This is a genomic window from Mycolicibacter sp. MU0102 (assembly GCF_963378105.1).
Lineage (GTDB): Bacteria > Actinomycetota > Actinomycetes > Mycobacteriales > Mycobacteriaceae > Mycobacterium > Mycobacterium holstebronense.
Map to the genome: position 1 here is coordinate 1 of NZ_OY726398.1, position 56,854 is coordinate 56,854.

Genomic DNA, 56,854 nt, shown 5'->3' on the forward strand with positions numbered 1-56,854 from the left:
TGTGGATAGCATGTCCCTGTACGGCATCCTGACACTGCGGTGCCAGGCCAGACGGCGTCGAACCAGGGGGATGGGGCTTTGAGTGAGGACCCCGGCACTGCCTTCCTCAGTCTCTGGGACGAGGTAGTCGCCGAACTCAACGGTGAAGCCCCGCCAACCAACGGTGCTGCTCCGACGTTGACCCCCCAGCAGAAGGCCTGGCTCAAGCTGGTCCACCCGCTGGCCATCGTCGAGGGCTTCGCGCTGCTGGCGGTTCCGAGCAGCTTCGTCCAAAACGAGATCGAACGGCATCTGCGGACCCAGATCACCGATGCACTCAGCCGGCGCCTCGGTCACGCCATCGAGCTCGGGGTTCGGATCTCGCCGCAAACCGCGGAGGAACAACCGAGCACATCGAGCACCGACAGCGGTGTAGAGGTACGCGCCGACGAAGAAGACGACGACACCACCGACGTCGAATACGACTGGCCTAACTACTTCACCGAACGGCCTAGTGAGGACTCCCCTACCGCCGACGGCGCGAGCCTCAACCGGCGCTATACGTTCGACACCTTCGTCATCGGCACCTCCAACCGGTTCGCCCATGCCGCCGCGCTCGCCATCGCCGAAGCACCCGCACGCGCCTACAACCCCCTCTTCATCTGGGGTGAATCCGGTCTGGGTAAGACTCACCTGCTGCACGCGGCCGGCAACTACACCCAGCGACTCTTCCCCGGGATGCGGGTCAAGTACGTCTCCACCGAAGAGTTCACCAACGACTTCATCAACTCTCTCCGCGACGACCGCAAGGTGGCGTTCAAGCGCAGCTACCGCGACATCGATGTCCTGCTCGTCGATGACATCCAGTTCATCGAGGGTAAAGAAGGTATCCAGGAAGAGTTCTTCCATACCTTCAACACGTTGCACAACGCCAATAAGCAGATCGTGATCACGTCCGATCGGGCGCCGAAACAGCTTGCCACTCTTGAGGATCGGCTTCGTACCCGTTTCGAGTGGGGCTTGATCACTGACGTCCAGCCGCCGGATCTGGAGACCCGGATCGCCATTTTGCGCAAGAAGGCGCAGATGGATCGCCTCGACGTGCCCGGCGACGTGCTCGAGCTCATCGCCACCAGCATCGAACGCAACATTCGCGAACTCGAGGGTGCACTGATCCGCGTCACCGCATTCGCCTCGCTCAACAAGACCCCGATCGACCGGGCGTTGGCCGAGATCGTGTTGCGTGACCTGATCGCCGACGCCAGCACCATGCAGATCAGCGCCGCGATCATCATGGCTGTCATCGCCGAGTACTTCGACACCTCCGTCGAGGAACTACGCGGGCCCGGCAAGACCCGGCCCCTGGCGCAGTCCCGCCAGATCGCCATGTATCTGTGCCGGGAGCTCACTGACCTGTCACTGCCCAAGATCGGCCAGGCATTCGGTCGCGACCACACCACGGTGATGTACGCCGAACGCAAGATCCGCGGGGAGATGGCCGAGCGTCGCGAGGTCTTCGATCAAGTCAAAGAGCTCACCACCCGGATCCGGCAGCGCGCCAAGCGCTGATTCCCGGCTTTGTAGTCCGTCTTCTTACAAAAAACTTTGGACCCACTCGTACCACCCGTCACGGTCGTGCCCTGTGGATACCGCTGCGGACAACCTGTCCACCATCCCGTAACGAACGATCAGTCGATCCACACCGGCTACTTCATACACAGCCGTGTCGGCCGGCCCGGGCGTGTCATTCACTGCTCCTCCCCAACCCCGTGCCCCTGCTCAGCAGCGACGATGCCACGCTGTGCCCAGCATCCACAGGACTTACTACTAATACTGGGAGTTATCCCTCGATTCTTTTTAAAAACAGGTCGTTGGGGATTCGCGTCAACCCGGGCTGTTCACAACCGGCCAGCCGCGTCCGTGGCCAAGGCCATGCTGAGCCGGTCGGTGTCGAGGTTTAACTTTCAAGAAGGCCGTCCAGGCTCTACGGTTGGTGACCTACCGCTCTTACACTTCGGCGTGGGGCGTTACACGGCCGCGGGTGGGGGTGTTCACCAGTCGCCGCAGAGTAGAGCTCGATATCGGGGTGACGAGAGGACGTTATGGACGCGGCGACCACGAACGCGGGTCTGACCGACTTGAAGTTCCGCCTGGACCGGGATGACTTCGCTGACGCGGTGGCGTGGGTGGCGAAGTCTCTGCCGGCCCGGCCTACGGTGCCACTGTTGGCCGGCGTGCTGCTGACAGGTTCCGACAACGGTCTGACCGTGTCCGGATTCGATTACGAAGTCTCCGCCGAAGTTCAGCTTGCGGCTGAGATCGCTTCTCCCGGAAGCGTTTTGGTATCAGGTCGACTGCTCTCGGATATCACCAGGGCACTGCCGGCCAAGCCTGTCGAAGTTCAGGTCGAGTCCACCCGGGTCTCCTTGACCTGTGGGAATGCGCGATTCTCGCTGCCGACCATGACGGTCGAGGATTACCCCACTCTGCCGACACTGCCCGACGAAACCGGCGTGTTGTCCTCAGATGTGTTCGCCGAGGCCATCGGCCAGGTAGCCGTGGCTGCCGGCCGCGACGACACGCTGCCCATGTTGACCGGCATCCGTGTCGAAATCTCTGGTAACACAGTGGTTTTGGCTGCCACCGACCGTTTCCGCCTGGCTGTTCGAGAGTTGAGTTGGTCCGCCGCACCAGGTACCGAAGCGGCGGTATTGGTTCCGGCGAAGACCCTCGCCGAAGCAGCCAAAGCCAGCAGCGACGGCAACGAAGTGCATCTGGCCCTGGGCGCTGGTGCGTCGGTCGGCAACGAGGGCCTGCTGGGCATCACCAGCGCTGGAAAGCGCAGCACCACTCGACTGTTGGACGCCGAATTCCCGAAATTCCGGCAGCTGCTGCCCAGCGAGCATCTGGCCGTCGCCACCATCGGTGTTGCGGAGCTCACCGAGGCGATCAAGCGTGTGGCATTGGTGGCCGACCGGGGCGCCCAGGTGCGTCTGGAGTTGTCCGAGGGCACTCTGCGACTGTCGGCGGGGGCGGAAGATGTCGGTCGTGCCGAGGAGGATCTGCCGATCGACTTCGTCGGCGAGCCGTTGACCATCGCATTCAACCCGACCTACCTCACAGACGGGTTGGGATCGCTGCACAGCGAGAAGGTGTCGATGGGTTTCACGGATCCGAAGAAGCCGGCGGTACTGCGCCCGGCCAGTGCGGAAGACCCCGCGCTGATCGGTGACGGTCCGTTCCCGGCGGTGCCGTCGGATTACGTCTACCTGTTGATGCCGGTTCGCTTGCCCGGCTAATCGGCGCGGGCAGCGACGAGGGGAGGGGTTGGTTTCTCGGTGTATGTCCGCCACTTGGGCCTGCGGGATTTCCGGTCGTGGGCGCACGTCGAACTGGAACTGGAACCGGGCGCGACGGTGCTGGTCGGACCGAACGGCTTTGGCAAGACCAATCTCGTTGAAGCACTGTGGTATTCGTCCACTTTGGGATCACACCGGGTGGCCACGGACGCACCACTGATTCGATCGGGCGCCACCCGCGCCGTGGTTTCGACAATCGTGGTGAATGAAGGCCGCGAACTCGCGGTCGATCTGGAGATCGCCGCAGGTCGGGCCAACAAGGTGCGTCTCAACCGCGCGCCGGTGCGGCACGCCCGCGAAGTCGTGGGGGTGCTGCGTGCGGTGTTGTTCGCCCCGGAAGATCTGGCGTTGGTGCGCGGGGATCCCGGTGAGCGCCGCCGTTATCTCGACGAATTGGCCAGCGTGCGCCGTCCGCGGATCGCCGGAGTGCGCGCCGATTACGACAAGGTGCTGCGACAGCGCACCGCGCTGCTCAAAAGCGCCCCGGGAGCACTGCATCGCGGTGACCGAGCGGTGCTCGACACCCTCGACGTGTGGGATTCCCAATTGGCGCTGCACGGCGCGGAGTTGATGGCCGCCCGTATCGACCTGGTCAACCAGTTGGCGCCGGAAGTCGAGAAGGCCTATCAACTGCTGGCGCCCGGCACCAGAACCGCCGCGGTGGCCTATCGGCCGAAACTTGAGATCCCCATCGGTGCCGAGAACCAGGGCGCGGTCGAACTCCAAGAAGCCCTACTGGCGGAGTTGGCGCGCCGCCGCAGTGCGGAATTGGAACGCGGCGTGTGCCTGGTCGGCCCCCATCGCGACGAGCTGGAGTTGCGGCTCGGCGACCGACCGGTGAAAGGCTTTGCCAGCCATGGCGAATCATGGTCGATGGCTCTGGCGCTGCGACTGGCTTCCTATGAACTACTCCGCAGCGAAGGCGCCGAACCTGTGCTGTTGCTCGACGATGTTTTCGCCGAACTGGACGCCGCGCGGCGCCGGGCGCTGGCCAGCGTCGCCGCGTCCGCAGAGCAGGTCTTGATCACCGCCGCCGTCCCCGATGACATCCCCGCCGACTGGCAAGCCCGCCACATTCGTATCGCGGTGACCGAGGGCGACGAGGGCAGGGTGTCGGAACTGAAGGACGATGCCTCGTGACCGACTCGGACAAATCCCAAGACGAGCCGGCCCTGCAGCCACCGGCGCACCTGGCCGGCCTGACCGGCATGGACCTTGTCCGCCGGACGCTGGCCGAAGCGCGGGAAGCTGCCCGCAGTCAGGGCAAAGACGTCGGCCAAGGCCGCCGGGCGCCGCTGCGCCGCCGTACCCCGGGCGCCGGTGGTGGACGCCGCAGCTGGTCGGGGCCGGGACCAGATCGCCGGGATCCCCAGAGCTTTGGTGCGGCCACCCGCGACCTTGCCCAATCCCGAGGCTGGTCTGCCCAGGTCGCCGAAGGCACAGTGCTGGGTCAGTGGCGCTCCGTGGTCGGTGACGACATCGCCTCGCACGCAACTCCGACCCGGCTCTCCGACGGGGTGCTCAGCGTCGCGGCCGAATCGACGGCCTGGGCTACCCAGTTACGCCTGGTCCAGGCCCAGTTGCTGGCCAAGATCGCCGCCGCCGTCGGTGACGGCGTGGTCAAGACGCTCAAGATCACCGGTCCGACGGCCCCGTCCTGGCGCAAAGGGCCGCTACACGTCTCCGGTCGGGGTCCGCGCGACACCTACGGCTGAGCCGCCGCCGGAATCTGGCGGCTGTGTGGCGCTACGAGCAAAAAAATCGCTCCGGCCACCGGCCGGACACGAGGCAAACCGCGATATCGACGCCACGGCGCAATCAGGTAGGCAGAAACACCCGAAGAAAATACTCGCCGTCGGGACCCCAAGGTAGACTGGCTCAGTATCCCGCGCATGCACCCAAGTGCTGCGTCGAATGCTGACTTGCGAACCTGAGGAGAGCTCCCCGACCGTGGCTGCCGAAAACAAGTATGGTGCCGATTCGATCAAGGTTCTCGAAGGCCTCGAGGCAGTCCGCAAAAGACCCGGTATGTATATCGGCTCCACCGGTGAACGCGGTCTCCACCACCTGATCTGGGAAGTCGTCGACAACGCCGTCGACGAGGCGATGGCCGGCTTCGCCTCTACGGTGACAGTCCGCATCCTCGAAGACGGCGGCGTCGAGGTCACCGATGATGGTCGAGGGATCCCGGTGGCCATGCATGCCACCGGTGTACCCACCGTGGATGTCGTCATGACCGTGCTGCACGCCGGCGGAAAATTCGAGGAAGGCGCCTACAGCGTCTCCGGCGGTTTGCACGGTGTGGGCGTGTCAGTGGTCAACGCCCTGTCGACTCGCCTGGAGGCCGACATCTTCCGGGACGGCTATGAGTGGTTCCAGAGCTACGACAAGTCGGTTCCGGGAACCCTGCGCAAGGGTGAGAAGAGCAAGAAGACCGGCACCACCATCCGGTTCTGGGCGGATCCGGACATCTTCGAGACCACCACCTATGACTTCGAGACGGTCGCCCGCCGCCTGCAGGAGATGGCGTTCCTCAACAAGGGCTTGACCATCGACCTGACCGACGAACGGGTCCGGGTCGAAGAGGTCGTCGACGAGGTGGTCAGCGACACCGCCGAAGCGCCCAAGACCGCCGAGGAACAGGCCGCCGAAGCCGTGGCCCCGCACAAGGTCAAGCACCGGGTCTTCCACTACCCGGGCGGCCTGCGCGATTTCGTTCAACACATCAACCGCAGCAAGACCGCGATCCACCCGACCATCGTCGACTTCGACGGCAAGGGAACCGGACACGAAGTCGAGATCGCCATGCAGTGGAACGGCGGGTACTCGGAGTCGGTGCATACCTTCGCCAACACCATCAACACCGCCGAGGGCGGTACCCACGAAGAGGGCTTCCGGTCGGCGTTGACCAGCGTCGTCAACAAGTACGCCAAAGACAAGAAGCTGCTCAAAGACAAGGATCCGAACCTCACCGGTGACGACATCCGCGAGGGTTTGGCCGCGGTCATCTCGGTGAAGGTGTCGCAGCCGCAGTTCGAGGGCCAGACCAAGACCAAGCTGGGCAACACCGAGGTCAAGTCGTTCGTGCAGAAGGTCTGCAACGAACAGCTCGGCCACTGGTTCGAGGCGAACCCGGCCGAAGCCAAGACCATCATCAACAAGGCGGTCTCGTCAGCCCAGGCCCGGATGGCCGCGCGCAAGGCACGAGAACTGGTGCGGCGCAAGAGCGCTACGGACCTAGGTGGACTGCCCGGAAAGCTGGCCGACTGCCGCTCGAATGACCCGAGCAAGTGCGAACTCTATGTGGTGGAGGGTGATTCGGCCGGCGGCTCGGCCAAGAGCGGCCGCGACTCGATGTTCCAGGCGATCCTGCCGTTGCGCGGCAAGATCATCAACGTCGAGAAGGCCCGCATCGACCGCGTGCTGAAGAACAACGAGGTCCAGGCGATCATCACCGCCCTGGGCACCGGTATTCACGATGAGTTCGATCTGTCCAAGCTGCGCTATCACAAGATCGTGCTGATGGCCGACGCCGACGTCGACGGCCAGCACATCTCTACGTTGCTGCTGACCCTGTTGTTCCGTTTCATGCGACCGCTGGTGGAGCACGGGCACGTGTTCTTGGCGCAGCCGCCGCTGTACAAGCTCAAGTGGCAGCGCGGAACCACGGCAGAATTCGCCTACTCCGACCGCGAGCGCGACGGTCTGCTCGAAGCGGGCAAGGCCGCCGGCAAGAAGATCAACATGGACGACGGCATCCAGCGTTACAAGGGTCTTGGTGAGATGGACGCCAAGGAACTGTGGGAGACCACCATGGACCCGACCGTGCGAGTACTGCGCCAGATCACTCTCGACGACGCCGCCGCCGCCGACGAGCTGTTCTCGATCCTGATGGGCGAAGACGTCGAGGCCCGCCGCAGCTTCATCACGCGGAACGCGAAAGACGTTCGCTTCCTCGATGTTTAGCGATGTAGGCCGATGTTCCAGTGACGTCGGCGAGATATCGCGACATCTGACCTGACTGACTTCTTCACAGAACGAGGAATAGATGACAGACACGACGCTGCCACCCGGAGACGACTCGGTGGACCGGATCGAGCCGGTCGACATCCAGCAGGAGATGCAGCGCAGCTACATCGACTACGCCATGAGCGTGATCGTGGGCCGTGCCCTTCCCGAAGTGCGTGACGGCCTCAAGCCGGTGCACCGCCGGGTCCTCTACGCGATGTATGACTCCGGGTTCCGGCCGGACCGCAGTCACGCGAAATCCGCACGGTCGGTTGCCGAGACGATGGGCAACTACCACCCGCACGGTGACGCCTCGATCTACGACACCCTGGTTCGGATGGCCCAGCCGTGGTCGCTGCGCTACCCGCTTGTCGACGGCCAGGGCAACTTCGGTTCACCGGGCAACGACCCCGCGGCCGCCATGCGTTACACCGAGGCCCGGTTGACCCCGCTGGCCATGGAGATGCTGCGCGAAATCGACGAGGAAACAGTCGATTTCGTTCCGAACTACGACGGTCGGGTGCAAGAGCCGACCGTGCTGCCCAGCCGATTCCCGAACCTGCTGGCCAACGGTTCCGGCGGTATCGCGGTCGGTATGGCGACCAACATCCCGCCGCACAACCTGCGCGAACTCGCCGAAGCGGTGTTCTGGTGCCTGGAAAACCACGAAGCCGATGAAGAGACCACCCTCGAAGCGATGATGGAGCGGGTCAAGGGCCCGGACTTCCCCACTTCCGGTCTGATCGTCGGTTCCCAGGGCATCAGCGACGCCTACCGCACGGGTCGCGGATCCATCCGGATGCGCGGTGTGGTCGAGATCGAGGAGGACTCGCGCGGGCGAGCACTGCTGGTCATCACCGAGCTGCCGTATCAGGTCAACCACGACAACTTCATCACGTCGATCGCCGAGCAGGTGCGCGACGGGAAGTTGGTGGGAATCGCCAACATTGAAGACCAGAGCAGTGACCGCGTCGGTCTGCGCATCGTCGTGGAGATCAAGCGCGACGCGGTTGCCAAGGTGGTGCTGAACAACCTCTACAAGCACACCCAGCTGCAGACCAGCTTCGGCGCCAACATGCTCTCGATCGTCGACGGGGTGCCGCGCACCCTGCGGCTGGATCAGATGATCCGTTACTACGTGGCGCATCAGCTGGACGTCATCATTCGGCGCACCCGCTACCGGCTCCGCAAGGCCGAGGAGCGCGCCCACATCCTGCGCGGTCTGGTCAAAGCGCTCGATGCTCTCGACGAGGTGATCGCCCTGATCCGGGCATCGCAGACCGTCGACATCGCTCGCCAGGGCCTGATCGACCTGCTTGATATCGATGACATTCAGGCACAAGCGATTTTGGACATGCAGCTGCGCCGGCTGGCCGCGCTGGAACGCCAGAAGATCATCGATGAATTGGCCAAGATCGAGGCCGAGATCGCTGACCTGAAGGACATCCTGGAAAAGCCGGAGCGGCAGCGCGCGATTGTGCACGACGAGTTGGCTGAGCTCGTCGAGAAGTTCGGCGATGACCGGCGGACCCGGATCATCGCCGCCGACGGTGACGTCGCCGACGAGGATCTGATTGCCCGCGAGGACGTCGTCGTCACCATCACCGAGACCGGCTACGCCAAGCGCACCAAGACCGATCTGTACCGCAGCCAGAAGCGGGGCGGCAAGGGCGTACAGGGCGCGGGCCTCAAGCAGGACGACATCGTCGCGCACTTCTTCGTCTGCTCCACGCACGACTGGATCCTGTTCTTCACCACGCAGGGCCGGGTGTACCGAGCCAAGGCTTACGAACTGCCCGAGGCGTTGCGCACCGCACGCGGCCAGCACGTCGCCAACCTGTTGGCCTTCCAGCCCGAAGAGCGGATCGCTCAGGTCATCCAGATCAAGAGCTACGAGGACGCGCCATACCTGGTGCTGGCCACCCGCAACGGGCTGGTCAAGAAGTCCAAGCTGACCGACTTCGACTCGAACCGGTCCGGCGGCATTGTCGCGATCAACCTGCGTGACGGGGACGAACTGGTGGGCGCGGTGCTGTGCTCCGCCGAGGAAGACCTGCTACTGGTGTCGGCGAACGGTCAATCCATCCGGTTCTCGGCGACCGACGAGGCGCTGCGGCCGATGGGCCGCGCCACCTCCGGTGTGCAGGGCATGCGGTTCAACGCCGATGATCGGCTGCTGTCGCTCAACGTGGTCCGCGAGGACACCTATCTACTGGTGGCCACGGCAGGCGGGTACGCCAAGCGAACGGCAATCGAGGAGTACACCGCGCAGGGTCGCGGCGGCAAGGGAATCCTGACCATTCAGTACGATTCGCGGCGAGGCCGCCTGGTCGGGGCCCTGATCGTCGATGACGAGAGTGAGCTCTACGCAATCACCTCCGGCGGCGGCGTGATTCGCACCGCGGCCCGGCAGGTTCGCAAGGCTGGACGGCAGACCAAGGGCGTTCGGTTGATGAACTTGGGTGAGGGCGACACACTGATAGCGATTGCGCGGAACGCCGACGAAGAGGCGGCCGACGAGGACTCGGGTAGCTAAACCCGACGTCAGACCCGGCCGCGGCGCGGTGGGGATACGCAGGTAAGGAGTCGTGGGTGAGCGCACCGAACGAGCCGGGGCACCCGGGCAACGGGGGCAAGGCGGAGCCGGCCGGAACCGGTCCGGCCGAGCCGGGTCAACGGCCCCCGGGCCGTCCCGGCCGGATCACCGAGACCGGGGAAGCCCCGCCGTGGCAACGCGGCGGCCAAGCCCGTCCGCCGGCACCGGCTCGGCCCGGAGACGGCGGGGCGCACTCCTCCGGCGTTGACGAGCGGATACGCCGGTTCGTCTCCGGTACGGCTGCCCCGACAGCGCCTCCCGCGCCCGGCGCGCCCCAGCAGGCCCCGGCCAAGCCCCCGGCTGCGGCCAAGCCGCCGGCCCAGCCCGCCAAACCACCGGCTCAACCGGCCAAGCCGGCCGCCAAGGTCGCGCCACCGGTGAAGCCCGCCCAGCCCGACGACGCCTACGCCAGCGAGCTGCCAGATCTGTCAGAACCGGCGCAGCGGCGGTCTCAGGCCCGTCGCCCCCAGGTGTCGGCGGGCCCGCGCGGTCCGCTGCGCGCCAGCATGCAGATTCGCCGGATCGACCCCTGGAGCGCGCTCAAGGTGTCGTTGCTGCTGTCGACGGCGCTGTTCTTCGTCTGGATGATCGCGGTGGCGGTGCTGTACGTCGCTTTGGGCGCCATGGGCGTCTGGAGCAAGCTGAACAGCAATGTGGGCGACCTGTTGACCAACAACAGCGCCGCCGAACTGGTTTCCGCCGGTTCGATTTTCGGCGGCGCCGCGCTGATCGGGCTGGTGAATGTCGTGGTCCTGACCGCGATGGCCACCCTCGGCGTGGTGATCTACAACCTCACCACAGACGTGGTCGGCGGTGTGGAGGTAACCCTGGCCGACCGGGACTGATCGACCGCCTGCCCTGGCCTTTTAGTCGCATTTTGGTCGGGGGACGTTTGGTGCGGTAATCTCGCTCGGTCGTCAGACAATTACGGGCCTATAGCTCAGGTGGTTAGAGCGCTTCGCTGATAACGAAGAGGTCGGAGGTTCGAGTCCTCCTAGGCCCACGAGTCCCATCAGGGGCCTTAGCTCAGTTGGTAGAGCGCTGCCTTTGCAAGGCAGATGTCAGGAGTTCGAATCTCCTAGGCTCCACAATGCGATCGCGAAAGCGTCGCCCTGTGTACTAAATCTTGTGCTGTGCGTCCACGCTCGGTGGGCGCGGCGACGACTCCTGCGGCCGGTTCGAGCGGCGGATCAATACCGCCACCACCCCGCCCGCCAGCAGTGCCGCGCCGGCGGCCGCCACGAGCACCCAGGATCGACGAACATGGCGGCGGGGAGCGGTACCTTCCAACAGCTCCGGGAAGCCGGCGACGGCCTCTTGGGCGGCGGCCAATTCCCGGGCCGCGGCTTCGGCGGCCTCGGCGACGCGATCGGACAGTTGGCTCTCCCGGTAGCGCCGGCGTAGCTCCACCGCCCCGCGGCGCACAGCGGCACCACTGAGACCCGCGGCGCCAAGCGCCACATCCACCGGCCCGCCAGCGCTATGGGCGAGGCCCCGTGTCAGGCGCTCTCGATGGGTCAGCGGGGTCTCGGTCGCCAGGCGCATGGCACAACGCTACCCGTGACGCAGCCCACCACGCCGCGAATGGCAGACTGTGATGCCATGACCTCCAGCTCCATTGCCACCGCAACTGCCACGCTGCACACCAACCGCGGCGACATCAAGATCGCGCTGTTCGGCAACCACGCTCCCAAGACCGTGGCCAACTTCGTCGGCCTGTCCCAGGGCACCAAGGAGTACTCGACCACCAACGCCTCCGGCGGCTCGTCGGGGCCGTTCTACGACGGCGCGGTGTTCCACCGGGTGATCAATGGCTTCATGATCCAGGGCGGCGACCCGACCGGTACCGGTCGCGGCGGCCCCGGCTACAAGTTCGAGGACGAGTTCCACCCCGAGCTGGTGTTCGACAAGCCCTACCTGCTGGCGATGGCCAACGCCGGACCGGGTACCAACGGCTCGCAGTTCTTCATCACCGTGGGCCAGACCCCGCACCTGAACCGCAAGCACACCATCTTCGGTGAGGTCGTGGACGCGGACTCGCAGGCCGTCGTGGACGCCATCGCCACCACCGCGACCGACCGTGCCGACCGGCCCACCGAGCCCGTCGTCATCGAGTCGATCACCGTCGCCTAGCAGCGACGCGCAGCTGTTGTCAGCGGCCGGTGTAACCGGCCGCTGACAGTACTTCAAACACATCGCGTGGGTCGGTTCCCAAATCCCACCGCGACAAGATCAGCAGCTCGTCATCGAGCGTCTCGATCTCCAGTAGCCGATGCTTGCGCCCGATGCGCTGATACTCCGTGACCCGAAGCCGGGTAAGGCTGTCCGGGGTGAGCACTCGGGTACGCCACCAACCGCGCACCGCAAGGCCGTCGAACGTCAGCGCGAGCTTGGGCCGGGCCCGCCAAGACAACCCGGCAAACACCATCAGGCCGACTCCGGCAACGCTGGCCAGAACACGTCCTGGCGTATCTGTGGCGACCGTCACAGCGCCGATGGCTAATACCCCCCCGACAAGCGCGCAACCGGCGATTCCGCCGGCCGGTGGCGACCACTCCGTCTGCTCATGCCGGTCCTGAGTCATTTCGACCTGCGGGTTTCAAAGTTATCTACAGGAGTTGTCCACAGTGGGGATAAATCACATCGATGTGATTGAGCAATTGCTTGGTTGCCCAGCTGGCATCGGCGGCGGCCCGACATAACCGAAATACCGCGTCTGCGCAGCTCAGTGCCAGCGCATGGTGAGCAACAGCCCGGTGATCATGAAGGCAAACGCGATGGCGTAGTTCCACGGGCCCAGCTCAGCCATCCAGTTGAGCGCCGCGGGGGCGTCCAGTCCGGTGGCCCCGAGCTGATACACCATCAGCCACACCAGTCCGAGGAGCATCAGCCCCAGGAACAGTGCGACGAACCATGTGCTGGATGGGCCGCCTTTGACCTTGACCGGGGTACGGCTCACCGACGAAGGGGTGAAGCTGGTGGTCTTCTTGCGAACCTTGGACTTGGGCATCGGTACCTCGGGAAAGTGCGGCGTGAAGCTGCGAGTATGGGTCGGTACGAGATTAGCCCAGCAGGATAACCCAGCTGAGAACGGGAGAGCCGATGGAGCGCAGCGGGCTGCCCTCTTCCGGCCGCCGCTCCCCGTGGCGGCTCGGAGTTCCGCTGGTCTGCCTACTGGCCGGCCTGCTGCTGGCGGCCACGCACGGGGTCTCGGGCGGCAAAGAGATCCGGCGTGGTGACGCCCCCCGGCTGGTCGATCTGGTCCGCTCGACCCAGGCCACAGTGGAAGACCTCACCGCACAACGTGACGTGTTGGCAGCCGGTGTGGGTTCGGTTCACGGTCGAGGCTCCGGGGTTGCCCTGTCGGCGATGCGCAAACGCAGCGAGCAACTCGCCGAGGCCGCCGGGCTGGAGGCGATGCACGGGCCGGGCCTGGTGGTGACACTCACCGACGCCCAGCGCGACGCCAACGGCCGGTTCCCCCGGGACGCCTCCCCCGACGACCTGGTGGTGCACCAACAGGACATCTCCGCTGTGCTCAACGCATTGTGGAGTTCCGGAGCCGAAGCGGTGCAGATGCAGGACCAGCGGATCACCGCGGCGTCGGCGCCGCGCTGCGTGGGCAACACCCTGCTCTTGGACGGCCGAACCTACAGCCCCCCGTACGTGGTGACCGCGATCGGTGACCCGGCCGCGATGCAGGCCGCCTTGGCCGCCGATCCCCTGATCACGCTGTACAAGCAGTACGTGATCCGGTTCGGTTTGGGCTACAGCGAGCAGGTCGGGACGGACCTCGTGGTCGCCGAGACCCCGGCCGTCGCCCGGATGCGCTACGCCGTGCCAGCCGGGCCGGTCGACTACTGACACCGGTGCCCGCGCCGCAAGCGACGATCGCCAGCGCGGCGGAGCCGGGCGCAGCGGGTCGCCGCCATTAACACGGCGGTAGCCTGTTGGTCGTGCGGATCCTCGTCGTCGACAATTACGACAGCTTTGTGTTCAACCTGGTCCAGTATCTGGGCCAGTTGGGTGTGCAGGCTGCCGTCTGGCGTAACGACGACGCCCGCCTGGCCGACCCGGCCGCTGCGGTGGCCGACTTCGACGGGGTGCTGCTGAGCCCCGGGCCGGGCACGCCCGAACGTGCCGGCGCCTCGATCGCCTTGGTCGGTGCGTGCGCGGCCGCGGGGATCCCCGTGCTAGGAGTCTGCCTGGGGCACCAAGCGATCGGCGTGGCCTTCGGCGGCACGGTGGGCCGGGCGCCGGAGCTGCTGCACGGCAAGACCAGCACGGTCTTTCACTCCGATGCCGGGGTGCTCAAGGGTTTGCCGGATCCGTTCACGGCCACCCGCTACCACTCGTTGACGATCCTGCCCGAGACGCTGCCCCCCGTTCTGGAGGCGACGGCGCGCACCCGCGGCGGGGTGATCATGGCGGTGCGGCACACCGAGCTGCCCATCCACGGGGTGCAGTTCCACCCGGAGTCCATCCTCACCGAGGGCGGTCACCGGATGCTGGCCAACTGGCTGGGTTATTGCGGCTACAGCTGCGACGACTCCTTGGTGCGCCGGTTGGAGGAGGAAATCGCCGCGACGGTGCAGACCGCGCGCCCGCCCGCCCCTGTTCCGTAGGCGATCGCCGGCGTCGAACTACTGGCCGAAGCGCAGCGTGATGTTGCCGTCGGTGTTCACACCCTGGCCGGCCGCGGGGCTCTGGTAGAGCACCCGGTTGTGTCCGGACCCGCCGGCATCGACGTCGGCGCCCTTGACCAGCATCCCGGTCCAGCCCAGTGCCCGCAGCTGCGGTTCGGCGTCGGTCCAGAACATGCCGGCCAGATCCGGCATCACAAACTGGTTGCCCCGCGACACCCGCAGCTCGATCACCGCGTCGACGGGCACCGTCTCACCGCTGGGCGGGCTGGTGGCGATCACCTCGCCGGCCGGCCGCGGACTGTCCACCGTCACCTCGGTGATCTTGGTGAAGCCGTAGACGGTCAGGTTCTTCTGGGCTAGATCCAGTGTCTGGCCGATCACGTCGGGAACGGGCTTGGTGGCCGGGCCACTGCCGATCACGATGATGATCTCGTTGGTGACCGCCGTGGTCTGATTCGCCGGCGGGTTGGTGCCGACCACCTTGTCCTTGAGTTCCGGGGTCGACGGCGAGTTGACCTGCTTGAACTTGCCGAACCCGGCGGCCGTGAGCTTCTTGACCGCGTCGGCGTAGCTCAGGGTCGCGACATCGGGAAGCTGGCGCTGCTCCGGCCCGTAGGACACGTCGACGGTGATCTTGTCGCCCTTGTTCGCCGGGGCGCCGGCGGGTGGGTCGGTGCCGATCACATGGTCGGGCGGGACGTGAGAATCGGCGCGTTGCTCGGTGCGGGTCTTGAAGCCCTTGTTCTGTAGTTCGGCGATCGCATCGACCGACGCACGGCCGCTGACGTCGGGAACCTGAATCTGGTGGGTGCGGCCGCCGAACGTGTTGATCGACACCGTGACGATGACGGTCAGCACGGCGAGCACGATCGCGGCGATCAGCCAGCGGCCCACCGAACCCGGCCGCTCGTGGCCGAAGTCGAGTTCCTGGCGGGGCAGCGGGTCGGTCTGCGCGCCGATGCCGTCGCCGGCGCGCGGCGTCATGATCGAGGCACGGTCCGCCTCGGTGAGCACCCGCGGCGCTTCGGGCGTCTCCCCGTTGTGGACCCGCACCAGATCGGCGCGCATCTCGGCGGCGGTCTGGTAGCGATTGTCCGGATTCTTCGCCAGCGCCTTGAGCACCACTGCGTCCAGATCCGCGGGCAGGCCCGGGAGCCGCTGCGACGGGGGTACCGGGTCTTCGCGGACGTGCTGGTAGGCCACCGCCACCGGCGAGTCGCCGACGAAAGGTGGGTCGCCGGTGAGGATTTCGTACAGCACGCAGCCCAGCGAGTACACGTCGGAGCGAGCGTCGACGGTGTCGCCGCGAGCCTGTTCGGGCGAGAGGTACTGGGCGGTGCCGATCACGGCGGCGGTCTGGGTGACGCTGTTGCCGGCGTCGGCGACGGCACGGGCGATGCCGAAGTCCATGACCTTCACCGCGTTGTGCATGTCGATCATGATGTTGGCCGGCTTGACGTCGCGGTGGATGATGCCGTGCTGGTGGCTGAAGTTCAGCGCTTGGCAGGCGTCCGCGATCACCTCGATGGCGCGGATCGGCGTCATCGGGCCGTCGTTGTGCACGATGTCGCGCAGCGTGACGCCCTCGACGAGCTCCATCACGATGTAGGGCAGCGGCCCGGCCGGAGTCTCGGCTTCACCGGTGTCGTAGACAGCGACGATCGCCGGGTGGTTCAAGGCCGCGGCGTTCTGCGCCTCCCGCCGGAAGCGCAGGTAGAAACTGGGGTCGCGGGCCAGGTCGGCGCGCAGCACCTTCACGGCGACCTCGCGGTGCAGGCGGGTGTCGACGGCGCGGTGCACCTCCGACATCCCGCCGAAGCCAAGGATCTCGCCGAGTTCGTAGCGGTCCGACAGCCGCTGCGGCGTGGTCATCGCGACGTCCCGTGCCAGGTCCAACCCGACGAATGCGCGGGCGGTGAGGCCGACGACGGTTCAGCGCTCGACGAGCTGGTCAGTGGCGCCCCGGTGTCGGTGACGGTGGCCGGCGCCAACGAGCCGCCCGGACTCTTGGCGTTGACCACGATCAGCACCGCGATGATGATCGCCAGCGTGCCGAGCACACCGGCCGCCCACAGCAGCGCGCGCTGCCCGGCGGTGAACGTGCGCCGCGGCGGGGGCGTGCGATGGGTGCCGGTGCTGGGCCGGGCTCGGCGCGCCGCGGTGGCCCGGGCCGACACGGGCGGAGCGGCCCGGGTGACGACACCCGAAGGGATGGCCGACGGGGCGGCGCGGCCGGCCGGCAGTGCCTGACTGGGTCGGGTGGGACGGCGCCCGGATCGCACCGCGGCCACCGCGTCGGCGAACGGGCCGCCGCTGCGGTAGCGCATCCCCGGGTTCTTGGCCAGCGTGATCTCGATCAGTTCGCGCACGTTGGGCGGCAACTCGGCCGGCAGCGGCGGCGGGGGCTCCTTGATGTGCTTCATCGCGACGGTCAGCGCACCGTCGCCGGTGAACGGACGGCGGCCCGACAGCACCTCGTAGCCGACCACACCCAGCGAGTACACGTCACTGGCGGCGGTGGCGTCCTGGCCCAGCGCCTGCTCCGGGGCGATGTACTGGGCGGTGCCCATCACCATGCCGGTCTGGGTGACCGGGGCCGCGTCGACGGCCTTGGCGATGCCGAAGTCGGTGATCTTCACCTGGCCGGTGGGGGTGATCATGATGTTGCCGGGCTTGACGTCGCGGTGCACCAGCCCGGTGCTGTGCGCCACTTGTAGTGCGCGCCCGGTCTGCTCCAGCATGTCCAGCGCGTGCCGCAGCGATAATCGCCCGGTCCGCTTGAGCACCGAGTTCAGCGGCTCGCCATTGACCAGTTCCATCACCAGGAACGCGGTGCGGCCTTCGCCGTCCAGCTCGGTCTCGCCGTAGTCGTGCACGCTGGCGATACCGGGATGGTTGAGCATCGCGGTGTTGCGGGCCTCGGCCCGGAACCGCTCGATGAACTCCGGGTCCGAGGAGAACTCCGGCTTGAGCACCTTGACCGCGACGCGCCGGCCCAGCCGGTTGTCGACGGCCTCCCACACCTGACCCATACCGCCGGTGGCGATGAGCCGCTGCAACCGATAACGCCCGGCCAGTGCCGCGCCGACCTGTGGACTCATGAGCGCCCCTGCAGGGCGGCTTGGATCACGGCGCGACCGATCGGTGCCGCCAAGGCACCGCCGGTGGCGGCCAAGCGGTCACCACCGTCTTCGACTAGGACGGCAACGGCCACTTTCGGGGCGCTGGCCGGGGCAAAGGCGATGTACCACGCGTGCGGCGGGGTGTTCCGCGGATCGGGACCGTGTTCGGCGGTGCCGGTCTTCGACGCGATCTGTACGCCCGGGATGGCCCCCTCCTGCTGGGTCATTCTTTCGGCGTCGATCATTAGTTCAGTTAGCTTAGCCGCGACCTGCGAGGACACTGCACGGCGCTGCTCGCGCGGTTGGGTGGTGGCGATGCCCGCCAGGTCCGGACCCTCCAGGCCGTCGACCAGATACGGCTGCATGGTCAGCCCGCCGTTGGCGATGGTCGCCGCGATGACCGCGTTCTTCAGCGGGGTGATCGCGACATCCTTCTGGCCGATGCTGGTCATGCCGAGCGCGGCCGCGTCGCCGATCCGGCCGACGGTGGACTCCGCGACCTGCAGCGGCATCGGCTCGGGGGTGATATCCAGCCCGAACCCCTGGGCAGTGCTGCGCAGAGCGTCCACGCCGGTACGAATACCCAACTGGACGAAGGCGGTGTTGCAGGAACGCGCGAACGCCATCCGCAGCGGAACGGTCTGCTCGTTACTACCCTCGCAGGTGCTGCCGCCGTAGTTCTCCAGCGTGACCGTGCTGTCGGGCAGCGCGATCCGCGCCGCGTTGGTCAGCGGCTCGTTCTCACTGACGCCGGCCTGCAGCGCCGCCGCCGTCGTGATCACCTTGAACGTCGAGCCCGGCGGGTACGTCTCGCTGATGGCGCGGTTGGTCAGCGGCGAGGTGGGGTCGTCGCGCAGCTGTTGCCAGGCCTGACCCTGCTTGGCCGAATCGTGCGAGGACAGCAGGTTGGGGTCATAGGACGGCGCTGACACCATCGCCAGGACCTTGCCGGTGGACGGCTCCAGGGCCACCACCGCGCCGCGGCAGCCGCCGGTGCAACCCTTCTGCATCGCCTCCCAGCCGGCTTGCTGCACCCGCGGCCGGAGGGTGGTCTCCACGGTGCCGCCGCGCGGGCTGCGGCCGGTGAAGAAGTCGGCCAACCGCAGCCCGAACAGGCGCGGGTCCGACCCGTTGAGCACGGTGTCCTCGGCGCGCTCGAGGCCGCTGCTGGAGTACCGCAGCGAGTAGAACCCGGTGACCGGCGCATACACCGCCGGGTCGGGGTAGATGCGCTGGTATTTGATCCGGTCGTCGGTGGCGACCGAGTAGGCCAGCAGCTGGCCGGCGGCGGTGATCTGGCCGCGTTGCCGGGAGTATTCGTCGAGCAGCACCCGCTGGTTGCGCGGGTCGGCGCGCAGCCCATCGGCGGCGAAGACCTGGGTCAGGGTGGCGTTGCCCAACAGCAGCACGATCAGCGCCATCAGGGTCATCGTGACGCGGCGCAAGGAGGTGTTCATACGCGCTCGATCACCGCCGTGCCGGTGTCGCCGATCGGAGTCGGGCGCACGGGATGGGTGCTCAGCGGCCGGCGGGCGGCGTGCGAGACGCGCAGCACTATCGCCAGCAGCACATAGTTGGCCAGCAACGACGACCCGCCATAGGACAGCCACGGGGTGGTGAGCCCGGTCAGCGGAATCAGCTTCGTCACCCCGCCGACCACGATGAACAGCTGAATGCCCAAGGTGGCGGCCAAGCCGGCGGCCAACAGCTTGCCGAAGCTGTCACGCACCGCGATCGCTGTCCGCATCCCGCGCACGATCACGATGGTGTACAGGATCAGCACACCGGCGAGCCCGACCAGGCCCAGCTCCTCGCCGAACGCGGCGATGATGAAGTCCGTCGACGCCGCGGGCACATAACCGGGCTGTCCGTTGCCCAACCCGGTGCCGAAGATGCCGCCGGTGGCGAAGCTGAACAGCGACTGCACCATCTGATAGCCGACACCCTCCGGGTCGGCGAAGGGGTCGAGCCAGGTCTGCACCCGCACCCGGACGTGGCTGAACAGGAAGTAGGCGGCCACGCTGCCGGCGGCGAACAGCAGCATGCCGATCACCATCCAGCTGAACCGGCGGGTGGCCAGGTACACCACCACCAGGAACGAGGCGTACAGCAGCAGCGACGTGCCGAGGTCCTTCTCGAACGCCATGACCCCGACCGAGATCACCCAGGCGGCCAGCAGCGGCGCCAAGTCGCGGGGCCGGGGCAGGTTCATGCCCAGCACGTGCTTGCCGGCGCTGGTGAACAACCGGCGCTTGGACACCAGCACCGCGGCAAAGAAGATCAGCAACAAGATCTTGGAGAACTCGGCGGGCTGAATTGAGAAGCCCGGCAACCGAATCCAGATTTTGGCGCCCTGGCGCTCGGACAGCGAGGCCGGTAGCAGGGCGGGGATCACCAGCAGCACCAGGCCGGCCAGGCCGCAGACGTAGCCGCTGCCGGAGAGTTGGCGATGGTCTTTGAGGGCCACCAGCACCAGCGCGAAAACTCCGACGCCGACCAGTGTCCACAGCATCTGCGCGCTGGCGCCGGGACGCGCGTCGGCGCCGTCGATCCCGACTCCCAGGTCGATGCGGTGGATCATCACCAGCCCAAGGCCGTTGAGCAGGGCCACCACCGGCAGCAGCAGCGGATCGGCGTAACGCGCCGACCGCCGGATCACCAGGTGCGCGAAGCCGAACAGCACCAGAAACGCCACCCCGTAACCGACCAGGTCGGGGCGCAGGCCCTGCTCGTGACCGGCCTCGACGATCAGCATCGCCACCGCGATGATCATGGTGGCGAAGCACAGCAGCAGCAGTTCGGCGTTACGTCGATCCGGCAGCGCCGGGGTCAGGGTCACCGGCGGCTGCGGTGCGGTGTTCACGTCGCTCCGGTCCGACTCATCGCTCCGCTCTGCATCGTCGCCGGCGCGGATCATGAGGCCGCCCGGCAGTCGGTCCCCGGTTCTGGAGGTGCCGGGGGCAGGTTGGTCAGGGTGGGCAGACGCGACTTTCCGGAAGGGGGCGGCGGCGGGCCGGGCCGCGGACCGGTCGGGACCAGGCCAGGGGCCGGCGTGCGCGACGGCGTCGAGTTGGTGCCGGTGGTGGTGCCGTGCGGGCATGGCGGCAGCAGTGAATCGCGGGCCAGATTGCGCAGTTGGGTGATCGCGTCGTCGAGGGTGCCGGCGGGCAGGCCGTTGCTCACCTGTTGGCGGGCCGGCGCGCGAAGGTCCTGCAACGTCATCAGCCGGCAGGCCAGCTTGTCGCCGGACTGTTTGAAGCTGATCTGCACCAGCTCGCCTTTGCTGTCCAGACAGCCGAGCAGGTAGGGCTCCTGCAGCGGCACACCCAGGATGGATCCCTGCACGCCGCGCATGATCGCCACCGTGCCGCCATAGGCGGTGACGTAGTAGTTGGTGCGCACGATCGTGCGTCCGACCAGTAGCCCGGCGCCCAGCAGTGTCAGCAGCAGCGCCGCGACGATGAACTTGCGCCGCCGGGAACGGGGTGGCCGGTCCGGCGTTTCGATACGCGGCAGCACGCGCTTGGCAACCGTCTTGCGCGGGGAGATCGCCGACGCCCGCCCGGCAGCGGTGTTGAGGGCGATCACGTGGTCGTCGTCGCTGTCGGAGACCGCCCCGGCCAGGATCGGCTGGGTCTGGCCGTAGTCGACGTCGACGACGTCGGCCACCACCACCGTGACGTTGTCCGGGCCACCGCCGCGCAGTGCCAACTCGATGAGCCGCAGCGCGCAGTCGTTGACGTCGGGGATCTCCAGCGCCTCGTGGATGGTCTCGGTGCTCACCGGGTCCGACAAACCGTCGGAGCACAGCAGATAACGATCGCCGGCCTGCGCTTCGCGCATGATCAGCGTCGGCTCTACCTCATGGCCGGTCAGGGCGCGCATGATCAGCGAGCGCTGCGGATGGCTGTGCGCCTCCTCCAAGGTGATGCGGCCTTCGTCGACCAGGGTCTGTACGAAGGTGTCGTCCTTAGTGATCTGGGTGAGTTCGCCGTCGCGCAGCAGGTAGCCGCGGGAGTCGCCGATGTGGGCCAGCCCCAGTCGGGGTCCGGCGAACAGGATCGTGGTCAGCGTGGTGCCCATGCCCTCGAGATCGGGGTGCTCTTCGACATAGGCCGCGATCGCCGAGTTGCCCTCTTGCACGGCGCTTTCCAGCTTCGCCAGCAGGTCGCCGCCGGGCTCGTCATCGTCGAGGTGCGCCAACGCGGCGATCACCAGTTGCGACGCGACTTCACCGGCCGCGTGTCCGCCCATGCCGTCGGCCAATGCCAACAGCCGGGCTCCGGCGTAGACGGAGTCCTCGTTGTTGGAGCGCACCAGACCGCGGTCGCTGCGGGCGGCGTACCGCAGAACCAGGCTCACCGGCGGAGCTCGATCGCGGTCTTGCCGATTCGTATCGGCGTGCCGACCGGAACCCGTACCGCAGTGGTCACCTTCACCCTGTCAAGGTAGGTCCCGTTGGTCGATCCCAGATCTTCGACATACCATTCCGTGCCCCGCTGAGATAGTCGAGCGTGCCGGGTGGAGGCGTAATCGTCGGTGAGCACCAGCGTGGAGTCGTCGGCGCGGCCCACCAGAACCGGCTGATCGCTGAGCGCGATGCGCGCCCCGGTCAGTGGTCCTTCGGTCACCACCAGATGCCGCGCGGTGGTCCGTTGCTGGCGCGGTGGGAGCAGCACGCCGCGGATCGACAGTCCGCGGCGGACCATCACCGCGCCGGTGGGCGCGTAGATGTCGGTCCGCAAAATCCGCAGGACGGACCAGATGAACAGCCACAACAACGTCAAAAAACCGGCTCGCGTCAGCTGCAGCACCAGTCCCTGCATCCGGCGTCCTCTCCGTTGTCGCGCAGCCCATGGCGTGCTCCTGACGGCGGAGCACTTCGGCAAAGTCACGATACTTGGGCGCGGGGGGCCGTAGGGCAAAGCGGCAGCGCTTTGCTGGATGGGAATTGTCAGTGGGGTGGACGCTGCCGCCGCGCCTAGTGGACCCGGACGATGATCTCGGAGTGACCCAGCCGGATGACGTCGCCGTCGGCCAGCTGCCACTCCTGGACGGGGGCGTTGTTCACCGTGGTGCCGTTGGTCGAGTTCAGGTCCGAGAGCAGGGCGACCCGGCCGTCCCAGCGGATCTCGAGGTGACGGCGCGACACCCCGGTGTCGGGCAACCGGAACTGGGCGTCCTGGCCGCGGCCCACCACATTGGCGCCTTCGTGCAGCTGGTAGGTCCGGCCGCTGCCGTCGTCGAGCTGCAGGGTGACCGAGGCGGGCGCGGAGTAGGCGCGCTGGCCGTAGCCGCCCCCGGGAGCCTCCCCGTAACCGCCCTGGGCCTGCTGGCCGTAGTCGTAGCCGGCCTGGGAGCCTTGACCTTCGCCGTAGCCGCCGGGTGCGGGCTGGCCGTAGTCGTAACCGGCGGGAGCCGGAGCTCCCTCGCCGTAGCCGTACCCGGGCTGGCCGTAGTCCTGGCGGCCGTAGGACTGGCCACCCTGGTCATACCCACCCTGGTCGGGGTAGGCGGGGCGCTGCTCGTACTGGCCCTCGGGGTAGGCCCCCGGCTGCGAGTAGTCGTCTTGGCGGGCCGGAGGTGCCTCGCCGTAGCCGTAGCCGGGCGCCGGGTAGGCCGGTGCCGGAGGCTGGTGCTGGGGGTAGCCCTGCTCATAGCCGGCGGGAGCGCCGTAGCCGCTGGGCGGACGCTGCTCGTAGGGCTGGGCCGGCGGGGCGGGAGGGGCATAGCCGCCGCCTTGGCCGGGGTAGCCGCCCTGCTCGGGGTAGCCGCCCTGCTCGGGACGACGCGGCGGAGCGTAGGCGCCGCCTTGGCCCTGGTCGGGGTAGCCGCCGCGCTGCTCCTGCTGGTAGTGGTCGGCTTCGGGAGCGTAGGGGCCACGGGGGTCCTGACCGCCGCGAGCATCGTCGGCGGGCCGCCCGTAGCGGGGGTCGTAGTACTCGTCGCCGGGACGATCCTGCCCGTGGGCGCCGCGGTAGCTCGGGTTATCGGTCATCGGTGGCACTCCTGATTCTGCGGTAAACGCATGAACTGATTGTGGCGGGCGGGATTCGTTGAGCGTCTCGTGGGGGCTGGCGTCAGGGTTGACGCCGCCGCGTGCGCGGACCTGGCCGGTTCGCAGGCTCGGCGACTGCTGGAACCGGACAACCACATCACCATACGTTTGCCACCCCTGTTCGCCGATGTACCCGGCCAGATGGCGGGCGAATGCCGTCGACGTCAGATCCTGGTCGGCGCCCACCTTCTCGTAGTCGTCCCTACCGAGGGTAATGACGTATTCGTTGGGTGCCAAAAGTTGATTTCCGGCCAGGGAGCGCACCCCGGCGGCGGCTTCGCGGCGCAGCGCAGCCTCCACTTCCTCAGGGAGGACTTCCCCTCCGAAGACCCGGGCCATCGCATCCTCCACAGCGGATTCGAGTTTGCGCTCGATGCGATGAACCAGCCCGCGCTGGCTGTCCAAGCTGCTACCCGCCTTACTCTCCGCCGTCACTAGCCCTATCGGGAACGCTGCTGCGGCGTGTCGCTCAGCTGCATCCGCCCTGGACATGGTATCGACCCGGGGTGCCAGGGCGGCACCCTTCTACGGCGGAGAATCGGATAAGACCAGGTCACGAAGGGGTCACGACGCCCTGGGTGAGGCCCGGGCGGTCTGCGCTGCAGGTCCGGAGCCGTTTTTTAAGAGGACGGGGGACCCGTGATAGGCTCCCCCGGTTGCTCGGGCGAGTGGCGGAATGGCAGACGCGCTGGCTTCAGGTGCCAGTGTCCTTCGGGACGTGGGGGTTCAAGTCCCCCTTCGCCCACAGGGTGCGGTTCTACGAACCGCAGACACAAAGGTCACGAACCAGAAATGGTTCGTGACCTTTGTGTTTGGCGGGTAGGAGCAGTTCTCTCCCAGCCACCCGGCGTTGGGCCCTCCGCATCACCAGAGCGGATCGCGGCCGTTCCAGGCGATGAGCCGGTCGATCGCGGGGGCGTCGTCGGGAATGGCGACGGCTTCGGCGAACGGCATGGCTACCTCATCCAGGCCCATCGCGGCCGAGATCTCTGCATAGAGCGCGCGACGATTCTCGGCCGGCAAGATCCGGTGTGCCGACTGCAACGCCGCGGCGACCACTGTGTCGTCCCAGTCGGGCTGCTGGCCGGTGGCGACCGCCAGGTCCCAGGTGTGCACGGTCACTTCAGAAAGGTAAGACGCCAGGACCTCGGCGCCGCTGCCCTGGATCCACGGCAGCGCCATGGGTTGTTGCAGGACGGCGTCGTCGCCCCAGGCGTCGGCGGCGCGTCGGCCGGACTCCCGCCACGCATCGGCCCAGCGATTGTCGGAGACCTGTGGCTCGGCGACGGCGAAGGGGTCCTCGCCGTTGCCCAGTGCGGCAACTCGGTCGAGAACGCCGATCAGGTGCGTCACCAACGTCCGCACGTTCATCTCGGTGCAGGGCGTCGGGTCGGTGAGCTGGTCTGGGCGGATGCCGGCAATCACGGCGGCGCCGGTCGCGACGGCACGGTCGAGCACGGGGCGGGGGTCGGTCGGAGGGGCTGCGGAAGGACTGGTCGGTGTGGTCATGGCGCCATTGTTGTGGCCATAACCGGACATCTATTGGCCAGTTTGTGTGGGAGTCTGCTGGGGTGCGAGCTGACCGGCTGGTGGCCACCCTTCTTCTGCTGCAGCAGCGCAAGCGGGTGACCGCCTCCGAGGTGGCCCGCGAGCTGGAGGTGTCCGAGCGCACCGCCCGCCGCGACCTCGAAGCGCTCAGCGTCGCCGGGATCCCGGTGTACTCCGTGCAAGGTCGCGGGGGCGGGTGGCGCCTCTTGGGTGGCGCTCGGACCGACCTCTCGGGGCTGACCGCAAGCGAGGCTCGTGCCCTGTTTCTCGTGGCCGGACCCGCCTCGACGGCCACGCCGGACGTCAAGGCCGCCCTGCGCAAGCTCGTCCGCGCGTTGCCCGAGCCTTTCCGGGCGCAGGCCGAGGCCGCCGCGGCGTCGGTGGTCGTCGATCCACGACTCTGGGGCGCCAGTCAGGTCGCGCCGCGGCCACCGAGGTTTCTCGACGCGCTGCAAGAGGCGGTGATCAGCGGAGTGCAGGTCTGGCTTGGCTACGTCGACAGCAAAGGCGCAGTGACCGAGCGGACCGTCCACCCGCTGGGCATCGTCGCCAAAGGCCCGACGTGGTACCTGGTGTCTGAAACGGAGGTCGGCCGGCGGACCTTCCGGATCGACCGTGTTTCGTCGGTTGCGTTGACCGACGATCCCGTGCGGCGGCCCCGGGGATTCGACCTTGCGCAGAGCTGGCGGGAGATCGCCGATGAGGTCGACTGCAAGCGCACCCCGCTGGAGGCCCAGGCCGTGTGCGCCCCCGAGGGTCTCGGTTTGCTCCGGGGAGTGCTCGGGGGACGCCTGGAGGTGGGCGGTTCCAGGCCCGACGGCCGGATCGAGGTGGTGATTCGAGGCCACAATGAATATGCCGTCGCCGGCCAACTGGCCGGACTCATCGAATGGCTCGAGGTGACCGGTCCGCAGGGCGTGCGTGATCATCTGGCCGCCATCGGTACCGCGCTGGCGGAGCGGTACCGGTGAGCGGCCGCCCCCTAGTACGCCGACGCGACGTTCTCTTTGGCCCACCGCTTCTCGGCATCCGATCCCCCCGGCGGCGGAACAAGCCCGTTGATCATCCACAGCTCTTCGCTGGTCTCGTCGACGTGGAATTCCGAGTGCACGCCCGGATGCCGCTCGAGTGTCGGAGTCAAAATCCCGTTGATCCAATCGGCGATCCGCCGGCGGCCTTCGGTGTCGTGGGCGTGCCGGGCGATGTGGTCGATGACGACACGAATTCCCACTTCCGTCGGCTCCCCACCGACGTAGAAGTCCTCTGGCGCGGTCTCCTGGAAGAGGGTGACCACGTAGAAGCGCGGCAGCCCGGCACTCTCGTAGTGCTCGGTGATACGGGCGGCCAGCGCGCGTTTGGTCTCGGCGTTGAAGATGCCCGGGGTGTGGTGAATTGTCCACAGTGGCATGGCGGTACTCCTTAGTTGATTGGGTGCGCTCAGTGCGACAGGGCGAAAGACAGGTTCTCGACCGGACCGGACAGCGCGGCCTTGACGCTCACGCTGATGTCGTCGGCCAGCACCTCGGCGGCACCGGACTCCACGCCATCGAGGATTCGCCGCGCCACGTGGCCCGGCGTCACCTTGGGGCCGGGCATGTCGGAGACCATGTCGGTGTCGATCAAGCCGGCATGGACGCCGACCACCTGCGTGTGCTGCGCGGCCAGCTCAGTGCGCAGCGAGTTGGTCACCGACCAGGCGGCGGCTTTGGAAGCGCCGTAGGCGCCAGAGCCAGCCATCCAGGACAGCACCGAGTGCATGTTGACCAGCGCCCCTCCCCCGTTGGCCGCCAGGATCGGCGCGAACGCCCGCGCCAGGCGCAGCGGCCCGAAGACGTTGACGTCGAAGGTTTCGGTGATGCGCTCGAAGGAGCCGGTCAGCAATGCGTCCGGCAGCAGCACGCCCGCGTTGTTGAATACCAGCTCGGCATCGCTGGCCGCCCCGGCCAGAGCCGCCACCGACTCGGGCGACCCGACCTCCAGTGCTAGTGGCACCACCTGCGGGCGCTCATCGGTGAATGCGGTGCGTGCGGTCGAGTAGACCTTGCGGGCTCCGCGCGCCAAGAGCTCGTCGACCAGGGCTGCGCCCAGTCCGCGCCGTCCGCCGGTGACCACCGCGACCTTTCCCTGTACTGCAACCATTTCCGTACCCTCTCTCGCTGACTAACGACTCCGTTAGTAAGAGCACAGCACAACAACCTGGATAACGCAAGTGTTAGTCACGTATGCTGGACCACATGGAGTTCGAACCCCGGTTGCGCGACCGATCGCGCTGGTCCACCGGCGATGCGTGTTCGGTGGCCCGGCTGCTCGATGTGCTGAGCACCAAGACGGCGTTCCTGGTGGTGCGCGAATGCTTCTACGGCACCAGCCGATTCGAGGACTTCACCGCGCGTTTGGGCGCCTCGGCCCCGGCAGTCTCGCGGGCGCTAAAGCAACTCGAGAACGCCGGAATCATCCGCCGGGTGCCCTACCAGGAATCCGGGCAGCGGGTCCGCGACGAGTATCGGCTGACGTCGGCCGGCGAAGACCTGTTGCCGGTCTTTCTGGCGCTGATGCAATGGGGAGACAAGTACCTGCAGGACGGGGCGCCGCCGTTGAGCTTCGTCGATGCGACCACCCAGCGGCGGGTGGGCGTCCGCGTCACCGACGATCTGGAGGGGCCGATGACCGACGCCGACGACATCGAGATCCGCTGGAACGCACCGCGCCGAACGCGCTGACGAGTTCAGCCGCCCGCCCGGATCACGGTCTCGGCGAATTCGACAATCGACTCCGGCGGCGCGAAGTCAGCAAACCAGACGTAGAACCGCTGTGCCCCTTGGCTTTCGAGTCGGCCGAAATGTTCGGCCAGTGTTGCGGCATCACCGCACACCAGGCCCGATCCCAGCCGGCCGAATCGCCGCTGCGCCGTCTCCGATACCGCCGCCACGTCCTGGTCGTGTCGGGCGAACCCGACCATCTGCTGCACCGACGCGCGCGCAGACCCGATCGAGGGCAGCAACTCGGGCAACTTGTGCACGTGCGTGGCCGGCAGGTTCCACCAATCGGCGTACCGGCGTACCAACTCCAGCATCCGGGGGCCCACCCCACCGAGCACCAGCGGGATCGGCTGGGCCGGCGCGGGGGTCTGCGCCCGCTCCCCCGCGGTGTTCCAGTACTCGCCCAACAGTGCCAGCGTCTCCCCCAGCGCATCGACGCGTTGCCGCGGGCCGGCCGTGCTGATGCCGTACTTGACCAACTCGTCGGGCATCGAGCCGGAACCCAGTCCCAGTTCGAAGCGTCCGCCAGAGGCCTCGGCCAAGGTGGTCGCCTGCTTGGCCAGCACCGCCGGGTGCCGGAACCCGTCGCACAACACCACGTGGCCGACTTTGATCCGCTGCGTGTGGGCGGCAACCCAGGTGGCCACGGTCATCGCCTCCCACAGCGGCGAAGCGGGGTCCATCGGGGTGTCGAGGTGGTCGAGGAAAGCCACGCCGTCGAAACCGGCCGCCTCGGCCGCCTGGGCCCGCGAGACCAGCTCGGCGAGGCCGATTCTGGTTTGTGGGAGGTACAAGAACCACTCCGTCATCGCTTCCCCTTCGGTGTCCGAATCGCCGGCGGCGGCGCGCAGCCCTTCCCATACGTCAGCACAGATGGTAACGATGTTCTCACTACAGGAGAGCGCGTTATCAACAGGGGGAAGGAACACGTCGCGTGGGACGGTGTGACGGCAAAGTGGCGTTGGTGACCGGCAGCAGCCGGGGGCTGGGCAAGGCTATCGCTCAACGGCTGGCCCGCGAAGGCGCAACGGTAGCGCTCACCGCCCGCACCCTGGAGCCCGACGAAAAGTACGACGGATCGCTGACCCAAACCCGAGACGAGATTGTCGCCGCGGGCGGTCAGGCCATCGCGGTGCAGGCCGATCTGTCGGCGACCGAAGACCGCGAGCGCTTGTTCGCGCAGGTCACCGCCGAACTCGGCGCACCTGACATCCTGGTCAACAATGCCGCGGTGACATTCCTGCGCCCTCTCGACGGCTTCCCGGAGCGCCGGGTGCGGCTGATGCTGGAAATGCATCTGGTGGGCCCGCTGCATCTGAGCCAGTTGGCCATTCCGGCCATGCGGGAACGCGGCGCCGGTTGGATACTGAACCTCACTTCGGTCGGCGGAGACTTGCCGGCCGGTCCGCCGTTCTCCGATTTCGACACATCTGCCGGCTTCGGCGTCTACGGCACCGCTAAAGCCGCACTCAACCGACTCACGAAAAGCCTTGCCGCAGAGCTATATGCCGACGGTATCGCGGTCAACGCCGCGGCACCCACCAATCCGGTCGCCACGCCGGGCGCGGGAACGTTGGATCTGGCTAAGGTCGACACCGAGGACATCGCGCTGATCACCGAGACGGCCTATCGACTGTGCACCGCCGACCCCAAGACGCTGACCGGCCAGATCGTCAAGACTCAATCCTTCCTGCGCGACATCGGCTGGCTGCGTGACTGATGCGGTCCTGACCGCCTTGCGCCGACGGCTGGCGTCCCGCGGCGTGACCGACCTGGTGCCGCTGGCTGGTGGCGCGTCGAGTCTGACCTATCGCGGCAGCCAGGACGGGCGCCCGGTGGTGGTGAAGATGGCCCCGCCCGGGCGCGCCCCGGTGGCACACCGCGACGTGTTGCGCCAAGCCCGCATCATCGCGGCGCTGTCGGGCAGCGACGTACCGGTCCCCCAGCTGCTTTGGTGCGACGCCGGTGATCCCCCGGGCGTACCGCCGCTGTTCGCGATGACACTTGTGGCCGGCGAATCCTTCGAGCCGCTCTTCGATGCGACGGATGCGCCCGCGGATCCGGCTGTTGCGCAGCGTTATTACGCCGCCGCGGGGACGATGGCCCGGCTGCATCGACTGGACCCGGCCGCTTTGGGATGTACCGACGAACCCATCGGTGATGCGGCCAGCGAGATCGAACGGTGGAGCGCCACCTTGGCGACCGTCGATCCGGAACTGGCGCCCGGGTGGCGAGACGTCGGTGAGGCGCTGCGTGCGCGACTGCCCGCCCCGGCCGCCTCGGCGGTGGTGCACGGCGACTTCCGGCTCGGCAACCTGCTGGCGGTCGGCAGCGAGATCACCGCGGTCATCGATTGGGAGATCTGGTCGATTGGTGACCCGCGTATCGATGCGGGCTGGTTTCTGATCAACTCCGACCCGCAGACCTATCGCCGCGACACCCGATATGCCGGCGATTGCCCCGGCATCGGCGAACTGGCGGACTGCTACATCGCGGCCCGTGGCACCGACGTCGCCGAGTTGGAGTACTTCAAGGCGCTGGCGTGTTTCAAGTCGGCGGCGACATGGTCATTGATCGTCAAGCACAATCGGCGCGCTAGCGCGCCCCGAGCCGAGCTCGAAGCGATGGCGGCAGCCGTTCCCGGACTGCTGACCAGAGCGCAGGACCTGTTGGGTTAGCTCCGCGGGATGCCGGCCAACTTGTCGGCAAACTTCGCCTCGGCCGCCGCCCGCAACCGCAACAGATGCTCGGACGGGAACAGGTCCGGTGCCGGCGCAACACCTTTGAGGAGCAGCTTCGCCAACGTCACCTTGTGCACCTCGGTGGGGCCGTCGGCCAGCCCCAGTACGAATGACTCGGTCAGGTACTGCACAAACGGCATCTCATGCGAGGTGCCCAGCGAACCATGGATCTGCAACGCGCGCGACGACACGTCGTGCAGCACCTTCTGCATCATCGCCTTGACCGCCGAGATGTCCGCGCGCACCGCCTGATAATCGTTGTACTGGTCGATCTTCCACGCGGTCTGCAACGTCAGCAGCCGGTAGGCCTCGATCTCCATCCACGAATCGGCGATCATCTCCTGCACCATCTGCTTGTCGGCCAGCACCGTGCCCTGGGTATAGCGCGACACCGCGCGTTCACAGATCATGTCGTAGATCCGGCGCACCAGGCCCACGGTCCGCATGGCGTGGTGAATTCGCCCGCCGCCCAACCGGGTCTGCGCCACGACGAAAGCCCCGCCTCGCGGCCCGAGCATGTGGTCGCTCGGCACCCGGACGTTCTCATAGCGGACGTAGCCCTCGCGTCCCCCGCCACCGGCGGGCTGATAGCCCAGCCCCACGTCGCGCAGCACGTTGATGCCGGGAGTGTCGCCGGGAACCACGAACATCGAATACCGCTGATACGGCGGCGCATCCGGGTCGGTCATCGCCATCACGATGAGGAACGACGCCATCGAGGCGAACGACGAGTACCACTTCTCGCCGTTGATCACCCATTGATCGCCGTCCTGGGTCGCGGTGGTGGTGAAGACCTTCGGGTCCGCCCCGCCCTGCGGTTCGGTCATCGAGAAGCAGGAGATGATCCGGTTGTCCAGCAACGGTTCGAGATAACGCTCCTTGAGCTCCGGGGTCCCGTAGTGGGCCAGGATCTCACTGTTCCCGGAATCCGGTGCCTGCGAACCGAACACGATCGGCGCGCATTCGGAGCGGCCCAGGATCTCGTTCAGCAGCGCCAGCTTCACCTGGCCGTAGCCGGGGCCGCCCAGATGCGGACCCAGATGGGTGGCCCACAGTCCGCGCTCTTTGACGATCTTCTGCAGCGGCGGGATCAGGGCCTGGCGGACCGGATCATTGAGGTCATGGGATTCGGTGACCACCATGTCGATGGGTTCGCACTCGGTGCGGACGAATTCGTCGACCCAGGCCAGCTGTTCTGCCCATTCCGGGTCGGTGGAGAAGTCCCACGCCATGGTCGTGATTCCTTTCGGTCGATCTGCCGGTTAACGGGACCACTTCTGCCGGCGGGCCGCCGCGTCGTCGGTGGCGTGGGTCAACACCTGGTTGCGGTTCTCCAGCTCAAGGGCGCCATCCAAGCTGGCGGCGTCGACGTTGACCTGCAACGCGCGTTTGGTCAGCTCCACCCCGAGCGGTGCCAATCCGGCTATCAGGCCGGCCATCTCGACCGCACGGTCCAACAGCGCCTCCGGCTCCACCAGCTGGCTGACCAAGCCTCGCCGATCGGCTTCCTCGGCGGGCACCGTCCGTCCGGTGAGCATCCAGTCGGCGGCGACGCTGGTGCCGACGATGCGGGGCAGGTGATAGCTCATGCCCATCTCCGCCCCCGACAGTCCGAGCAGGATGGCGGCGTTGCCGAATTTCGCTGCCGTCGAGGCGATCCTGATGTCTGAGGCCAGGCACATCGCCAGCCCAGCACCCACGCAGGCGCCGTTGACCGCGGCGACGACGGGTTGCGGGATGGCCCGGATCGCCTGGGGCAGCGCGGCCATGGATTCCTGGAAGCGCATCCGGTCGATCGCCGGGTCGTCGGCTTCGGGGATGCCGGGCCCGAAGTCGCGGACATCCAGGCCCGAGCAGAAGCCTCGGCCTGCGCCGGTCAGGACCACCGCCAGCACTGAACGGTCGGAGCCCAGTGTGGTGAAGGTCTGCAGCAGCGCGTCGCGCATCACCTGGTTGACCGCGTTGAGCCGGTCGGGACGATTCAGCGTCACGACGGCGACACCTTCGTGGGACCGGTCGATCTGCACGGTCTCGCTCATGTCAGACCCTTTCGATGATGGTGGCCGTGCCCATGCCGCCCCCGGTGCACATGGTGACCAAGCCGGTAGTCAGGTCGCGGCGCTCGAGTTCGTCGAGCACCGTGCCGATGAGCATCGCCCCGGTCGCGCCGATCGGATGTCCCAGGGCGATGGCACCGCCGTTGACGTTGACCCGAGCCGGGTCGAGGTTCAGGTCGCGAATCGTCTTGAGCGGCACGGCGGCGAAGGCCTCGTTGATCTCCCACAGATCGATGTCGCCCGCCTGCATGCCGGCGCGTTGCAGGCAGCGTTGCGCCGCGGGGCCGGGTGCGGTGAGCATGATGACCGGTTCGCTGCCGAGCGCGGCGGTGGCCCGGATGCGGGCCCGCGGCGTGGCACCATGGGCGCCCAGCCATGCCTGTGACACCACCGCTACGGCGGCCGCGCCGTCGACCACGCCCGAGGAGTTCCCGGCGTGGTGGACGTGCTCGATCGCGGTGTGGCCGGGATAGCGGTCCAGGCAGATCTCGTCGAACGTGCGGGTCTCCCCTGCCACCCGCGCGGCGCCCAGCTGGGCGAACGCCGGTGGCAGGCCGGCGAGCTTCTCGGCGGTGGTGCCGGGACGCGGATGTTCGTCGCGGGTGCACACCACCGTGCCGGCCGAGTCGGTGACCGCGATCAGCGACCGATCGAATCGGCCCTGTTCGATGGCTTCGGCGGCGCGGCGCTGGCTCTCGGCGGCGTAGGCGTCGACATCAGCCCGGGAAAAACCCTCCAGCGTGGCAATCAGGTCGGCGGAAATGCCTTGCGGGACAGTCGGATAATGGCGGCGCAGGTCCGTGTTGTCGCCGTCGATGGTCGGCACCCCGACGGTCACCCCCCAGCGGGACATCGATTCGACACCACCGGCCAGCATCAGGTTCTCCGCTCCGGCGGCGACCGCGGTGGCCGCCACCGTGACGGCCTGCTGGCCCGACCCGCAGAAGCGGTTCAGCGTCATCCCAGGGACGGATTCGGGCCATCCGGCCAGCAGCACGGCCAGCCGGGCGATGTCGTCGCCGTGGTCTCCGGACAGGATCCCGTTGCCGGCGATAACGTCGTCGACCTCGGCGGGCTCGAACCCGGTGCGTGCGGCCAGGGCGGTCAGGCACTGCGCGAACAGCGCCTGCGGATGTAGGTCGTGCAGCGCCCCGTCGGGACGACCCTTACCACGCGGCGTCCGCACGGCGTCGAGAATCCAAGCGTCGATGGTGGCACTCCCGTCGCAGTCACCGTGCCCGAGAAGAAGGCTGTTAGTCCAAACTGCACACTAACAATGTCACCAAATGGAAATGCCCCTTCCGGAAACCGGAGCGGATTACTCCCCCGTTGGCGCCTGGCGCAACGCCGGCAGCACGTAGCGGCGTAGATGCTGCCGCACGGCCGCGGGATCGTCGGGGTCCAGCTGGTTTCCCGGGACACTGCCGAAACTGATCATCACCCGAGCGATCCATTCACTGGCCTCGGGCAGATCGGTGTCGGGGTGAATGTCGCCGCTGGCGGCCGCGGCCGCCACGAACGGAAGCCAGAACCCCGCGAGGTCGGGAACTAGGCCGCGAACCCCGGTTCCGGCACACGCGGTGAACTCCTCGGGTTCGGCGGTGCGCAGCCGCATCAGCAGCGCGCCGGGATCGTCGTAGGCGCGGCGACCGATCTGGACGCCGGCCACAAGTTGGTCCTCGAAGCCGGTGAGCGTCGACAGCTCGGCGCGGGTCTGCGCCCAGCTGGTTTCGATGAGCCGAATGATCGCCGCGCCGACCAGCGTCGGCTTATCCGGAAAATTCCGGTACAGCCAGGCCCGGGACAGCCCTGCTGCCTGGGCGACGTCGATCATCGTCGTCGCTCGAATCCCCTTGTCGGCCAGCAGTTTCTCGGTCGCATCGAGAAGCCGATCAGTTGTCGACGGGGACGCGGGCGACGCTGACGCTGCGTTCACGGCCACCTCCTGATCGGTGATCCTAACAAGGGGGTAGACACATCCGCAGATCTGTGTACTATTTCCACACGTCGTGTAGACACTTCCGCAAACCTGTCTACCTCGGATCTCGGAAGGTTCCCCATGTCCTCACCCCGCACCGCGATCATCGGTGCCGGCATCAGCGGCCTGACCGCCGGAAAGATGCTGAGCGACTACGCAGTTGACTACAGCTGCTTCGAATCCTCCGACCGAATCGGCGGCAACTGGGCCTTCGGCAACCCGAACGGACATTCCAGCGCGTACCGGTCGCTGCACATCGACACCTCCAAGCACCAGCTGTCGTTCCGGGATTTCCCCATGCCGGAGGACTACCCCGACTTCCTGCACCACACGCTGGTCAAGGAGTACCTCGAGTCCTACGCCGCGGCGTTCGACCTCAAACGCAACATCGAGTTCGACACCGAGGTCACCCACGCCCAGCGGCTGCCCGGCGGTGGCTGGGAGCTGGAACTGGCCGGCGGCGGGCGCCGTCGCTTCGACCTGCTGGTCGTCGCCAACGGGCACCACTGGGATCCACGCCTACCGGACTTCCCGGGCGAGTTCAGCGGCGAGACGTTGCATGCGCACCACTACATCGACCCCAAGACGCCGCTGGACTTCAGCGGAAAGCGGATCCTCGTGGTCGGCCTGGGTAACAGTGCCGCCGACATCGCCGTCGAACTGTCGTCGAAGGCGCTGGACAACGAGCTGACCTTGTCCACCCGTTCGGGTGCGTGGATCGTGCCGAAGTATCTGGCCGGCAAGCCCGCCGACAAGTACTTCCGGACCAGCCCGTATCTGCCGTTCTCCTGGCAGCGCAAGGTCGCTCAGTGGGCGCAGCCGATCATCGCCGGGCGCCCCGAGGACCTCGGGCTGCCCACCCCCAACCACAAGTTCTTCGAAGCGCATCCCACCCAATCGGTGGAACTGCCGCTGCGCCTGGGGTCCGGCGACGTCATCCCCAAACCCAACATCAGCCGGCTCGACGGCGATACCGTCCACTTCACCGACGGCACCAGCGGCCAATTCGACGTCATCATCTACGCCACCGGCTACAACATCACCTTCCCGTTCTTCGACCCGGAGTTCATCAGCGCACCGGGCAATCGAATCGACCTGTACAAGCGGATGTTCTATCCGGGCATCGACGACTTGGTGTTCGCCGGATTCGCCCAAGCCACCCCGACGCTGTTCCCGTTCGTCGAATCCCAGGCCCGCCTCATCGGCGCCTACGCGGCCGGCCGTTACCGGCTGCCGTCGGTCGCCGAAATGCGCCGGGTGATCGAGGCGGACCGGCGCAAGTACACCGGCCACATGCTCGACACCCCGCGCCACACCCAGCAACTCGACTACTTCCTTTACGAACACGACATGCGCACCGCGGAGATTCCGCGCGGCACCCGACGCGCTGCCGAACTCGGCGTGCCTGGATGGGCCGGCGTGCGCGAGATGGAGGCATCCGCATGAGCGCGACCATCCGATTTGGCAGCGGCGGCGCCACGTGTGTCGGGCAGTTCTTCCCGGCGGCGCGATATGACGGCGACGGCGCCCCGGTCGTGGTGCTCGGGCACGGGCTGGGCGGCACGGTCGACTCTGGCCTGATCCCGTTCGCCGAACGACTCAGCGAAGCCGGGTTCGCCGCCTTTGCTTTCGACTACCGATATTTCGGCGCCTCAGAAGCACAACCGCGCCAACGGATCTCCATGCAAGAACAGGTTGACGACTTCCGCTCGGCATGCTCGGCCGCGGCTGAGCAGCCCGGTGTCGATCCTCGCCGGATCGTGGCGTGGGGAGTGTCGCTGGGCGGCGGGCATGTTTTCGAGGTGGCCGCCACCACCCCCGGAGTCGCCGCCGCCATCGCGCTGACACCACTGGTCAGCGGACCGGCCGCAGCGGTCGCGGCGCTGCCGCACCATCGCCCGGCAGCGATGCTGCGTTCGACGGCAACGGGCTGGCGCAGTGCGCTGGCCCAACGGTTCGGCGGGCCGCCCGCGACCATCCCCCTGGTGGGCCTCCCCGGGGAGCTGGCCACCCTGACCGCCGACGGCTACCACGCGGCCTACACCGCGATGGCCGGTCCGACCTGGCGCAACGAGATCGATGCCCAGGTCGGAGTGCAGCTTGGCGCCTACCGTCCGGCGGCCAAGCACGCCGAGGCCATCGCCTGTCCGATCCTGGTGCAGATAGCCGATTTCGACCGCGGCGCTCCCCCGCAGGCCGCCGCCAAGGCGGCGTTCACCGCCCGCGCCGAAGTGCGGCACTACCCCTGCGATCACTTCGACGTCTTCGCCGGTGGCGACTGGTTCGATCACGTCATCGAGCACCAGATCGCGTTTTTGGCCCGGCATCTGGCCGACGCGACCGCTACGGTCACGGGTTAGGAGGTCTGATGGCAGAGACCATGCAGCAGCTGCTCGCCGAACGCATCGGCGACACCGGTCTGGCGGTGCTCTACAACGACGCCGACGGCGGGCAGATCCGCTGGTCCTGGCGGGAGTACCTCGTCCGGGCGGCTCGCCACGGGGCCGCGGTGCTCGCGCGCGCCGATACCGGCCGGCCCCTGCACGTCGGCGCCCTGCTGGGCAACACCCCCGCGATGCTCACCGCGCTCGCCGCCGCCGGGCTGGGCGGCTACGTCCTGTGCGGGGTCAACGACACCCGCCGCGGTTCGGCGCTCGCCGGGGATCTGCGCACCGCCGACGTGCAGATCCTGCTCGTCGATGCCGAACACCGCGCGTTGCTGCGGGGAATGGACCTGCCCGGCGTCACGGTCATCGACGTCGACGAGCCGGCGTGGGCCAACGAGTGCGCTGAGGCCGGGGTACTCCAGCCGCATCGGCAGGTCGGGCCCATGGATCCGTTCATGCTGATCTTCACCTCGGGCACCAGTGGGGACCCGAAAGCCGTTCTGGTCAGCCACTTTATGGTGCTGGTCGCCGGGCAGAGCCTCACCGAGCGATTCGAGTTGGGCGCCGCCGACGTCGTGTACCTGTCCATGCCGTTGTTCCATTCGAATGCGATCGCGGCCGGCTTCGGTCCGGCGGTGGCCGCCGGTGCGGCGATGGCGCCGGCGAAATTCTCGGCTTCGCGGTTCTTGGCCGACATCCGCGCCTACGGTGGCACGTATATGAACTACGTCGGTAAACCGTTCGCCTACCTGCTGGCGCATCCCGAGCGGCCCGATGACGCGGACAATCCGCTTCGGGTCGCCTTCGGCAATGAGGCCTCCGAACGAGACATCGGCGAGTTCGCCCGCCGGTTCGGTGTCCACGTGGTCGATGCATTCGGCTCCACCGAGAACGCCGTGACCATCACTCGTGATGAAGGCACTCCGCCCGGTTCGGTGGGACGTGGATTCCCCGGCGTCGCCATCTACAAGAGCGATCCCGTCCGCGAGTGTCCCCCGGCGGTCTTCGACGAGCACGGCGCGCTGGTCAACGCCGACGAGGCAATCGGCGAACTGGTCAACACCGCCGGGTCGGGCTTCTTCTCGGGCTATTACAACAACGAACAGGCCACCGCAGACCGGATGCGCGACGGCATGTACTGGTCAGGCGACCTTGCCTACGCCGACGCCGACGGCTGGATCTACTTGGCCGGGCGCACCGCCGACTGGATGCGCGTCGACGGCGAGAACTTGGCGGCGGCGCCGATCGAGCGGATCCTGATGCGCCACCCCGACATCAACCAGGCCGCGGTGTACGCCGTGCCGGACGGTAACGTCGGCGATCAGGTGATGGCCGCGCTGGTGTTGCGTGACGGCGCTCGGCTGGCCGAGGACGAGTTCGCCGAATTCCTTGCCGCTCAAGAGGACCTCTCCCCCAAGGCCTGGCCGCGCTATGTCCGGATGACCGCGGAGCTGCCCTCAACGGCAACCAACAAGATCCTCAAACGCGTATTGGCCGCCGATGGTACCGACGTCGGTGCAGACAACCTGTGGACGCGTCCCGAACGAGAGCGCACCTACCGAACCACCACGACGACGGGAGCGCGACAGTGACGGCTCAAAAGCCCGTGGCCCTGATAGTGGGCGGCGCATCCGGTATCGGGTTGGCCACCGCGCACGCCCTGGTCGCGCGCGGCGACCACGTGGTGATCGCCGACGTCAACGAGGACGCCGCGCGTGCCCGGGCCGCCGAACTGGGCGACAAAGCCACCGCCGTCGTCGCGGACGTGACCGACGAAGCCAGTGTCGCAGCGGCATTCGCGATCGCCCGCGAAGCCGGAGCCGTCCGCACGGTGGTCAGTTGCGCCGGCCTGTCGATCATCGGCCCGATCGCCGACATCGAGCTGTCCGGTTGGCAGACCACCATCGATGTCTGCCTCACCGGCACCATGCTGGTGATCAAACATGCGGCCCGCAATCTCGAGGACGGCGGCAGCGTGGTCGCCATCTCCTCGCTCAACGGGCGTCAGCCCGGCACCACCATGGCCGCGTACTGCAGCGCCAAGGCCGGAGTGCTGATGCTGGTCCAGGTGGCCGCACTGGAGCTGGGTCCCCGCGGCATCCGGGTCAACGCGGTCTCCCCCGGCCTGGTGGACACTCCCCTGGTCGCCGGCCTGGCTATGGTGCCCGGGCTCACCGACGAGTACATCGAAAACACTCCGCTCGGGCGCTCCGGCATCCCCGACGACATCGCGCAGACCGTGGAGTTCTTGACCTCGCAGCGCGCCGGCTGGATCACCGGATCGGTCTTCGACGTCAACGGCGGCGCGCATCTGAAGCGCTATCCCGACGTGCTCGGCAAAGTACAAGCGTTAGCCACCGGATTCGAAGGATGAAGCGATGCGCAGTGTCGTAATCGATGGGCCCGGATCGATCCGAGTCGACACCCGCCCCGACCCCGAGCTGCCCGGAGCCGACGGTGCCGTGGTCGAGGTGACCGCGACCGCGATCTGCGGTTCCGATCTGCACTTCTACGAGGGCGACTACCCGTTCGGCGATCCCGTTCCGCTGGGGCACGAGGCGATCGGGACGGTTGTCGACGTCGGCTCGCAGGTGAACTCCGTTCGGGTCGGTGACCGGGTCATGGTGTCCTCGGTCGCGGGCTGCGGGCACTGCGCCGGGTGCGGCACCCTCGACCCGATTCGGTGCCATTCGGGCCCGCAGATCTTCGGAGCAGGCCTGCTGGGGGGTGCGCAGTCGGAACTGCTTGCCGTGCCGGGCGCCGACTTTCAGCTCGCCCGGATCCCCGAGGGAATTCTTGACGCCGAAGCTCTCTTGCTCACCGACAACCTCGCCACCGGCTGGGCCGCTGCGCTGCGCGCCGATATCCCGGTCGGCGGCACGGTTGCGGTCATCGGGCTGGGAGCGGTCGGCCTGTGCGCGGCACGCAGTGCGCTGTTCCTCGGCGCAGCAACGGTTCTCGGCATCGACCCGGTGCGTGAGCGTCGGGACCGGGCGGCGCTGATGGGCGTGACACCGGCGGAGCCGTCGACCACGGCCGCGGCCATGGAACTCAGCGATGGACGCGGTGTGGATGCGGTGATCGACGCCGTCGGCTCGGACACCACCATGTCCGACGCGCTGACCGCGGTGCGGGCCGGCGGGACGGTGTCGGTGGTCGGCGTGCATGACTTGCAGCCCTTCCCGTTCCCAGCGTTGCCGGCACTGCTGCGCAGTGTCACCCTGCGAATGACCACCGCACCGGTGCAACAGACGTGGCCGCAGCTGGTGCCGCTGCTGCAATCCGGGCGACTGTCGGTGGACGGGATCTTCACCACGGAGATGGCGTTGGACGACGCCGCCGACGCCTATCGCGCCGTGGCGGCCCGATCCGGAGACGTGGTGAAGGTACTGCTCACGCCATAGCCTGAAGCGACGCCGGGGGACGAGAGGATGTCAGATGGTTAAGCGGATCGTCGTCTGGGGCACCGGGTTTGTCGGCAAGTTGGTCATCCCCGAGATCGTCAGACACCCGCTGTTCGAGCTCGTCGGCGTCGGCGTCAGCGACCCGGCCAAGGTGGGGCGCGACGTCGGAGAGATCTGCGGGATCGCGCCCGTCGGCGTCACCGCCACCGACGATGTCGACGCTTTGATCGCCCTGGCGCCCGACGCATTGGTGCACTACGGCCCGACCGCCGCGCACGCGGGCGACAACATCGCGTTGATGTCGCGGTTCCTACGTGCCGGGATCGACGTCTGCTCGACCGCGATGACCCCGTGGGTATGGCCCGGCCTCAAGCTCAATCCGCCGGACCTGCTGGCGCCGATCACCCAAGCGTGCGAAGACGGCGGAGCATCGTGCTTCACCACCGGCATTGACCCCGGTTTCGCCAACGACCTGTTCCCGATGACCCTGATGGGGGTCTGCGCCGAGGTGCGCAAGGTGCGGGCCTCCGAGTTGTTGGACTACACCAACTACACCGGTGACTACGAGAACGAGATGGGGATCGGCCGTGACCCCGACTTCCAGCCCGTGCTCAAGATCCCCGAGGTACTGATCTTCGCCTGGGGTGGCACCGTGCCGATGATCGCGCATGCCGCCGGGATCGAGCTTGACGAGATCACCACCACCTGGGACACCTGGGTGACTCCGAACGAACGCGCGACCGCCAAGGGTGTGATCGCCGCGGGCCAGGTCGCGGCGGTGCGGTTCACCATCAACGGCATCTACCGCGGCGAGACCCGGATCCAACTCGAACACGTCAACCGGATTGGTCGAGACGCCGCACCGGACTGGCCGGCGGGCACCCAAGACGACGTCTATCGCGTTGATATCGAAGGGACGCCGAGCATTTCGCAGGAGACGGCGTTCCACTTCAGCGATGGATCGGGTCGCGACGCGGCGACGGCCGGCTGCCTGGCCACCGGGATGCGCGCACTGAATGCGGTGCCGGCGGTCAATGATCTTCCGCCGGGCTGGGTCACGGCACTGGACCTGCCGCTGATCCCGGGAGCGGGCACCATCCGCTGAGAGCGGGAGCCGCTACCGGCTGCGGGGCCGTCGCGGCCGTAGCCGCAGCGGCGGCATCGGTGGGGCCGGCAGCCGTTGCAGGCGGCCCTGATAGCCGCTGACGTGTCCGAACTGCTCGTCGCCGTCTTGCCAGCGGCGGCGAAACTCAACGATCTCGTCGTGGCTGCGACCGATGAAGTTCCACCACAGCACCAACTCCTCGCGAAACGGCGCCCCGCCCAGCACCAGGATGCGGGCGGGGGAGTCGCCGGTGTTGCGCAGCGGCAGCACCGCGCGACCGGGGCCTTGATAGCCGAGCTCACCGAAACCCAGGCCCGTGCCGCCCAGGCTGACCGCGCCCTGGTCGCACAGCACGCCGTGCTCGAACGCGGGATCGACGTCGAGTGCCAGCTCGGTGCGCGGATCCAGGTCGAGCTGGGCGCCCAGCAGCGGAGTGAAGGTCGCGACGGGGGAGCGGTACCCCGCGAGTTCGCCGAGGAATACCAGCGCCGAGGCGCCGGGTAGCGAAACCCGTTCGGGCGCAAAATGGTTGAGGCCGCGCTCACTGTGGCGGGCAGTGTCGGGCAGGGCGATCCAGAGCTGTACGCCTCGCAGGACCGGAGCCGCCTGCGGGTCGATCGAGACCTCGGAGTGGCAGATGCCCGCGCCGGCCGTCATCAGGTTCAACTCACCGGGGCGCACCAGCGCGTGCGCGCCGCCGCTGTCGCGGTGCTCGACTCGCCCACTGAACAGCCAGGTCGCCGTCTGTAGCCCGGTGTGTGGGTGTGGGGGCACGTCCATGCCGCCGTCGGCGACGCCGTGAGGTCCGTAGTGGTCGACGAAGCACCAGGCACCGATCAGTGAGCGGTCGCGCTGCGGCAAGGTGCGCCGGACTCCGATGGCACGCGCTCCGCCCAGCGGCACCTCGCGGGGATGCAGTACCTCGATGTGATCTTCTGGCGTTGCTGCACAGGCGAATTCAGTCGAAGTGGCCTCCAGGTTGCTCAACTGTCCACCTCCGCGCCGTGCGCCATGCCGCTGTGGCGATCCTACCGACTGATGCCGTGGACGGGCGTGGTCACGCCGCTGACCGAGGGCCGAGCTGCCCGGAGGGCAGGTGAAAAACCGCCGCGGTCACCGGCAGCTGGTCGCGTTCGTGGTTGGTCAGCAGCGTCTGGTTGTCGGGCAGCTCGCGGGTGTTGATCTCGCCGGCGGCGATGGCGCGCAACAGCGCGTGGGCCCGGGCGAGTTCGGCCCGTTTGCGGTACTGGCCGCCCGGGAGCTTCACGCCGGCCCACACGCCGTACTCCTCGCCGCGTTCCACGGCGAGCGCCGCGCACCGGCGTTGCTGTGCGAGCGGGCAGCGTCGCAGGCACTGCAACCGCGCCTCGGTGGAGGACTGTTCGTAGGCCCGGGCCTTCGCGGCCCCGTCGGCGCCGTCGGCGTCGGCGTAGCCGAACCAGAGTTCGGGGTTTGCGGAGCAGGGGGGTGCCATCGGAAGGTCCTCCTCGCTAACAGATCGGATTACGTAGATGGAAACGTATACGATCGGATACGGCGAACGCAACAGAAGTTGATAAAAACATATATGTAAGTAGTGAAGGCCCAGGCTGTGTACTATCCGTCCATGGCCGGGGCGCAACGATGAGCCGCGAAGCGGCAGGCGCGGCCATTCGGGCCCTGCGGGAGGCGCGCGACTGGTCGCTTGCCGACCTGGCCGCGGCCACCGGGGTCAGCATCATGGGATTGAGCTACCTTGAGCGTGGCGCCCGCAAGCCGCACAAAGGCACAGTTCAGAAGGTTGAAAATGGGCTCGGCCTGCCGCCGGGCACCTACTCTCGGCTCCTGGTGGCCGACGACGCCGACGCCGAACTAGCCCAGTTGCTCTCCGCGGCCGGGCCCCAGGCGCCCGCCGCGCGTCCCGCCGGAGCCATCGTCGTCGACCGGCACAGCGACACCGAAGTGCTGGAGGGATATGCCGAGGCGCAGCTCGATGCGCTGCGATCGGTGATTGCGAGACTGCCCTCGGAAGCATCAGACGAATACGAGACGTATATTCTTTCCGTGATCACGCAGTGCGTGAAGGCGGAGATGCTCGCGGCCAGTTCGTGGCGGGTGGCGGTGAACGCGGGCGCCGATCACGCTGCCCGACTGATGGCGCACCTGCAGGCCCTGGAGGCTACCCGCACTGACCTGCTGCAACGGATGCCCGGCAGTTTGACCGCCCGCTTCGACCGAGCATGTGCGCAGTCGTCGCTGCCCGAACCGGTGATAGCGGCGTTGATCGGCGTCGGCACCGAGGAGATGTGGGACATCCGCAACCGGGGCGTGATCCCGCCCGGCGCACTGACCCGAGTCCGTGCTTTCGCCGACGGATCCGTGGACGCGACAGATGGTGGCGACGAAGGGGGATAACAGTGAGCAACGGTGAGTTGGAGCTACTGACGCGTGCCAATGAGCTGTTCGCGGGCAATCCACGGCCCGCGTCGCTGGAGTCCGGCCTGGATCACTACGCCGAGTTGTTGCAGCGCAACGCCAACGCCGACACCGGCGCCGGGCATGATCGGTACCGGATGGCGGTGCTGGCCCAGCGAGATCTGTTGCTGGCCAACGCGCGTACCGATGCGCTGGCGACCACGGTGCTGGCCGCCGTGGTCGCCGACCACGCTCGGGCGCGCCAGCAGACCGACGGTGTTGTCTCCGCCGCTCGCGCCGACTCGGCGGCCGCCCCGAGCACGCCGTTGGCGCATCGCGAGGCGATGCGCCGGCGGGTGGCGCGGCTGCGCGCCCAGCACGCCCACGTGGTGTCGGCGCAGCATCGCGCGCGGGCCCACCGTGCGAGGCTGCGTCGGTTGCAATACCGGGGAGCGCGGCGCGGGCCCGTGGGCGTGCAGCGGTTGCGGCTGCCCGACACTCGGGGCGGGCTGGCGGTCCGCGCCGCCTTGTCGCGGCTCGGCAGACCCTATGTCTGGGGTGCGACCGGCCCCGACCGATTCGATTGCTCGGGGCTGACTCAGTGGGCATACCACCAGGCCGGCGTGCCACTGTCGCGCACCACCTACACGCAGATCTACGAAGGAATCCCGGTGCCGCGCTCCCAGATTCGGCCCGGCGACCTGGTCTTCCCCAGCACCGGGCATGTTCAGCTGGCGATCGGTGGGAACCGGGTGATCGAAGCCCCGCACGCCGGCGCAACCGTGCAGATCAGCCCGCTGGGCGCACATGTGGCGATCCGGCGTCCGGTGCCGTGATCGCCAGGCGTCCCCACCGGGTTCTCGGGTGAATTGTCGGCATCGGTGGGCCTGGGTACAGTCACCGGCCATGAAGCGGTCAGCTCCCGAGCGTCGGCCCACCGCAGCGATGTTGGGTTGAGGAGATGGCAACCCGCGACGACGTGCTAGATGCGATCGACCGCATCGAACGGGCCGGCGGTGCGGGTGAGGCGACACGCGTGGCCCAGGCGGCTCTGACCCTGCCGCTGCCACCCGCGGGCTACGACAGCGTTCTAAGCCGCCTGGTCTCGACCGGTGATCAACAGCAGGGCCGGGCGGCGCAATCGATGAAGCTGGCCGAAGCGGCTCTGGCGCAGCAACTGTCGACGGCAGCGGAATTCGACCGGCAGATCATCGAAGCGCTGCGCCACGCACACAAGACCACGCTGGCGGGCCGACGCCGCCTCGACGACCTCGAGGCCGAGATTGCCGGCGCTGCCGGGTCCTGGGACCTGAGCACCGCCGCGGGGGCGCGCGAATTCCAGAGGTTCTTGGTCGACAGGCTCTGGCAGATCATCCAGGTGGTCGAAGAGACCAATGACGACGACGTCTCCAAGGAGGCGCTCGCCACCGCGTTGACGGGGCTGTACCTCCGCGCGCCATCGGATCGCCAGCAGCCGCCGCCCGCCGCGGACGGCCAGACGCCCGAGGTGGACCCGGATGCTGAGCCATATCCGGACGTACTGTCCGATGACCAGCCTGAGATGGATGACCAGGAGGCACCGCAACGGCTGCCGCAGTTGGCGACGCCGATGTTCCCCGGCATGGGTACCGACGGCCCGGGCTTCGGTGCCATGCCGGCGGCTATGCCCTCCGGATTTCCGATGAACGGACCGCCTCCTGGATGGGGCGGTGACGACATGCCCGCCGAGGATGACGACCGGTCAGAGGAGGCGACTGAGGCCCATGCTCTCGAAGGCGCCGACGCCGACGGCGATACGTCGGAGCAGGAGTCGGGGGAGCGTGGGCCGGTCACTGTGCGGCTGCCCGACGGTGAGACCAGGACTGTGGCCAACCCACAACTGGGTGCGGCGATGCAGGCCGTCGCCGATGGACAGTCGGTCGTGGAGGCATTCCGCGGCCAAGGCATCCACGTCCCGCCGCCTGGAACACCGGTGGCGGCGGCGGTCGACGTGGCCAGCCTGCGTCCCGGCGACATCGGCGTGTTCACCGACCGCCATGCCCTCGCTGTCGGCGCCGGCAAGGCGCTACTCGACGGGCAGGTGCACCTGGCGGAGAACCTGCGCGGCCCCGGATTCCTGGGTTGGCAGCATCCGCCGGCCCTGGCCCAGGAGCCCGCACCGCCCGCCGAACCGGTCGCGACCAGGCCGGCGAGGGCGCTCGGTGGCCTTATGCGCTTGAAAAAGGCGGCTCCAACCGTCATCGTCGATTAGCCAGGAAGGTGGAACATGCCCGAGAAGATCCACGTCAACCAGGACGTTCTGACCAACGCGGCTGGGAACCATCAAGAGGCGTCGGACTACCTGTCCACCGTCGCGGCCTCACACGAGGGGATCCAGGCGACCCTGAATTCGCTCGGTCCGATCTACGGCGACTTTCGCCAGGCCGCCGGTTCGCTGCTCGACGCACGCAAGAACTGCTACGACGACCAGTCCAGTGAACATTCGACTGTCTCGGACAATCTGCACCGCGCGGTGGCGACGTGGAACAAGAATGAAGACGATGCCGCCAATGCCTTCGGGCACCTCACCGATGGGCGCCGATGACTGAGCCGAATCCGGCTTTCGACACGATCCACCCCAGTGGTGATGTGCTGTTCCGGTCCTGTCGGGGCGGCTATCTGCACAGTGTGGTGCTCACTGAGGCGGTGATGGACACTGACGTGCACCGGCTGGCGGAGGCGATCGTCCTGGCCGCGGACGTCTCGTTTCTCAAGGCGGCGTTGGAGATCCGGGGAGAGATCGTCACGACCGGGCACGTGCCCTCTGCGGCGGTGCCCACCACTGACGACCTGCGGGTGGCTACCGAGCGGCTGCTGGCTCACAAATTGCACGCCGGCGCGGACTCCGGAGGCTAAAGCACCCATCTTCCGGCAGCTTCTGCGTTGGGAGCGATGTCTGCGGGGGGATCAACCACCATGTCGCCGAACAGTTTTCGGGCCCGCTCCAGCAACGCGAGGACCTCGCTCAACTGCGCTGCACAACCCGTGCTCGGGGACCCGACATCAGCCACGATTTGCACGCTACCGACCACCTCAGGGGCTGACAATTCACCGCGCGCAGTGACTGTGGAAGGTTGCCCGAATGCCATCGGCGACGCGGCCCGATGAGGGCGAATTCGGATAAGAGTGCCGGGACGGCAACGGTACGCTTGCGCGGTGGCACTCTTCGGTCGACGGTCGGCGCGCCAGCGCCTCCGGAACGCGGCCCGGGAATCACTGACGATCCCGGCCTTCAGCGCTCCGGTCGACTGTAGTTCCTGGGTGCTCGGCGGCCTGTGGCCCGCCGAGCTCGCGACGATCACCCCGGAGACCGCCCCGCTTGCCGACTACCTCAATGCCGATCTGCAGCGCATCGCACATTCGGCCAACGAGAAGCTCCACGCCATCAGTCGATCAGATCTGGCCGGTCCGGCACGCCAGGCCGCGGAGACCCGGGTTATCAACGTCGCCAGAGCTTTCGCCGTCCTCCGGGTGGAGTCGACGGTGCGCCAACTCCACAAGGAAGCCCTGGACTTCGGCGGGGAGTACATCAGCCTCAACGCGGCTCCGGCTCCGGCTCCGGCCCCGGTGTCGCGGCCCGCCGAGGTCCCGCCCGAGCCCGCCGCGGCGCCGCGCCCGCCCGAACCGCCCGAACCGCCCGAACCGCCCGAGCAGTCTTCGGACAAACCTGCCCAGCGGGCCCGGCATCGGCTGCCGAAATCCGGCGCCGCCGTCGTGCCTGAGGTGGCACCACTTGATCCGCCACCGGTGACTGTGCCGCCGGCTGCGGTGACTTCTGAGCCTTCCGAGACGCCGCCGCCGCAGGTACCGGAGGTCGTCGAAGTGCCCGCGGCGCCGGAGGTATGGGAATCGGAGCGCCTCGCGGAGCTATTCGCCCCGTGGCCGACCGTGATCGACAGCGGCGAGGACCAGCAGCCGCCGACGCCTGCCTTCCCGACCGAAGCGGTGGACGTCGCGCCGGTCGAGTCGGTCGTGGCGCCGCCGGTCGAGCCGGCTCCCGCGGCGGCCCAACCCGAACCCGTCGCGCCGACGGTCGCCGAGTCCGACGAACAGCGGCTCCAGCGCCTACTGGCCTTCGTCGCCCGCCAGGAGCCCGGACTGCGCTGGGCGATCGGGGCCTTTGCCGACGGCACCACCCGCCTGGTCACCGACATCGCCCACGGATGGGTCCCGTCCGGGATCGACCTACCCGATGGGGTGCAACTGCTCGAACCCGGCCGCCGCAATGGCACCGCCACCGAGATGCTGGGCAACCCGATGGAGTCGGCCAGCTACAGTCCCGGCGACCGTCTCGGCTGGGCCAGTGATTTCGCGGTCACCGACACCTCGGTACAGCCTCGCGAGCTGGCGCCCATCTACGATCTCGGCTGGCGGCTCAGCGAGGCCACGCACTGGCGTGAAGGGCTGCCGCGGATGGCCAATACCCTGGTAAAGGCAGGCGCCGCCGGCACCGGGGTAGTCGACGCCGAAATCGACTTGCTCCGTGTGCATCTGGACACCATGCGCTACCAGCTGTTGGCGCAGTATCCCGACTCCGACTCCGCCTTGGTGCTGAACTGCATGTTGTTGGCCGCCTCCGAAGGCATTGCGACCGGAGACACCGTATCGGCCAACTACCACTACAGCTGGTTTCAGACGCTCACCGCACCGCCCGCCGGCCCGTGGGATTCACAGATTTAACGGGCGTCGATGAATTGACGCTGTTAATACCGGCTGGACATACTTAGCCCATGTCGGGGGCGGAGAGCCGCGCGGAACTCAGCGACAAGGACCTCGTGGAGTCCGTGTTGCGGGATCTGCGTGAGGCCGCCGAGAAATGGGAAGCGCTGGTCGCCGAGGCCGAGAACACAACCTACAGTGTCGATCTCGGCGACGTCCGTGCCGTGGCCAACGCCGACGGCCGGCTGCTCGAGCTGACGCTGCACCCGTGCGTGGTCAGCGATTACACCCACAGCGAGTTGGCGGACCGGCTCAATCGCGTCTTCACCGCACTGCGCGAGGAAGCTCAGTCCGACTTCGAGACCCGCTACGGCACCAGCCCGGTCTGACAGCGGGCCCGCAGTCCTACCAGTTCAGGGCGGCCATCTCGCGTTTGGTGTCGCACACGGCGCGCACCGCGGAGTCGATGTCGACGGCGGTGATGGTCTTGAGGTCGTCGATCGTCACCGGCTGTCCGGCACGTTTCTGGGCTGCCACCCGAGTGTCGCGGGCCAGTTCGGCCTCCTCGATCACGTTGCGGGCGAACCGGCCGTTGTGCATGACATTGATGCCATGGTCACCGCGCGGGCTGACGTAGCCGCGGATGGTGGTCACCATCGCCAAGAACCGCTGGCGTGCTTCGGGATTCAGTACGGTGGCGCGACTGGACCCGTAACGCTCACCGATCTCGACGATCTCTTCGGGGGTGTACGACTCGAACCGAATCTTGCGGTTGAACCGGCTGGCCAGACCCGGGTTGACGGTCAGGAATTCGTCGACCTGGTCTTCGTAGCCGGCGGCCAGGAAGCAGAAGTCGAAGCGGTGTTTCTCCAGCGCGATCAGCAGCTGGTTGACGGCCTCCATGCCGATCATGTCCGGAGTCCCGTCCTGGTGACGTTCCACCAGCGAATAGAACTCATCCATGAAAAGGATTCCACCCAAAGCCTTTTCGATCAGCTCATTCGTCTTGGGCCCGGACGATCCGATGTGCTCGCCGCAGAAGTCCGAACGGCGAACCTCGGTGATCTCCGGGTTGCGCACAATGCCCATGCCGGCGTAGATCTTGCCCAACGCCTCGGCGGTGGTGGTTTTGCCGGTGCCGGGCGGGCCGACCAGCAGCATGTGGTTGGTCTGGCCTTCTACGGGCAGGCCGTGTTCGAGTCGCATGGCCCGGATCTCGAGCTGGTCCTCCAATGCCTTGACCGCGCGTTTGACCTCGGCCAGGCCGACCTGCTTCTCCAGCTCGGCGCGGCCCTGCTCCAAGAGCTCCGCGCGGCGGTCCAGCGCGTTGTGCTCGTCGAGTTCCGCGCGGCTCTTCGCCGAACCGGCATCCCACCGGTCGGTGCGACTGTCGATGATCTGTTCCTCGGTGACCACCAGGCGCAGCTTCGGTTCGGCCAGCGCGGCCTTGGCCGGTTCGGTCAGCACACCGTTGATGGCCGCCTTGGACAACCAGACCTGCGCCTTGTCCTCCTCGCCGAGCTGGCGGTGCACCATGCCGCGCAGATAGGCCAGATCCGCAGCCAGCAAAGGGATCTCGCTGGGGTTGAGCGACGCGGTGAGCACCCCTGCCGGGAATCGCTCCGAGGAACGCGTCTGCCCGGTGATGTCGACGCGGTCCAGCCAGTCCAGTGCCACCCGGCCCTGGCCCAGATGCGCGGCCGCATAGCCGGCCAGAGCGCACACCGATGCGGTGACCGCGGGCATGACGATCGCCCGGTCGGGGAGTTCTTCGGCGGCGACGGTCAGCAGGTCCGGCCACCGCTGGGTGACGAACATCAGGTAGGCGCGGCCGAGCTGAAGCCACTGGTGGTTGATCCAACTGTCGAGCAGCGCCTTGTCGGCCAGCAGGGCGTCGGCACGCTCGTATTCACCGGCGACGGTCAGGGCCGATGCCAGGGCCAGACCCACGTGCGAGGCGTCGGTCACCGTGATCGACAGGTACGGTCCCAGCGGGATCTGGGCGGCCAGGTGCCGGCCCAGCCGGGTGGTCTCCTTGTGCAGCCAGTCGCTGTTGGCGTAGAGACGCTTGAGCGTGTCCAACTCGGTGTCGCCGCAGGCGATACGGCCCAGCCAGGCGTCGGCCATGGAGGGATCGGCCTCGGTTGCGGCGACGAAGTCGGCTAACGCGTCGGGGGAGCCGTAGCGCCCGTCCATGCTCACCATGGCCCGGTCGAAGTGTCGACGGGCCGCCAGCAAGTCACTCAATGTCTGTCGTCCTCTGTCGCGCGTCCAGGGTCTGTGGCTGGCAACCGATGCGATGCGGGGTCATCGCGACGACATCGGGGCCAGCGCCTCCGGGCTGCAGTACCGGTTTTCCGCCCGGAACAACTCCACCGTAGCCAGCCACGATTTCCCGGCGGCCGCAACCCGTACCGCGTTCCGGTCGATCTGCTCGATACTGACCTCGACGGCGTCCGGTGGTGGCGGCGGTGTCCCGGGGGGTGCCACGGTGATCACGGTGGCCGGCCGCGGCGACGGCGCTATCGGCCCGTCCACCACGCTGACGGTGGTGCGCGGCGTCGGCCGGGATTCGCCGACCACGGCCACCTCGGGCATTCGGACGCTGGCCCAGCGGGCCTTGTCGCGGGTGTGCACGCAGACCCGTTCGCCGGCACCCGCGGCCCGGATGACGATGCGTTTGGCGATCAGGTCCTCGGCGGCGATGAAGACGCGGCTCAACTCGCCGGAGTCGGTCAGCGGCACCATCAGGCGGTCGCCGTTGGCCAGCTTGCCGATCAGGACGCCCGACGGACCGATCTCGATGGGCAGGCTGGCGGGTAACCGGCCGGGCCGCAGACCGCGCAGCTTCGGGCGGGGGGCACACATGTTGGCCTCCAGCGCGGCGGCCTGCTCCCCGTTGAGCCGGTGCAGCACCACCGACGGGGGAGTCGGGGCCGGCTGCGGTGTCTGCAGGGTCACGGTGGCCGTACACGTCCCGTCCGGGAACACCGTGACGTTCTGGATCACCTCGTCGACCGGCAGAGTCCACGCCTGCGCCAGCAGCTGGGCACTGATGTCGCGGGCCGGGTAGGCATAGGTCGTGACCCAGCCGCCCTCGGTACGCAGCGTCTTCCAGCGCTCGGCGCCGGCCAGCAGCGAACCACCCCCGAGGCGCCGATCCAGTTCGACCAGGTCGCTGGCGGTGGCCACCCGGGTGCGCAGACCCTCGCAACGCAGCAGGCCGGCAATCCGTTGCGCGACGGCGACCGCGGTGGCACCCAGCGTGGTGCGCCACCGCAGCGCCGCGGTGTTGTCGATGACCCGCAGTCTCAGCACCAGCCAGGTCTCCCGTTGGCCGGCGTAGGGCGGGGTGCCGATCTCGGTGTCGTAGACCCGCGGGTAGTCGCCGGTGGTGGCCCGGCGGGCTCCGATGCTGATCACGCTCATGGACTCCAGCACCAGCCCGAGTGCGTGCCGCAGCATCGGCAGCAGCTCGGCGACGTCGACGACGTTGTCGGTCTCCACGTTCACCGATCCGGTGGCCACGGTGGCCGCATGCGCCCGTCCCAGCAGATGCACTGCCACCACCGCCACACCGTCGGAGATGCGCACCCCGCCGCCGGCTCGGTTGTTGGCCACCGTGATCGGCTCGCTCCAGCCCGCCTGCAGCGCCTTTGCGGGGCGTCGCAACCACAGCAGTGCCCACGACCACGCCGGCTGCCCCCACCACGGCACCAGCACCACCAGCACCGCCAGCAGGGCCGCCACCGCGACACCGATCAGCCCGCCCAGCACCCAGCCCGCCAGACCGCACAGGGCGATCGTCGTCGCGCACAGCAGCCGCCGGTTGCTCGACGGCGGGAACCCGGTCAGCCGGACCCGGTCCTGACTCACTTGGTGGCCCGCCGGATCCGCGCGGTGATCGCGGCGGCCAGGACGGTCGCGGCGATCACGCCGAGGAATGCCAGGGCCACGGTCCGGGCCCGATGGTCCGGCGGCGGTGGCGGCGGGGCCGGGGTGATCACCCGCTGCTGTGAGCCCGGTGCCAGCGGGTCACCCGCAGGCACGTTGAATGTCAGCGCCGCGACCGGGTCGACCAATCCGTAGCCCACCCGGTTGTCGACGCCGGCGGGCGGATTGTGTGCGGTCTGCATGATCCGGTTGATCACCTGATGTGCGGTGAGCTGAGGGTATTTCGCCCGCACCAGGGCGGCGACGCCGCTGACGTAGGCGGCCGAGAAGCTGGTGCCCCAGAACGGCATGTTCTTCTCGCCCACCCGAATCGGCGGGTAGGCGTTGACCGGGACACCGCCCTGCGGCGACAGGCCCATCACGTGGGTGGCCGGGGCGGCCACCCCCACCCAGGGGCCGGCCATGCTCTTGTCGACCGGTGCCCCGGTGGCGTCCACGCCGCCCACGGACAAGACGTAGTCGGAGAACCACGACGGGCTCGAGATCACCTTGACCTGGTTCCAGTCCCGCGGGTCGCTGGGGTTCAGCGGGTCGAACATCGGGTTGTCGGCGCAGCCGGCTTCGCCGACATTGCCGGCGGCCGCGACGATCACCGCGTCCTTGACGGTCGCCGCGTACCAAAGGGCTGCCCCCAGCACCTGCTGGTCGAGTCCGGCCGCCACCTGAACGCAGGACGTCACCGAGATGTTGATGACCTTGGCGCCCATGTCGGCCGCGTGGACGACGGCCTTGGCCAGCGTGGCCAGCGTGCCCGCCTTGACCCGCTCGTCGTCGTAGCCGAACCGTTGCGGGTTGACCGGTTCGAACGCCCGCGACGACTGGCGGATCGAGATGACGGTGGCGTGCGGAGCCACCCCGACGACGCCGTCGGGGGCGCCGGGCGGGGGCGGGGGACCGCCGGCTCGTCCTCGGTCTGCGGATCGGCCGGCCCCGAGGCCGGTGCCACGGCACCCTCCGGCGGTGGGGGGTGGCGGCGGTGGGGGCGGGGGTGCCACCTGGGTGATGGTCACCGGAGCCGGGATGGGTGGCGGGGCCGGCGGGCCGGGCACATCGGCCGGCGGCAGTGGTTCGCCGATGCTTGGCGGTGGACCGGCCGGCGGGGGGAACGCCGGAACTTCCGGCATCGGGCGGGGCATCGGCAGCACGCCCAGCGGGGCCGCCGCGATGATCGACGCGGCGATGGTGCCGTGCGCATCGCAGTCCTGCAGCCCGCCCAGGCCTTCCGCGCCGCCCATGATGTAGTCGCCGCCGGCGATCGCCGGCAACCGGGGGTTCGGTGTGACGCCGGTGTCGATGACGGCGACCGGCACGCCGTTGCCGGTGGAGTACTGCCACGCCGCGGCGATCCCCAGCATGTCGAATCCCGGTGCCAGCTGGGCCACATCGGGGTTGATGACGGTGATCGGCACACTGCAGGAGTTCGAGCGGCGCATCGGCTGATCCGGCCCGGGCACCCCGTCAGCCGGCACCAGGGCCGGGTCGACGGACGGCGGCTCGATGGCCTGCGCCAGCGGAGGGCTGCTCGACAGACTCACCAACAGCATCACCGCGGCGACCGCGGCCCCGCGGGCGCGCACGGGGTTCAGTTGCGCACCCACACGAACAGTCCTCCCAGCCAAGCGCCAAGCACCCCCACGACAATGAACGCCAGTACTTCGAGCCATTCGACGGCCAGCCGGATCCAGGGCACGAATTTGGTCTCGGGGACCAGTAGGCCGGCGGCCACCCCGAGCCCGGTGAAGACCGCGATGGCGGCGGCCGGCCACAAGAACCCGCCGGCGGTGTCACCCGGGTTCGCCAGCGCGTACTTGACGATTCCGGTGAGTACGGCCGCGCACGCCCCGCCCACCAGGGCGATCGCTTGGACGCGGCCGGCGAAACCGCGGCCCTGGGTGATGAACAGGCCCGCCACCAAACCGCACAGCGCCAGCGCACCACGGGGCCGGGCGCCGCCGGGTTCCAACACCATCGCGACCGCGATCGGCAACGCCGCGGCGATCGCGACACACATCCCGACCTGCACCGCGTTGATCAACCGTGCCGAGGCCGCGATCGCGGCACCGCGTGCCGAGATGTCGACCAGATCGTCCTCGTCGTCCTCGCCGTCCTCTGGACTGACCGGGGAGACGGTGTCGATCGGCATGTTGGCGCGCCGGGCGAACAGATCCCGCCCGGTGATCGAACCGAAGTACGGCGGGCGCACCCGGGCAACCCACAGCGCGATCGTCGGCGACATGCGCAACAGGATCAGCAGGCCCAACAGCATGCAGATACCGATTACCTGCGGCGACACCGGATGCCACATCCGTGCCGCCGCCACCGCCCCGCCGACCGCCGCGGCGGTGACGATCGCGGTGGCCACGGCGGTCTGCGCACGCAGCAGCACGCTCAGCCCGATCGCGCCCAACGCCAGGACCGTCACCCCGATCAACAGGTGCGGCGCGCCCAAGGCGCCGGGAGCCGCGCACAATGCGGCGCAGGACAGCGCGAGCACGGCCAGCCAGCCGAATCCGCTGAACAAGTCGTCGCGTGCCGGCCAGTTCCGCCGGATCACCAGGGCACCCAATGCCAGCAGTCCGCCGAGGCCGGCCAGGACCGCCGCGGGCGGCCAACTGTCGCTGAACGTCCGGGCCCGAACCGCCAGCGTCGACAGCACGACCACCGCCATGGCCATCAGCCCGATCGCGGTGTGTGCTGCGGTCAACGCGGTGACCGGGGCGAACATCCGATCGACCTTGACGTTGAGCAGCCGTGTCACGGTCTGCTCGTCGGCTTTGTGCCCGCACTCCTGGCACTTGATCTCGGGTTGCGCGCCCAGTCGGCGGGCCGTCGCGGCCAGCGCGCTCGACAGCGATTCGTACTGCGGCTCGAACGAGTCGCCACCCACCGCGGGAACCAGAACCAGGGTGTCGCCGTCCTGTACGCCCAGGTCGTCGAGGCTGCGAGTGATGTCCAGCCGGACGCCGTTGACCTTGTGCAGTTCGTAACTGCCCGGGGGGAGGGCTACCCCGTCGAAACCATGGTGCCGCAGATCCTCGTCGAGCAGCTCGACCATTCCCTCGAAGAATTCCTCCACCGGAATACCGGCCGGAAAGACCTGGGACACCAGGTGTTTGTCGTAGGCGAGACTCACCGCACAGCGTGCCGGGAACGCGACTTTAGCTGTTGTCGGAGAAGTCACCGTGCTTACCTTTCGGTGTCGGGCACGAACTTATCGGCCAGACCGGCGGTTATTTCAAATAACCGCAGCCGGGTCTTCTTCTTCACCTCGTTGTGGACATCGATGATTCCGCCCTTTGCCAGATGGGCATCGTGCGGCATGACCTCCACGGTGGCGCCGGTTTTGCTGAACCGTTCGGTCAGATAGGCCACCGCGGCGCTGTCCTCACCCGGTGCGGAGTGGTTGAGGATCACCGTGGACCGTGACACCAGCTCGTGGTAGCCCTGCGAGGCCAGGTAGTCCACTGCCCGCAGCACCGGGCGGGACTGGTCCGCGGTGATCCCGGAGACGAAGACCAGCGTGTCGGTGTTCTCCAACACCGGCTTCATGACCGGGTGCTCCAGGTCCGAAGAGGTATCGACCAGGATCACGTTGTGGGTTCGCCGCAGCCGCGACAACACCCCGCTGAACATGGCAGGGACGAGCGGGCGCAACTGATCCGAGGTGCGGTTGCCGGCCAGGACATCCAGGCCGACGGCGTTTTGCCCGAGGTGTTCCCGGATATCGGAATATCCCTGCACGTCGGTGTCGCTCAGAACGGCCGAGTAGTCGCCGGGCGGGTGCTCGTCGATGCGATCGGACAGGGTCCCGAAGCCCGGAACCGCATCAATCGCAATCACATTTTCCGGTCGGCATTCCCGGAACACGCTGCCGATAGCGGCAGTCATAGTCGTCACACCGGTGCCGCCTTTTCCGGACACCAACGTGATCACGTATTGACGCCGGATGTGCCGACGAATTCTATTGCGCAAATCACGGTAATGACGTTCACGCGGAGATTCGCCGGGATTAATAACTTTCGCCGACGCGACATAGAGCAGTTTGCGCCAGCCCGAGCCGG

At 67.8% G+C, this 56,854-nt stretch carries 51 protein-coding genes, 3 tRNA genes and 1 pseudogene (1 of these 55 cut by a window edge); 30 read left to right on the forward strand and 25 right to left on the reverse strand.

Going from position 1 to position 56,854, the window contains the following annotated elements:
- Nucleotides 1-78 precede the first annotated feature (78 nt).
- The 9 genes from dnaA (at nt 79) to RCP37_RS00045 (ending at nt 11,030) form a co-directional block, all read left to right on the forward strand.
- A complete protein-coding gene (gene dnaA / locus RCP37_RS00005; protein WP_308485045.1) occupies nt 79-1,548 on the forward strand; it encodes a chromosomal replication initiator protein DnaA in 1,470 nt (489 codons plus the stop codon).
- 533 nt (nt 1,549-2,081) lie between these two features.
- A complete protein-coding gene (dnaN, locus tag RCP37_RS00010) occupies nt 2,082-3,278 on the forward strand; it encodes a DNA polymerase III subunit beta (protein ID WP_308485046.1) in 1,197 nt (398 codons plus the stop codon).
- Nucleotides 3,279-3,317: 39 nt separating this feature from the next.
- Nucleotides 3,318-4,478 carry a DNA replication/repair protein RecF gene (gene recF / locus RCP37_RS00015; RefSeq protein WP_308485047.1) on the forward strand — a complete coding sequence of 387 codons (1,161 nt, stop codon included), beginning with the start codon at nt 3,318-3,320 and terminating at the stop codon, nt 4,476-4,478.
- Nucleotides 4,475-5,053: a DUF721 family protein gene (locus RCP37_RS00020; RefSeq protein ID WP_308485048.1), complete on the forward strand. Its 579-nt coding sequence runs from the start codon at nt 4,475-4,477 to the stop codon at nt 5,051-5,053. The genes recF and RCP37_RS00020 overlap by 4 nt, the downstream gene beginning before the upstream one ends.
- Nucleotides 5,054-5,252: 199 nt before the next feature.
- Nucleotides 5,253-7,304 (forward strand): DNA topoisomerase (ATP-hydrolyzing) subunit B, encoded by a 2,052-nt coding sequence (gene gyrB / locus RCP37_RS00025; RefSeq protein ID WP_308485049.1) that lies wholly within the window; start codon nt 5,253-5,255, stop codon nt 7,302-7,304.
- Nucleotides 7,305-7,386: 82 nt separating this feature from the next.
- Nucleotides 7,387-9,882 (forward strand): DNA gyrase subunit A, encoded by a 2,496-nt coding sequence (gene gyrA / locus RCP37_RS00030; protein WP_308485050.1) that lies wholly within the window; start codon nt 7,387-7,389, stop codon nt 9,880-9,882.
- 56 nt (nt 9,883-9,938) lie between these two features.
- On the forward strand, nt 9,939-10,787 hold the full coding sequence (locus RCP37_RS00035) for a DUF3566 domain-containing protein (protein WP_308485051.1): 849 nt from the start codon (nt 9,939-9,941) through the stop codon (nt 10,785-10,787).
- Between the two features lie 84 nt (nt 10,788-10,871).
- Nucleotides 10,872-10,945, forward strand: a tRNA-Ile gene (locus tag RCP37_RS00040).
- A gap of 12 nt (nt 10,946-10,957) precedes the next feature.
- A tRNA-Ala gene (locus tag RCP37_RS00045) sits at nt 10,958-11,030 on the forward strand.
- 31 nt (nt 11,031-11,061) lie between these two features.
- On the opposite strand, the gene cwsA is transcribed toward RCP37_RS00045, so the two are convergent.
- Nucleotides 11,062-11,487 (reverse strand): cell wall synthesis protein CwsA, encoded by a 426-nt coding sequence (cwsA, locus tag RCP37_RS00050; protein ID WP_308485052.1) that lies wholly within the window; start codon nt 11,485-11,487, stop codon nt 11,062-11,064.
- 39 nt (nt 11,488-11,526) lie between these two features.
- Here cwsA and RCP37_RS00055 point away from each other — a divergent pair, with 39 nt between their 5' ends.
- Nucleotides 11,527-12,075: a peptidylprolyl isomerase gene (locus RCP37_RS00055; protein ID WP_308485053.1), complete on the forward strand. Its 549-nt coding sequence runs from the start codon at nt 11,527-11,529 to the stop codon at nt 12,073-12,075.
- Between the two features lie 19 nt (nt 12,076-12,094).
- Here the strand turns inward: RCP37_RS00055 and RCP37_RS00060 are convergent, their stop codons facing one another.
- Nucleotides 12,095-12,526, reverse strand: coding sequence for a PH domain-containing protein (locus RCP37_RS00060; protein ID WP_308485054.1), 432 nt, complete (start codon nt 12,524-12,526; stop codon nt 12,095-12,097).
- Nucleotides 12,527-12,667: 141 nt separating this feature from the next.
- Entirely contained in the window at nt 12,668-12,952 is a 285-nt protein-coding gene (crgA, locus tag RCP37_RS00065) for a cell division protein CrgA (protein WP_024442104.1), read from the reverse strand.
- Between the two features lie 92 nt (nt 12,953-13,044).
- On the opposite strand from crgA, the gene RCP37_RS00070 reads away from it, so the two are divergent.
- Nucleotides 13,045-13,806: a DUF881 domain-containing protein gene (locus RCP37_RS00070; protein ID WP_308485055.1), complete on the forward strand. Its 762-nt coding sequence runs from the start codon at nt 13,045-13,047 to the stop codon at nt 13,804-13,806.
- Between the two features lie 92 nt (nt 13,807-13,898).
- Nucleotides 13,899-14,567, forward strand: a complete 669-nt coding sequence (locus tag RCP37_RS00075; protein ID WP_308485056.1) for an aminodeoxychorismate/anthranilate synthase component II — start codon at nt 13,899-13,901, stop codon at nt 14,565-14,567.
- Between the two features lie 18 nt (nt 14,568-14,585).
- Here the strand turns inward: RCP37_RS00075 and pknB are convergent, their stop codons facing one another.
- The 7 genes from pknB to RCP37_RS00110 form a co-directional block, all read right to left on the reverse strand.
- Nucleotides 14,586-16,460 (reverse strand): Stk1 family PASTA domain-containing Ser/Thr kinase, encoded by a 1,875-nt coding sequence (gene pknB, locus RCP37_RS00080; protein ID WP_308485057.1) that lies wholly within the window; start codon nt 16,458-16,460, stop codon nt 14,586-14,588.
- Nucleotides 16,457-17,689: a protein kinase domain-containing protein gene (locus RCP37_RS00085; protein ID WP_308485058.1), complete on the reverse strand. Its 1,233-nt coding sequence runs from the start codon at nt 17,687-17,689 to the stop codon at nt 16,457-16,459. Before RCP37_RS00085 ends, pknB begins: the two co-directional genes overlap by 4 nt.
- Nucleotides 17,686-19,167, reverse strand: coding sequence for a D,D-transpeptidase PbpA (pbpA, locus tag RCP37_RS00090; RefSeq protein ID WP_308485059.1), 1,482 nt, complete (start codon nt 19,165-19,167; stop codon nt 17,686-17,688). The genes RCP37_RS00085 and pbpA overlap by 4 nt, the downstream gene beginning before the upstream one ends.
- Complete coding sequence (locus RCP37_RS00095) at nt 19,164-20,573, reverse strand: peptidoglycan glycosyltransferase RodA (RefSeq protein ID WP_308485060.1); 1,410 nt, start codon at nt 20,571-20,573, stop codon at nt 19,164-19,166. The genes pbpA and RCP37_RS00095 overlap by 4 nt, the downstream gene beginning before the upstream one ends.
- Nucleotides 20,574-20,623: 50 nt before the next feature.
- Nucleotides 20,624-22,072, reverse strand: coding sequence for a PP2C family protein-serine/threonine phosphatase (locus tag RCP37_RS00100; protein WP_308485061.1), 1,449 nt, complete (start codon nt 22,070-22,072; stop codon nt 20,624-20,626).
- Nucleotides 22,069-22,536, reverse strand: a complete 468-nt coding sequence (locus RCP37_RS00105; RefSeq protein ID WP_024442112.1) for an FHA domain-containing protein FhaB/FipA — start codon at nt 22,534-22,536, stop codon at nt 22,069-22,071. The genes RCP37_RS00100 and RCP37_RS00105 overlap by 4 nt, the downstream gene beginning before the upstream one ends.
- A 155-nt stretch (nt 22,537-22,691) precedes the next feature.
- Nucleotides 22,692-24,173, reverse strand: coding sequence for an FhaA domain-containing protein (locus tag RCP37_RS00110; RefSeq protein ID WP_308485062.1), 1,482 nt, complete (start codon nt 24,171-24,173; stop codon nt 22,692-22,694).
- A 257-nt stretch (nt 24,174-24,430) separates the two neighbouring features.
- Here RCP37_RS00110 and RCP37_RS00115 point away from each other — a divergent pair.
- A tRNA-Leu gene (locus RCP37_RS00115) sits at nt 24,431-24,513 on the forward strand.
- A 119-nt stretch (nt 24,514-24,632) separates the two neighbouring features.
- Here the strand turns inward: RCP37_RS00115 and RCP37_RS00120 are convergent.
- Nucleotides 24,633-25,277, reverse strand: a complete 645-nt coding sequence (locus tag RCP37_RS00120) for a TIGR03086 family metal-binding protein (RefSeq protein WP_308485063.1) — start codon at nt 25,275-25,277, stop codon at nt 24,633-24,635.
- Nucleotides 25,278-25,339: 62 nt separating this feature from the next.
- Here RCP37_RS00120 and RCP37_RS00125 point away from each other — a divergent pair, with 62 nt between their 5' ends.
- Nucleotides 25,340-26,287 carry a helix-turn-helix transcriptional regulator gene (locus tag RCP37_RS00125; protein WP_308485064.1) on the forward strand — a complete coding sequence of 316 codons (948 nt, stop codon included), beginning with the start codon at nt 25,340-25,342 and terminating at the stop codon, nt 26,285-26,287.
- An 11-nt stretch (nt 26,288-26,298) separates the two neighbouring features.
- Here the strand turns inward: RCP37_RS00125 and RCP37_RS00130 are convergent, their stop codons facing one another.
- Together RCP37_RS00130 and RCP37_RS00135 are read right to left on the reverse strand one after the other, a co-directional pair.
- Complete coding sequence (locus tag RCP37_RS00130; RefSeq protein ID WP_308485065.1) at nt 26,299-26,724, reverse strand: tautomerase family protein; 426 nt, start codon at nt 26,722-26,724, stop codon at nt 26,299-26,301.
- A 29-nt stretch (nt 26,725-26,753) separates the two neighbouring features.
- Nucleotides 26,754-27,455, reverse strand: coding sequence for an SDR family oxidoreductase (locus RCP37_RS00135; protein WP_308485066.1), 702 nt, complete (start codon nt 27,453-27,455; stop codon nt 26,754-26,756).
- Between the two features lie 95 nt (nt 27,456-27,550).
- Here RCP37_RS00135 and RCP37_RS00140 point away from each other — a divergent pair, with 95 nt between their 5' ends.
- Nucleotides 27,551-28,036: a winged helix-turn-helix transcriptional regulator gene (locus RCP37_RS00140; protein WP_308485067.1), complete on the forward strand. Its 486-nt coding sequence runs from the start codon at nt 27,551-27,553 to the stop codon at nt 28,034-28,036.
- A 5-nt stretch (nt 28,037-28,041) separates the two neighbouring features.
- Here RCP37_RS00140 and RCP37_RS00145 read toward each other — a convergent pair whose 3' ends face one another.
- Nucleotides 28,042-28,884: an LLM class flavin-dependent oxidoreductase gene (locus RCP37_RS00145; RefSeq protein ID WP_308485068.1), complete on the reverse strand. Its 843-nt coding sequence runs from the start codon at nt 28,882-28,884 to the stop codon at nt 28,042-28,044.
- Nucleotides 28,885-29,009: 125 nt separating this feature from the next.
- Between RCP37_RS00145 and RCP37_RS00150 the strand changes: the two genes are divergently transcribed.
- Nucleotides 29,010-29,795, forward strand: coding sequence for an SDR family NAD(P)-dependent oxidoreductase (locus RCP37_RS00150; RefSeq protein ID WP_308485069.1), 786 nt, complete (start codon nt 29,010-29,012; stop codon nt 29,793-29,795).
- On the forward strand, nt 29,788-30,753 hold the full coding sequence (locus tag RCP37_RS00155) for a phosphotransferase family protein (RefSeq protein ID WP_308485070.1): 966 nt from the start codon (nt 29,788-29,790) through the stop codon (nt 30,751-30,753). Before RCP37_RS00150 ends, RCP37_RS00155 begins: the two co-directional genes overlap by 8 nt.
- Here RCP37_RS00155 and RCP37_RS00160 read toward each other — a convergent pair.
- The 4 genes from RCP37_RS00160 to RCP37_RS00175 form a co-directional block, all read right to left on the reverse strand.
- Nucleotides 30,750-32,048, reverse strand: a complete 1,299-nt coding sequence (locus tag RCP37_RS00160) for an acyl-CoA dehydrogenase family protein (protein WP_308485071.1) — start codon at nt 32,046-32,048, stop codon at nt 30,750-30,752. The two genes, RCP37_RS00155 and RCP37_RS00160, sit on opposite strands and share 4 nt — an antisense overlap.
- 30 nt (nt 32,049-32,078) lie before the next feature.
- A complete protein-coding gene (locus RCP37_RS00165) occupies nt 32,079-32,855 on the reverse strand; it encodes an enoyl-CoA hydratase/isomerase family protein (protein ID WP_308485072.1) in 777 nt (258 codons plus the stop codon).
- A gap of 1 nt (nt 32,856) precedes the next feature.
- The gene (locus RCP37_RS00170) at nt 32,857-34,071 is read right to left on the reverse strand and encodes an acetyl-CoA C-acetyltransferase (protein WP_308487209.1); all 1,215 of its coding nucleotides are present in this window, start codon (nt 34,069-34,071) and stop codon (nt 32,857-32,859) included.
- 120 nt (nt 34,072-34,191) lie between these two features.
- The gene (locus RCP37_RS00175) at nt 34,192-34,809 is read right to left on the reverse strand and encodes a TetR/AcrR family transcriptional regulator (protein ID WP_308485073.1); all 618 of its coding nucleotides are present in this window, start codon (nt 34,807-34,809) and stop codon (nt 34,192-34,194) included.
- Nucleotides 34,810-34,932: 123 nt separating this feature from the next.
- On the opposite strand from RCP37_RS00175, the gene RCP37_RS00180 reads away from it, so the two are divergent.
- Genes RCP37_RS00180 through RCP37_RS00205 form a run of 6 tightly spaced genes read left to right on the forward strand, consistent with a single transcriptional unit; the run spans nt 34,933 to nt 41,747 of the window.
- Nucleotides 34,933-36,297, forward strand: a complete 1,365-nt coding sequence (locus RCP37_RS00180) for a flavin-containing monooxygenase (protein ID WP_308485074.1) — start codon at nt 34,933-34,935, stop codon at nt 36,295-36,297.
- Nucleotides 36,294-37,211 carry an alpha/beta hydrolase gene (locus RCP37_RS00185; RefSeq protein ID WP_308485075.1) on the forward strand — a complete coding sequence of 306 codons (918 nt, stop codon included), beginning with the start codon at nt 36,294-36,296 and terminating at the stop codon, nt 37,209-37,211. Before RCP37_RS00180 ends, RCP37_RS00185 begins: the two co-directional genes overlap by 4 nt.
- Before the next feature lie 8 nt (nt 37,212-37,219).
- Complete coding sequence (gene fadD1, locus RCP37_RS00190) at nt 37,220-38,830, forward strand: fatty-acid--CoA ligase FadD1 (protein ID WP_308485076.1); 1,611 nt, start codon at nt 37,220-37,222, stop codon at nt 38,828-38,830.
- Nucleotides 38,827-39,612, forward strand: a complete 786-nt coding sequence (locus RCP37_RS00195) for an SDR family NAD(P)-dependent oxidoreductase (protein WP_308485077.1) — start codon at nt 38,827-38,829, stop codon at nt 39,610-39,612. Before fadD1 ends, RCP37_RS00195 begins: the two co-directional genes overlap by 4 nt.
- Nucleotides 39,613-39,616: 4 nt before the next feature.
- Nucleotides 39,617-40,642: an alcohol dehydrogenase catalytic domain-containing protein gene (locus RCP37_RS00200; protein ID WP_308485078.1), complete on the forward strand. Its 1,026-nt coding sequence runs from the start codon at nt 39,617-39,619 to the stop codon at nt 40,640-40,642.
- Between the two features lie 34 nt (nt 40,643-40,676).
- Nucleotides 40,677-41,747, forward strand: coding sequence for an NAD(P)H-dependent amine dehydrogenase family protein (locus RCP37_RS00205; RefSeq protein WP_308485079.1), 1,071 nt, complete (start codon nt 40,677-40,679; stop codon nt 41,745-41,747).
- Between the two features lie 12 nt (nt 41,748-41,759).
- On the opposite strand, the gene RCP37_RS00210 is transcribed toward RCP37_RS00205, so the two are convergent.
- Together RCP37_RS00210 and RCP37_RS00215 are read right to left on the reverse strand one after the other, a co-directional pair.
- Nucleotides 41,760-42,734 carry a pirin family protein gene (locus RCP37_RS00210; protein WP_308485080.1) on the reverse strand — a complete coding sequence of 325 codons (975 nt, stop codon included), beginning with the start codon at nt 42,732-42,734 and terminating at the stop codon, nt 41,760-41,762.
- A 70-nt stretch (nt 42,735-42,804) separates the two neighbouring features.
- Entirely contained in the window at nt 42,805-43,221 is a 417-nt protein-coding gene (locus tag RCP37_RS00215; protein WP_308485081.1) for a WhiB family transcriptional regulator, read from the reverse strand.
- 149 nt (nt 43,222-43,370) lie between these two features.
- Here RCP37_RS00215 and RCP37_RS00220 point away from each other — a divergent pair, with 149 nt between their 5' ends.
- From RCP37_RS00220 to RCP37_RS00250, 7 genes are all read left to right on the forward strand, one after another.
- Nucleotides 43,371-44,141, forward strand: a complete 771-nt coding sequence (locus RCP37_RS00220; protein WP_308485082.1) for a helix-turn-helix domain-containing protein — start codon at nt 43,371-43,373, stop codon at nt 44,139-44,141.
- Between the two features lie 2 nt (nt 44,142-44,143).
- On the forward strand, nt 44,144-44,977 hold the full coding sequence (locus RCP37_RS00225; protein ID WP_308485083.1) for a C40 family peptidase: 834 nt from the start codon (nt 44,144-44,146) through the stop codon (nt 44,975-44,977).
- Between the two features lie 125 nt (nt 44,978-45,102).
- Nucleotides 45,103-46,392 (forward strand): DUF4226 domain-containing protein, encoded by a 1,290-nt coding sequence (locus RCP37_RS00230; RefSeq protein ID WP_308485084.1) that lies wholly within the window; start codon nt 45,103-45,105, stop codon nt 46,390-46,392.
- A gap of 15 nt (nt 46,393-46,407) precedes the next feature.
- Nucleotides 46,408-46,725 (forward strand): type VII secretion target, encoded by a 318-nt coding sequence (locus RCP37_RS00235; RefSeq protein ID WP_308485085.1) that lies wholly within the window; start codon nt 46,408-46,410, stop codon nt 46,723-46,725.
- Nucleotides 46,722-47,036, forward strand: coding sequence for a DUF2694 family protein (locus tag RCP37_RS00240; RefSeq protein ID WP_308485086.1), 315 nt, complete (start codon nt 46,722-46,724; stop codon nt 47,034-47,036). The genes RCP37_RS00235 and RCP37_RS00240 overlap by 4 nt, the downstream gene beginning before the upstream one ends.
- A gap of 300 nt (nt 47,037-47,336) precedes the next feature.
- Nucleotides 47,337-48,860 carry a DUF5631 domain-containing protein gene (locus RCP37_RS00245; RefSeq protein ID WP_308485087.1) on the forward strand — a complete coding sequence of 508 codons (1,524 nt, stop codon included), beginning with the start codon at nt 47,337-47,339 and terminating at the stop codon, nt 48,858-48,860.
- Nucleotides 48,861-48,910: 50 nt separating this feature from the next.
- Nucleotides 48,911-49,228: a DUF2710 family protein gene (locus tag RCP37_RS00250; RefSeq protein ID WP_308485088.1), complete on the forward strand. Its 318-nt coding sequence runs from the start codon at nt 48,911-48,913 to the stop codon at nt 49,226-49,228.
- 16 nt (nt 49,229-49,244) lie between these two features.
- On the opposite strand, the gene eccA is transcribed toward RCP37_RS00250, so the two are convergent.
- From eccA to RCP37_RS00275, 5 genes and pseudogenes are all read right to left on the reverse strand, one after another.
- A complete protein-coding gene (gene eccA / locus RCP37_RS00255) occupies nt 49,245-51,044 on the reverse strand; it encodes a type VII secretion AAA-ATPase EccA (RefSeq protein WP_308487210.1) in 1,800 nt (599 codons plus the stop codon).
- A 102-nt stretch (nt 51,045-51,146) separates the two neighbouring features.
- On the reverse strand, nt 51,147-52,715 hold the full coding sequence (eccE, locus tag RCP37_RS00260) for a type VII secretion protein EccE (RefSeq protein WP_308485089.1): 1,569 nt from the start codon (nt 52,713-52,715) through the stop codon (nt 51,147-51,149).
- A pseudogene (mycP, locus tag RCP37_RS00265) lies at nt 52,712-54,337 on the reverse strand (type VII secretion-associated serine protease mycosin). Before mycP ends, eccE begins: the two are co-directional and overlap by 4 nt.
- 38 nt (nt 54,338-54,375) lie before the next feature.
- On the reverse strand, nt 54,376-55,974 hold the full coding sequence (gene eccD, locus RCP37_RS00270) for a type VII secretion integral membrane protein EccD (protein WP_308485090.1): 1,599 nt from the start codon (nt 55,972-55,974) through the stop codon (nt 54,376-54,378).
- A gap of 5 nt (nt 55,975-55,979) precedes the next feature.
- Nucleotides 55,980-56,854, reverse strand: the 3' portion of a protein-coding gene (locus RCP37_RS00275; RefSeq protein WP_308487211.1) for a MinD/ParA family ATP-binding protein. The gene runs 142 nt beyond the window's last position; only the last 875 of its 1,017 coding nucleotides appear in the window; its start codon lies beyond the right edge, outside the window; the stop codon is at nt 55,980-55,982.

What these genes read in the sequence shown, in the direction of transcription:
- dnaN (WP_308485046.1), top strand. Translation starts at nt 2,082, where the DNA reads ATGGACGCGGCGACCACGAACGCGGGTCTGACCGACTTGAAGTTCCGC.
- gyrB (WP_308485049.1), top strand. Translation starts at nt 5,253, where the DNA reads ATGCTGACTTGCGAACCTGAGGAGAGCTCCCCGACCGTGGCTGCCGAA.
- gyrA (WP_308485050.1), top strand. Translation starts at nt 7,387, where the DNA reads ATGACAGACACGACGCTGCCACCCGGAGACGACTCGGTGGACCGGATC.
- cwsA (WP_308485052.1), bottom strand. Translation starts at nt 11,487, where the DNA reads ATGCGCCTGGCGACCGAGACCCCGCTGACCCATCGAGAGCGCCTGACA.
- RCP37_RS00055 (WP_308485053.1), top strand. Translation starts at nt 11,527, where the DNA reads ATGGCAGACTGTGATGCCATGACCTCCAGCTCCATTGCCACCGCAACT.
- RCP37_RS00060 (WP_308485054.1), bottom strand. Translation starts at nt 12,526, where the DNA reads ATGACTCAGGACCGGCATGAGCAGACGGAGTGGTCGCCACCGGCCGGC.
- crgA (WP_024442104.1), bottom strand. Translation starts at nt 12,952, where the DNA reads ATGCCCAAGTCCAAGGTTCGCAAGAAGACCACCAGCTTCACCCCTTCG.
- RCP37_RS00070 (WP_308485055.1), top strand. Translation starts at nt 13,045, where the DNA reads ATGGAGCGCAGCGGGCTGCCCTCTTCCGGCCGCCGCTCCCCGTGGCGG.
- pknB (WP_308485057.1), bottom strand. Translation starts at nt 16,460, where the DNA reads ATGACCACGCCGCAGCGGCTGTCGGACCGCTACGAACTCGGCGAGATC.
- RCP37_RS00085 (WP_308485058.1), bottom strand. Translation starts at nt 17,689, where the DNA reads ATGAGTCCACAGGTCGGCGCGGCACTGGCCGGGCGTTATCGGTTGCAG.
- pbpA (WP_308485059.1), bottom strand. Translation starts at nt 19,167, where the DNA reads ATGAACACCTCCTTGCGCCGCGTCACGATGACCCTGATGGCGCTGATC.
- RCP37_RS00105 (WP_024442112.1), bottom strand. Translation starts at nt 22,536, where the DNA reads ATGCAGGGACTGGTGCTGCAGCTGACGCGAGCCGGTTTTTTGACGTTG.
- RCP37_RS00120 (WP_308485063.1), bottom strand. Translation starts at nt 25,277, where the DNA reads ATGACCACACCGACCAGTCCTTCCGCAGCCCCTCCGACCGACCCCCGC.
- RCP37_RS00130 (WP_308485065.1), bottom strand. Translation starts at nt 26,724, where the DNA reads ATGCCACTGTGGACAATTCACCACACCCCGGGCATCTTCAACGCCGAG.
- RCP37_RS00135 (WP_308485066.1), bottom strand. Translation starts at nt 27,455, where the DNA reads ATGGTTGCAGTACAGGGAAAGGTCGCGGTGGTCACCGGCGGACGGCGC.
- RCP37_RS00140 (WP_308485067.1), top strand. Translation starts at nt 27,551, where the DNA reads ATGGAGTTCGAACCCCGGTTGCGCGACCGATCGCGCTGGTCCACCGGC.
- RCP37_RS00145 (WP_308485068.1), bottom strand. Translation starts at nt 28,884, where the DNA reads ATGACGGAGTGGTTCTTGTACCTCCCACAAACCAGAATCGGCCTCGCC.
- RCP37_RS00160 (WP_308485071.1), bottom strand. Translation starts at nt 32,048, where the DNA reads ATGGCGTGGGACTTCTCCACCGACCCGGAATGGGCAGAACAGCTGGCC.
- RCP37_RS00165 (WP_308485072.1), bottom strand. Translation starts at nt 32,855, where the DNA reads ATGAGCGAGACCGTGCAGATCGACCGGTCCCACGAAGGTGTCGCCGTC.
- RCP37_RS00180 (WP_308485074.1), top strand. Translation starts at nt 34,933, where the DNA reads ATGTCCTCACCCCGCACCGCGATCATCGGTGCCGGCATCAGCGGCCTG.
- RCP37_RS00185 (WP_308485075.1), top strand. Translation starts at nt 36,294, where the DNA reads ATGAGCGCGACCATCCGATTTGGCAGCGGCGGCGCCACGTGTGTCGGG.
- fadD1 (WP_308485076.1), top strand. Translation starts at nt 37,220, where the DNA reads ATGGCAGAGACCATGCAGCAGCTGCTCGCCGAACGCATCGGCGACACC.
- RCP37_RS00200 (WP_308485078.1), top strand. Translation starts at nt 39,617, where the DNA reads ATGCGCAGTGTCGTAATCGATGGGCCCGGATCGATCCGAGTCGACACC.
- RCP37_RS00205 (WP_308485079.1), top strand. Translation starts at nt 40,677, where the DNA reads ATGGTTAAGCGGATCGTCGTCTGGGGCACCGGGTTTGTCGGCAAGTTG.
- RCP37_RS00215 (WP_308485081.1), bottom strand. Translation starts at nt 43,221, where the DNA reads ATGGCACCCCCCTGCTCCGCAAACCCCGAACTCTGGTTCGGCTACGCC.
- RCP37_RS00220 (WP_308485082.1), top strand. Translation starts at nt 43,371, where the DNA reads ATGAGCCGCGAAGCGGCAGGCGCGGCCATTCGGGCCCTGCGGGAGGCG.
- RCP37_RS00230 (WP_308485084.1), top strand. Translation starts at nt 45,103, where the DNA reads ATGGCAACCCGCGACGACGTGCTAGATGCGATCGACCGCATCGAACGG.
- RCP37_RS00235 (WP_308485085.1), top strand. Translation starts at nt 46,408, where the DNA reads ATGCCCGAGAAGATCCACGTCAACCAGGACGTTCTGACCAACGCGGCT.
- RCP37_RS00240 (WP_308485086.1), top strand. Translation starts at nt 46,722, where the DNA reads ATGACTGAGCCGAATCCGGCTTTCGACACGATCCACCCCAGTGGTGAT.
- RCP37_RS00250 (WP_308485088.1), top strand. Translation starts at nt 48,911, where the DNA reads ATGTCGGGGGCGGAGAGCCGCGCGGAACTCAGCGACAAGGACCTCGTG.
- eccA (WP_308487210.1), bottom strand. Translation starts at nt 51,044, where the DNA reads ATGGTGAGCATGGACGGGCGCTACGGCTCCCCCGACGCGTTAGCCGAC.